The 42,627-nt window shown below is 72.4% G+C and carries 39 protein-coding genes and 2 pseudogenes; 33 read left to right on the forward strand and 8 right to left on the reverse strand.

Translation table 11 applies throughout. The features are described from left to right. Nucleotides 1–94 precede the first annotated feature (94 nt). A complete protein-coding gene (locus ACWCRA_RS33315) occupies nt 95–757 on the reverse strand; it encodes a bifunctional DNA primase/polymerase (protein ID WP_351546544.1) in 663 nt (220 codons plus the stop codon). A gap of 543 nt (nt 758–1,300) precedes the next feature. On the opposite strand from ACWCRA_RS33315, the gene nsdA reads away from it, so the two are divergent. The 23 genes and pseudogenes from nsdA to ACWCRA_RS33430 all read left to right on the forward strand — a co-directional run bounded on the left by nsdA (nt 1,301) and on the right by ACWCRA_RS33430 (nt 24,935). Beyond that, the gene (nsdA, locus tag ACWCRA_RS33320) at nt 1,301–2,773 is read left to right on the forward strand and encodes a transcriptional repressor NsdA (RefSeq protein ID WP_351546439.1); all 1,473 of its coding nucleotides are present in this window, start codon (nt 1,301–1,303) and stop codon (nt 2,771–2,773) included. Between the two features lie 402 nt (nt 2,774–3,175). Further along, complete coding sequence (locus tag ACWCRA_RS33325; protein WP_451069320.1) at nt 3,176–4,537, forward strand: ammonium transporter; 1,362 nt, start codon at nt 3,176–3,178, stop codon at nt 4,535–4,537. Next, a complete protein-coding gene (locus tag ACWCRA_RS33330; RefSeq protein WP_351546433.1) occupies nt 4,534–4,872 on the forward strand; it encodes a P-II family nitrogen regulator in 339 nt (112 codons plus the stop codon). The genes ACWCRA_RS33325 and ACWCRA_RS33330 overlap by 4 nt, the downstream gene beginning before the upstream one ends. Nucleotides 4,873–4,938: 66 nt before the next feature. Beyond that, entirely contained in the window at nt 4,939–7,422 is a 2,484-nt protein-coding gene (locus ACWCRA_RS33335) for a [protein-PII] uridylyltransferase (protein ID WP_451069331.1), read from the forward strand. 158 nt (nt 7,423–7,580) lie between these two features. Then, nucleotides 7,581–9,131 (forward strand): signal recognition particle protein, encoded by a 1,551-nt coding sequence (gene ffh, locus ACWCRA_RS33340; protein ID WP_451069321.1) that lies wholly within the window; start codon nt 7,581–7,583, stop codon nt 9,129–9,131. Between the two features lie 119 nt (nt 9,132–9,250). After that, entirely contained in the window at nt 9,251–11,173 is a 1,923-nt protein-coding gene (gene ftsH / locus ACWCRA_RS33345) for an ATP-dependent zinc metalloprotease FtsH (RefSeq protein WP_451069322.1), read from the forward strand. Between the two features lie 447 nt (nt 11,174–11,620). Beyond that, nucleotides 11,621–12,214, forward strand: coding sequence for a hypothetical protein (locus tag ACWCRA_RS33350; protein ID WP_351546424.1), 594 nt, complete (start codon nt 11,621–11,623; stop codon nt 12,212–12,214). A 206-nt stretch (nt 12,215–12,420) separates the two neighbouring features. Beyond that, entirely contained in the window at nt 12,421–12,867 is a 447-nt protein-coding gene (gene rpsP, locus ACWCRA_RS33355; protein ID WP_351546421.1) for a 30S ribosomal protein S16, read from the forward strand. 2 nt (nt 12,868–12,869) lie between these two features. Next, nucleotides 12,870–13,109: an RNA-binding protein gene (locus tag ACWCRA_RS33360; protein ID WP_005311361.1), complete on the forward strand. Its 240-nt coding sequence runs from the start codon at nt 12,870–12,872 to the stop codon at nt 13,107–13,109. A gap of 117 nt (nt 13,110–13,226) precedes the next feature. Further along, the gene (rimM, locus tag ACWCRA_RS33365) at nt 13,227–13,835 is read left to right on the forward strand and encodes a ribosome maturation factor RimM (RefSeq protein ID WP_351546418.1); all 609 of its coding nucleotides are present in this window, start codon (nt 13,227–13,229) and stop codon (nt 13,833–13,835) included. Then, nucleotides 13,835–14,656, forward strand: coding sequence for a tRNA (guanosine(37)-N1)-methyltransferase TrmD (gene trmD, locus ACWCRA_RS33370; RefSeq protein WP_351546415.1), 822 nt, complete (start codon nt 13,835–13,837; stop codon nt 14,654–14,656). Before rimM ends, trmD begins: the two co-directional genes overlap by 1 nt. 129 nt (nt 14,657–14,785) lie before the next feature. Further along, nucleotides 14,786–15,136: a 50S ribosomal protein L19 gene (gene rplS, locus ACWCRA_RS33375; protein WP_351546412.1), complete on the forward strand. Its 351-nt coding sequence runs from the start codon at nt 14,786–14,788 to the stop codon at nt 15,134–15,136. 88 nt (nt 15,137–15,224) lie between these two features. Continuing rightward, on the forward strand, nt 15,225–16,064 hold the full coding sequence (gene lepB / locus ACWCRA_RS33380) for a signal peptidase I (RefSeq protein WP_351546409.1): 840 nt from the start codon (nt 15,225–15,227) through the stop codon (nt 16,062–16,064). Then, nucleotides 16,057–17,167, forward strand: a pseudogene (lepB, locus tag ACWCRA_RS33385) (signal peptidase I); the annotation flags it as partial. The gene lepB (ACWCRA_RS33380) and the pseudogene lepB (ACWCRA_RS33385), both read left to right, overlap by 8 nt. After that, on the forward strand, nt 17,085–18,014 hold the full coding sequence (gene lepB / locus ACWCRA_RS33390) for a signal peptidase I (protein WP_351546406.1): 930 nt from the start codon (nt 17,085–17,087) through the stop codon (nt 18,012–18,014). The pseudogene lepB (ACWCRA_RS33385) and the gene lepB (ACWCRA_RS33390), both read left to right, overlap by 83 nt. Before the next feature lie 74 nt (nt 18,015–18,088). Then, nucleotides 18,089–18,829 carry a signal peptidase I gene (lepB, locus tag ACWCRA_RS33395; protein ID WP_351546403.1) on the forward strand — a complete coding sequence of 247 codons (741 nt, stop codon included), beginning with the start codon at nt 18,089–18,091 and terminating at the stop codon, nt 18,827–18,829. Beyond that, nucleotides 18,819–19,325, forward strand: a complete 507-nt coding sequence (locus tag ACWCRA_RS33400; protein WP_451069323.1) for an NUDIX hydrolase — start codon at nt 18,819–18,821, stop codon at nt 19,323–19,325. The genes lepB (ACWCRA_RS33395) and ACWCRA_RS33400 overlap by 11 nt, the downstream gene beginning before the upstream one ends. Nucleotides 19,326–19,380: 55 nt before the next feature. Next, nucleotides 19,381–19,689 (forward strand): DUF2469 domain-containing protein, encoded by a 309-nt coding sequence (locus tag ACWCRA_RS33405; protein ID WP_003965949.1) that lies wholly within the window; start codon nt 19,381–19,383, stop codon nt 19,687–19,689. Nucleotides 19,690–19,773: 84 nt separating this feature from the next. Next, a complete protein-coding gene (locus ACWCRA_RS33410; RefSeq protein WP_451069324.1) occupies nt 19,774–20,136 on the forward strand; it encodes a YraN family protein in 363 nt (120 codons plus the stop codon). Beyond that, nucleotides 20,136–21,764, forward strand: a complete 1,629-nt coding sequence (locus ACWCRA_RS33415) for a YifB family Mg chelatase-like AAA ATPase (RefSeq protein ID WP_451069325.1) — start codon at nt 20,136–20,138, stop codon at nt 21,762–21,764. Before ACWCRA_RS33410 ends, ACWCRA_RS33415 begins: the two co-directional genes overlap by 1 nt. Before the next feature lie 326 nt (nt 21,765–22,090). Further along, nucleotides 22,091–23,218 carry a DNA-processing protein DprA gene (dprA, locus tag ACWCRA_RS33420; RefSeq protein ID WP_451069326.1) on the forward strand — a complete coding sequence of 376 codons (1,128 nt, stop codon included), beginning with the start codon at nt 22,091–22,093 and terminating at the stop codon, nt 23,216–23,218. A gap of 252 nt (nt 23,219–23,470) precedes the next feature. Then, nucleotides 23,471–24,307: an RNA polymerase sigma factor WhiG gene (whiG, locus tag ACWCRA_RS33425; RefSeq protein WP_351546388.1), complete on the forward strand. Its 837-nt coding sequence runs from the start codon at nt 23,471–23,473 to the stop codon at nt 24,305–24,307. 70 nt (nt 24,308–24,377) lie between these two features. Further along, the gene (locus ACWCRA_RS33430; RefSeq protein WP_351546538.1) at nt 24,378–24,935 is read left to right on the forward strand and encodes a TetR/AcrR family transcriptional regulator; all 558 of its coding nucleotides are present in this window, start codon (nt 24,378–24,380) and stop codon (nt 24,933–24,935) included. Nucleotides 24,936–25,101: 166 nt separating this feature from the next. On the opposite strand, the pseudogene ACWCRA_RS33435 reads toward ACWCRA_RS33430, so the two are convergent. Continuing rightward, nucleotides 25,102–25,626 (reverse strand): annotated as a pseudogene (locus ACWCRA_RS33435) (M23 family peptidase); the annotation flags it as partial. A gap of 218 nt (nt 25,627–25,844) precedes the next feature. Between ACWCRA_RS33435 and rpsB the strand changes: the two are divergent. The 9 genes from rpsB (at nt 25,845) to ACWCRA_RS33480 (ending at nt 36,005) form a co-directional block, all read left to right on the forward strand. Then, nucleotides 25,845–26,783 (forward strand): 30S ribosomal protein S2, encoded by a 939-nt coding sequence (gene rpsB / locus ACWCRA_RS33440; RefSeq protein WP_351546386.1) that lies wholly within the window; start codon nt 25,845–25,847, stop codon nt 26,781–26,783. Between the two features lie 141 nt (nt 26,784–26,924). Beyond that, complete coding sequence (gene tsf / locus ACWCRA_RS33445) at nt 26,925–27,761, forward strand: translation elongation factor Ts (RefSeq protein WP_351546385.1); 837 nt, start codon at nt 26,925–26,927, stop codon at nt 27,759–27,761. A 195-nt stretch (nt 27,762–27,956) separates the two neighbouring features. Then, the gene (gene pyrH, locus ACWCRA_RS33450; RefSeq protein ID WP_351546382.1) at nt 27,957–28,754 is read left to right on the forward strand and encodes a UMP kinase; all 798 of its coding nucleotides are present in this window, start codon (nt 27,957–27,959) and stop codon (nt 28,752–28,754) included. 171 nt (nt 28,755–28,925) lie between these two features. Continuing rightward, a complete protein-coding gene (gene frr / locus ACWCRA_RS33455) occupies nt 28,926–29,483 on the forward strand; it encodes a ribosome recycling factor (protein ID WP_351546379.1) in 558 nt (185 codons plus the stop codon). After that, a complete protein-coding gene (locus ACWCRA_RS33460) occupies nt 29,483–30,649 on the forward strand; it encodes a phosphatidate cytidylyltransferase (RefSeq protein ID WP_451069327.1) in 1,167 nt (388 codons plus the stop codon). The genes frr and ACWCRA_RS33460 overlap by 1 nt, the downstream gene beginning before the upstream one ends. 102 nt (nt 30,650–30,751) lie before the next feature. Continuing rightward, on the forward strand, nt 30,752–31,858 hold the full coding sequence (gene rlmN, locus ACWCRA_RS33465) for a 23S rRNA (adenine(2503)-C(2))-methyltransferase RlmN (RefSeq protein WP_351546373.1): 1,107 nt from the start codon (nt 30,752–30,754) through the stop codon (nt 31,856–31,858). A gap of 318 nt (nt 31,859–32,176) precedes the next feature. Then, the gene (locus ACWCRA_RS33470) at nt 32,177–33,280 is read left to right on the forward strand and encodes a thiamine ABC transporter substrate-binding protein (RefSeq protein ID WP_351546370.1); all 1,104 of its coding nucleotides are present in this window, start codon (nt 32,177–32,179) and stop codon (nt 33,278–33,280) included. Beyond that, a complete protein-coding gene (locus ACWCRA_RS33475) occupies nt 33,256–34,983 on the forward strand; it encodes an ABC transporter permease (RefSeq protein WP_451069328.1) in 1,728 nt (575 codons plus the stop codon). Before ACWCRA_RS33470 ends, ACWCRA_RS33475 begins: the two co-directional genes overlap by 25 nt. Then, complete coding sequence (locus tag ACWCRA_RS33480; protein WP_351546364.1) at nt 34,983–36,005, forward strand: ABC transporter ATP-binding protein; 1,023 nt, start codon at nt 34,983–34,985, stop codon at nt 36,003–36,005. Before ACWCRA_RS33475 ends, ACWCRA_RS33480 begins: the two co-directional genes overlap by 1 nt. 31 nt (nt 36,006–36,036) lie before the next feature. Here the strand turns inward: ACWCRA_RS33480 and ACWCRA_RS33485 are convergent, their stop codons facing one another. The 5 genes from ACWCRA_RS33485 to ACWCRA_RS33505 all read right to left on the reverse strand — a co-directional run bounded on the left by ACWCRA_RS33485 (nt 36,037) and on the right by ACWCRA_RS33505 (nt 40,703). After that, on the reverse strand, nt 36,037–36,498 hold the full coding sequence (locus tag ACWCRA_RS33485) for a nuclear transport factor 2 family protein (protein ID WP_451069329.1): 462 nt from the start codon (nt 36,496–36,498) through the stop codon (nt 36,037–36,039). Between the two features lie 181 nt (nt 36,499–36,679). After that, entirely contained in the window at nt 36,680–37,909 is a 1,230-nt protein-coding gene (locus ACWCRA_RS33490) for a hypothetical protein (RefSeq protein WP_351546358.1), read from the reverse strand. Beyond that, nucleotides 37,891–38,619 carry an ABC transporter ATP-binding protein gene (locus ACWCRA_RS33495; protein WP_351546355.1) on the reverse strand — a complete coding sequence of 243 codons (729 nt, stop codon included), beginning with the start codon at nt 38,617–38,619 and terminating at the stop codon, nt 37,891–37,893. The genes ACWCRA_RS33490 and ACWCRA_RS33495 overlap by 19 nt, the downstream gene beginning before the upstream one ends. Before the next feature lie 228 nt (nt 38,620–38,847). Next, entirely contained in the window at nt 38,848–40,227 is a 1,380-nt protein-coding gene (locus tag ACWCRA_RS33500; RefSeq protein WP_351546352.1) for an aspartate aminotransferase family protein, read from the reverse strand. Continuing rightward, complete coding sequence (locus ACWCRA_RS33505; RefSeq protein WP_351546349.1) at nt 40,212–40,703, reverse strand: Lrp/AsnC family transcriptional regulator; 492 nt, start codon at nt 40,701–40,703, stop codon at nt 40,212–40,214. Before ACWCRA_RS33505 ends, ACWCRA_RS33500 begins: the two co-directional genes overlap by 16 nt. Before the next feature lie 218 nt (nt 40,704–40,921). Between ACWCRA_RS33505 and ACWCRA_RS33510 the strand changes: the two genes are divergently transcribed. Next, complete coding sequence (locus ACWCRA_RS33510) at nt 40,922–42,361, forward strand: gamma-aminobutyraldehyde dehydrogenase (protein WP_351546535.1); 1,440 nt, start codon at nt 40,922–40,924, stop codon at nt 42,359–42,361. On the opposite strand, the gene ACWCRA_RS33515 is transcribed toward ACWCRA_RS33510, so the two are convergent. Further along, on the reverse strand, nt 42,330–42,627 hold a 298-nt coding region (locus tag ACWCRA_RS33515), incomplete at its 5' end, for an AMP-binding enzyme (RefSeq protein ID WP_451069330.1). The genes ACWCRA_RS33510 and ACWCRA_RS33515 overlap by 32 nt on opposite strands.

Below are 42,627 nucleotides of genomic sequence, written 5' to 3' on the forward strand. Positions count from 1 at the left end.
CTTCGCGCGGGCCCGCGCGGCCGGAGTCAGAGCGCGGATCGGCGAGGCGCGGTGCCGGGGCTCGCGAGCCCCGGCACGATCCGAAAGAGACGACCTAGGCGGCCGAGCGGTGGCAGATGTACGCCAGTGTCCCCAGCAGCAGCCGGGCCTCCGGCGGCGCCACCGCCGTGTCCAGGGACGGCGGGCGGAGCCAGTCCACCGGGCCCAGACCGGCGTGGTCCGACGGCGGCGCGGTGATGTGGTCGCCCGGCCCCAGGCAGTGCAGATCCAGATCCGCGTCGTCCCAGCCCATCCGGTAGAGCAGATCCGGCAGATCGTCCGCCGCGCCGGGGGCGACGAAGAACTGGCAGCGGCCGTCCGGTGTCGCGGTCACCGGGCCCAGGGGAAGCCCCATCCGCTCCAGCCGCACCAGCGCCCGCCGTCCGGCCGGCGCCGCCACGTCGAGGATGTCGAAGGTGCGGCCCACCGGCAGCAGCAGTGCCGCCTCCGGCTGCCGCGCCCAGGCCGCCAGCACCCGGTCCAGCGTGGCGCCCGCGGGGACCTCGTCGGCGTACGGCAGCGGATGCGCCCCCGGAGCCGCGCACCCGGCGCTCTCGCAGGAACAGCCGCCGGCCACCACGCGCGCCCCCGGGACCACGGACCAGCCCCACAGCCCGGTGTACTCGGCGACCACGGTGCACTCGGCCGTGCGGCCACGGCGCCGTGAGCCGGACCGGATGTCCCTGATTCCCCGGCTGCTGCCGATCGTAAAGCCCATGCCCATGCCCCCTCCAACGGGTCGTGCTCGCCGGTGGTTACGACCCGAAGTTTCCTCGTAACACTGCGTCGCAACAGGTGAAGCTCGGGCGGCGCACGGTGGCGCGAGGGGGAGTGCGGACGCTGCCGCACGCCTGTGTAAGCACCGTTCCGCCGTCTTCTGAATCGTGGTCCGTCAAGTGAATCGCGGCCGACGGTGGCGGAGTTCATTCGAAGGGGTGGCGAATGGTGGCGTTTCCGGGATCGCCATCGCGGGCGGGTGATCGTAGGATTACTTTCAGTGCACGAACCCGGTGCGTCGGTCGCACACACATGGGTATGCCGGAAGCACTCGAACCCCCTGGGATGCGCGACCCCCGGCGGACCGTACGTCGTGCGGACGGACGGCCCCGCCACTCGCGGCACCCCGGGCAGCACCTCCGAGCACCATCTTTCGACCGGTATTTCAGAGCGGCACTCCGGAGCGGCATTGCAGAGCGGCAGTCAGGGCGAGGGGCGGACAGCGGCCCCGGTTCTTCAGGGTGTGACGGATGGGGGCATTCCAGTGGACGGCAGCGGCGCCGGTACGCGTGCGAGTACCGGCAAGCGCCCGAACGAGCGGCTGGGCTCATGGTTCCTGCGCAGCGGCTGGTCCAAGGGCGAGCTGGCCCGCCAGGTCAACCGCCGGGCGCGCGAGCTGGGCGCCCACCACATCAGCACCGACACCTCGCGGGTGCGCCGCTGGCTCGACGGCGAGCAGCCGCGCGAGCCGATCCCGCGCATCCTCTCCGAGCTGTTCTCCGAACGGTTCGGCACGGTCGTCGCCATCGAGGACCTGGGGCTGCGCACGGCACACCAGTCGCCCTCGGTCTCCGGGGTCGACCTCCCCTGGGCCGGGCCGCAGACCGTCACCCTGCTGAGCGAGTTCTCCCGCAGCGATCTGATGCTCGCCAGGCGCGGCTTCCTCGGCACCTCACTGGCGCTGGCCGCGGGACCCGCCCTGGTGGAGCCCATGCAGCGGTGGCTGGTGCCCGCCCCGGGCGGCGCCCCGGCGCCCGAACCCGCCGCCCTGCCCCGGCCCTCCCGGCTCTCCCGGCCCGAGCTGGAGCTGCTGGAGTCCACCACCTCGATGTTCCGCGAGTGGGACGCGCAGTGCGGCGGCGGGCTGCGGCGCAAGGCGGTCGTCGGCCAGCTCCACGAGGTCACCGATCTGCTCCAGGAGCCGCACCCGGAGGCCACCCGCCGCCGGCTCTTCGTCTGCGCCGCCGAACTGGCTCAGCTGGCCGGCTGGATGAGCTACGACGTGGGGCTCCAGCCCACCGCCCAGAAGTACTTCGTGCTCGCGCTGCACGCCGCCAAGGAAGCCGGTGACAAGCCCCTCGGCTCGTACATCCTCTCCTCCATGAGCCGCCAGATGATCCATCTGGGCCGCCCGGAGGACGCGCTGGAGCTGATCCACCTCGCGCAGTACGGCAGCCGCGACTGCGCCACCGCCCGCACCCAGGCGATGCTGTATGCGATGGAGGCCCGCGCCTACGCCACCATGGGCCAGCCGAGCAAGTGCAAAAGGGCCGTCCGGATGGCCGAGGACTCCTTCGCCGACGCGGGGATCGACGGCGAGCCCGAGCCCGACTGGATCCGCTTCTTCTCCGAGGCCGAACTGAACGCCGAGAACGCCCACTCCTACCGCGACCTCGCCTATGTGGCCGGCCGCAGCCCCACCTACTCCTCCCTCGCCGAGCCCGTCATGGCCCGGGCCGTGCGGCTCTTCGAGCAGGACCCGGTGCACCAGCGGTCGTACGCGCTCAACCTGATCGGCATGGCCACCGTCCATCTGCTGCAACGGGAGCCGGAGCAGGCCACCCAGCTGGCCTCCCAGGCCCTCGGCGTCGCCAAGCGGGTCCGCTCCGAGCGGGTCAACACCCGGCTGCGCAAGACCGTGGACACCGCGGCCCGGGACTTCGGCGATGTGGCCGATGTGGCCCACTTCACCGATCTGCTCACCGCCCAGCTCCCCGAGACCGCGGAGGCCGTCTAGGCCGTCTCCTTCGGATCGCGCGGGGCTCGCGAGCCCCGCACGATCCGAAGGAAATCCCTTGACCGGCGGGGCCGCCGCCCGACCCGGCGGTCCCGCCCCCCGACCCCGGCCGCGACGCCACCCCGAACCGTTCGACTCGGCTCCCCCGTGCCTGGTCATCGGGGAGCGTCGCGGCCGGTTTCCGTCTTCCCCCGCGGACCCGCCCCCGCATCCCGCGTTCATGGCCGTGTAACACACGGCGGCTCTTCGTCACTGCGGTGAAACATCGGGCAGCGTTGGCCGAAACCGTGCTGCGTCAATCTCAGGGCCCATAACCGGCCCGCCGCCCGATCCGCTCAGGCCCCCGCCCGAACCGCTCAGGCTCCGCCCGCACGAGGCCGCACCGACGACGAGGAGACGCCGATGCCCTCAGGCATCTCGACGCTAGCCGCAGACGCCCCGACCTGGTCTGCCGCCAACACCGGCTTCATGCTCATCTGCTCAGCGCTGGTCATGCTGATGACCCCCGGCCTCGCCTTCTTCTACGGAGGCATGGTCCGCGTCAAGTCCACCCTCAACATGCTGATGATGAGCTTCGTCAGCCTCGGCATCGTCACCATCCTCTGGGTGCTCTACGGCTTCAGCCTCGCCTTCGGCACCGACCACGGCTCCCTCATCGGCTGGTCCGGCGACTATGTGGGCCTCAGCGGCATCGGCATCACCGAGCTGTGGGACGGCTACACCATCCCCGTCTATGTCTTCGCCGTCTTCCAGCTGATGTTCGCGGTCATCACCCCCGCGCTGATCAGCGGCGCCCTCGCCGACCGGGTCAAGTTCTCCGCCTGGGCCCTCTTCATCACCCTGTGGGCCACCGCGGTCTACTTCCCCGTCGCCCACTGGGTCTGGGGCTCCGGCGGCTGGCTCTTCGAGATGGGCGTCATCGACTTCGCCGGCGGCACCGCCGTCCACATCAACGCCGGCGCCGCCGCCCTCGGCGTCATCCTGGTCATCGGCAGGCGCGTCGGCTTCAAGAAGGACCCGATGCGTCCGCACAGCCTGCCTCTCGTGATGCTCGGCGCCGCACTGCTCTGGTTCGGCTGGTTCGGCTTCAACGCCGGCTCCTGGCTCGGCAACGACGACGGCGTCGGCGCGGTGATGTTCGTCAACACCCAGGTCGCCACCGCCGCCGCGATGCTCTCCTGGCTGGTGTACGAGAAGCTCCGGCACGGCGCCTGCACCACCCTCGGCGCCGCCTCCGGCGCGGTCGCGGGCCTGGTCGCCATCACCCCGGCCGGCGGCTCCTGCTCCCCGCTCGGGGCCATCGCCATCGGCGCGATCGCCGGGGTGCTCTGCGCCATGGCCGTCGGGCTCAAGTTCCGGTTCGGCTACGACGACTCCCTCGACGTCGTCGGCGTCCACCTCGTCGGCGGTGTCGCCGGCTCCCTCCTCGTCGGCTTCTTCGCCACCGGAGGCGTCCAGTCCGACGCCAGGGGCCTCTTCTACGGCGGCGGTCTCGAACAGCTCGGCAAGCAGGCCGTCGGAGTCTTCTCGGTGCTCGCCTACTCTCTGGTGGTCTCCGCCCTCCTCGCCCTCGTGCTCGACCGGACGATGGGCATGCGGGTGGACGAGGACATCGAGGTCTCCGGCATCGACCGGCACGAACACGCCGAGACCGCCTACGACTTCAGCGGCGCGGGCGGCGGCACCGGCAGCCGCGAGGCCCTGCCCGCTCCCGGTGAGATCCGGGTGGCGGCAGCCGCCCAGAACAAGAAGGTGGACGCATGAAGCTCATCACCGCCGTCGTCAAGCCGCACCGGCTCGACGAGATCAAGGAGGCGCTCCAGTCCTTCGGGGTCCAGGGCCTCACCGTCACCGAGGCCAGCGGATACGGCCGCCAGCGCGGCCACACCGAGGTCTACCGGGGAGCCGAGTACACCGTCGACCTCGTGCCCAAGATCCGTATCGAGGTCCTGGTCGAGGAGGACGACGCCGACGAGCTGATCGAAGTGATCGTCAAGGCGGCCCGCACCGGGAAGATCGGGGACGGGAAGGTCTGGTCCGTTCCCGTGGACACCGCCGTGCGGGTCCGCACCGGGGAGCGCGGCCCCGACGCCCTGTAGCGGCGGCCCGCCCCGCACCCCGCGCACAGCCCGTACAGCGCTCGAAGAAAGGCCGGTCCGGTGTCGATGCCCCAGACGATGACCGAGGCGGACGACCCGGGGCCCAGCGGCTACGCGGCGGCCCGGCTCTCCCTCCTCCAGGAGAAGGGAGACGCCGGGCCGCCGCGCCGGGCCGCGCTCGCCGCCCTGACCGACCAATGGCTCGCCGCGCTCTTCACCGCCGCCTGCCGGGCCGGCTCCCTCCGGGGCGCCGCCCTGGTCGCCGTCGGCGGCTACGGGCGCGGCGAACTCTCCCCCCGCAGCGACCTCGATCTGCTGCTGCTCCACGACGGCTCCGCCCGCCCCGCCGATGTCGCCGCGCTCGCCGACCGCCTCTGGTACCCGGTCTGGGACCTCGGGCTCGCGCTCGACCACTCCGTGCGCACCCCCGCCGAGGCCCGCAGGACCGCGGCCCAGGACCTCCGGGCCCAGCTCGGACTGCTCGACGCCCGCCCGGTCGCCGGGGACCTCGGACTGGTCGCCGCGCTGCGCACCGCCGTACTCGCCGACTGGCGCAACCAGGCCCCGTCCCGGCTCCCCGAACTCGGCGCCCTCTGCCGCGAGCGCGCCGAACGCCAGGGCGAGCTGCGCTTTCTCCTGGAACCCGACCTCAAGGAGGCGCGCGGCGGCCTCCGCGACGCCACCGCGCTGCGCGCGGTCGCCGCCTCCTGGCTCGCCGACGCGCCCCGCGCGGGTCTCGACGCGGCCCGCCGCACCCTGCTCGACGCCCGCGACGCCCTCCACCTCACCACCGGCCGGGCCACCGACCGGCTCGCCCTCCAGGAACAGGACCAGGTCGCCGCCGAACTGGGCCTGCTCGACGCCGACGCCCTGCTGCGCCAGGTGTACGAGGCCGCGCGGACCATCTCGTACGCCACCGACATCACCTGGCGCGAGGTCCACCGGGTGCTGCGGGCCCGCTCCGTCCGTCCCCGGCTGCGCGCCGTGTTCGGCGGGCGCGGCCGGGCCGAACCCGAGCGCACCCCGCTCGCCGAGGGGGTCGTGGAGCAGGACGGCGAGGCGGTGCTCGCCCGCACCGCCCGGCCCGAGCGCGACCCCGTGCTGGTGCTGCGGGCCGCCGGCGCGGCGGCGCAGGCGGGCCTCCCGCTCTCCCCGCACGCCGTGCGGCACCTCGCGGCCACCGCCGCCGCGCTGCCCGCACCGTGGCCCGCCGAGGCCCGCGAGGAGTTCGTGACCCTGCTCGGCGCCGGCGAGCCCACCATCGCCGTCTGGGAGGCGCTGGAGGCCGAGGGGCTGATCACCCGGCTCGTCCCCGACTGGGAGCGGGTGCGCTGCCGCCCCCAGCGCAACGCCGTCCACACCTGGACCGTCGACCGCCATCTCGTCGAGACCGCCGTCCGCGCCGCCGCGCTCACCCGCCGGGTCGGCCGCCCCGATCTGCTGCTCGTCGCCGCGGTCCTCCACGACATCGGCAAGGGCTGGCCCGGCGACCACAGCGTCACCGGCGAGACCATCGCCCGGGACCTGGCCGCCCGGTTCGGTTTCGAGCCCGCCGATGTCGCCGTCGTCGCCACGCTCGTACGCCACCATCTGCTGCTCGCCGAGACGGCGACCCGGCGCGATCTGGACGACCCGGCGACCCTGGAGGCGGTCGCCGCCGCCGTCGGCGACCGGTCCACCCTGGAGCTGCTGCACGCCCTCACCGAGGCGGACGCCCTCGCCACCGGACCGGCCGCCTGGTCCGCCTGGCGCGGCTCCCTCGTCGCCGAGCTGACCGCCCGGGTCGCCGCCGTGCTGGCCGGGCGGGCCGCCGAGGCGCCGGGGCCCGCCGCCCCCAGCGCCGAACAGGAGCGGCTCGCGGTCGAGGCGCTGCGGACCGCCGGCCCGGTCCTCACGCTGCGCGCCCGAGCCGACGGGCCCGCGGACGGCCCCGGGGAGAGCGGCCCCGACCCGGTCGGCGTCGAACTGCTGATCGCGCTGCCCGAGACGGCGGGCATCCTGCCCGCCGTCGCCGGAGTCCTCGCCCTGCACCGGCTCACCGTCCGCGCCGCCGAGCTGCGCGCGGTGGAGCTGCCGGTGGAGCCGGGCGCCGCCGAGCCGGCCGGCGGGGCGGGCGCGGGGACCGTCCTCGTACTGAACTGGCGGGTCGCCGCCGCCTACGGCGCGCTGCCGCAGGAGGCCAGGCTCCGCGCCGACCTCGTCCGCGCGCTGGACGGCTCCCTGGACATCCCCGCCCGGCTGGCCGAGCGGGACGCCGCCGCCCCGCGCCGCCGGTGCGCCCCGGCCCCGCCGCCCCGGGTCACCGTCGCCCCCGCCGGCGCCTCCCGCCACGCCACCGTGATCGAGGTCCGCGCCCAGGACGCCCCCGGACTGCTGCACCGCATCGGCCACGCCCTGGACGGAGCGGGGGTACGGGTGCGCAGCGCCCATGTCTCCACGCTCGGCGCCAACGCGGTGGACGCCTTCTACGTGACCTCCCCCGACGGGCTCCCGCTGCCCGCGCCCGAGGCCGCTGGGCTCGCCCGCGCGCTGGAGGCGGCGCTCGGGTGAGGGGAAACGGTGCCGGGAAGCGGTGCCGGGCGGCCCGGTCGGCGCCCGCGTCCGTGACCGATCCGCGCCGATCCGCGACGGCGAGGTCACGCACTCCGCGCGGCCGGATACCCTGGAGGACGATTCCCTGCCCCCGACTCTGAGGACCGACGAGCGCCGTGTTCGATACTCTCTCCGACCGCTTGGCGAATACCTTCAAGACCTTGCGGGGCAAGGGGCGCCTCAGCGAGGCGGACATCGACGGCGCGGCCCGGGAAATCCGTATCGCCCTGCTGGAGGCCGATGTCGCCCTCCCCGTCGTCCGGGCCTTCATCGCGAACGTCAAGGAGCGGGCCCGGGGCGCCGAGGTCTCCAGGGCCCTCAACCCCTCGCAGCAGGTCATCAAGATCGTCAACGAGGAGCTCGTCGGCATCCTCGGCGGTGAGACCCGCAGGCTCCGGTTCGCCAAGCAGCCGCCGACCGTGATCATGCTCGCCGGTCTCCAGGGCGCCGGTAAGACCACCCTCGCCGGCAAGCTCGGCCGCTGGCTCAAGAGCCAGGGCCACTCCCCGCTGCTCGTCGCCTGTGACCTCCAGCGCCCCAACGCCGTCAACCAGCTCTCCGTCGTCGCCGAGCGCGCCGGAGTCGCGGTCTACGCGCCCCAGCCCGGCAACGGCGTCGGTGACCCGGTGCAGGTCGCCAAGGACTCCATCGAGTACGCCAAAACCAAGGTCCACGACGTGGTCGTGGTCGACACCGCCGGCCGTCTCGGCATCGACCAGGAGCTGATGCGGCAGGCCGCGGACATCCGCGACGCGGTCAGCCCGGACGAGATCCTCTTCGTCGTCGACGCCATGATCGGCCAGGACGCGGTCAACACCGCCGAGGCCTTCCGCGACGGCGTCGGCTTCGACGGTGTGGTCCTCTCCAAGCTCGACGGCGACGCCCGCGGCGGTGCCGCGCTCTCCATCGCGCATGTCACCGGCCGCCAGATCATGTTCGCCTCCAACGGCGAGAAGCTGGACGACTTCGACGCGTTCCACCCGGACCGCATGGCGTCCCGCATCCTCGGCATGGGCGATGTGCTCTCGCTGATCGAGAAGGCCGAGCAGACCTTCAGCCAGGAAGAGGCCGCCAAAATGGCCTCCAAGCTGGCGAGCAGCAAGGGCAAGGACTTCACGCTCGACGACTTCCTGGCGCAGATGGAGCAGGTCAGGAAGATGGGCTCCATCTCCAAGCTGCTCGGCATGCTGCCCGGCATGGCCCAGATGAAGGACCAGATCAACAGCATCGACGAGCGCGATGTGGACCGTACCGCCGCGATCATCAAGTCGATGACCCCGGCCGAGCGGCATGAGCCGACCATCATCAACGGCTCGCGCCGGGCCCGTATCGCCAAGGGCTCGGGCGTCGAGGTCAGCGCGGTCAAGAGCCTGGTCGAGCGGTTCTTCGAGGCCCGCAAGATGATGTCGCGGATGGCCCAGGGCGGTGGAATGCCCGGGATGCCGGGGATTCCCGGTATGGGGGGTGGCCCCGGCCGTCAGAAGAAGCAGGTCAAGCAGGCCAAGGGCAAGCGCAAGAGCGGCAACCCGATGAAGCGCAAGGCCGAGGAGCAGGCCGCGGCGGTCCGCCGGGAGCAGGCCGCGGCCGGCGGCGCCTTCGGCCTGCCCGCCGGAGCCCAGGACAAGGACTTCGAGCTGCCGGACGAGTTCAAGAAGTTCATGGGCTGAGCCCTCCCCGCACCCCCGTCCGGACCGTCTCCCGGGCGGGCGCGGCCGGTACGCACGACGGTGCCGGCACCCGCACACGCGCGGGTGCCGACACCGTTTTTCTGGCTTAACGTCCGGATATGAGCAATGCCGCGCCGCCGCGCCGCACCCCGGACAAGCCCTGGCGCTCCGAGGGCGCGCCACCGCCCGAGCCGCCGCGGAAGCGGATGCCCGGCGGCTGGGGCGGGCTGATCCTCACGGCGCTGGTGGTCTATCTGATCGCCAACCTGGTGCTCTCGCTCTTCGGCGAGGGCGACGAGCCCACCATCTCGTACACCGAGTTCAGCAAGCAGGTCGACGCCGGCAATGTCTCCAAGATCTACTCCAAGGGTGACGCCATCCAGGGGCAGCTCAAGAAGAAGGCCCCCGTCCCCGGCGACAAGAAGGGCGACTACACCAAGTTCACCACCCAGCGGCCCGCCTTCGCCGATGACAGGCTCTGGAGCGAACTGACCGAGAAGCAGGTCACCGTCACGGCCGAGCCGGTCGTCCAGCAGCGCAGCTTTCTCGTCAATCTGCTGATCGCCCTCGCGCCGATGCTGCTGCTGGTCCTGCTGTGGGTGTTCATCGCCCGCCGGATGGGCGCGGGTCTCGGCGGCGGCGCGCTGAGCCGCAAGCCGCCGCCGAAGCCCGTCGAGGTGACCGAGGGCGGGCGCACCACCTTCGCGGACGTCGCCGGGATCGACGAGGTGGAGGGCGAGCTCAACGATGTCGTGGACTTCCTGAGGAACCCGGAGCCCTACCGGAGGATGGGCGCCCGGATGCCGGGCGGGGTGCTCCTCGCCGGGCCGCCGGGCACCGGCAAGACCCTGCTGGCCCGTGCGGTGGCCGGAGAGGCCGGGGTGCCCTTCTTCTCGGCCTCGGCGTCCGAGTTCATCGAGATGATCGTCGGCGTCGGAGCGGGCCGGGTGCGGGAGCTGTTCGCCGAGGCGCGCAAGGTCGCCCCCGCCATCGTCTTCATCGACGAGATCGACACCATCGGCCGGGCGCGCGGCGGAGGGGGCGGGCTCGGCGGCCATGACGAGCGCGAGCAGACCCTCAATCAGATTCTCACCGAAATGGATGGTTTCACCGGCTCGGAAGGGGTGATCGTGCTGGCGGCGACCAACCGCGCCGATGTGCTCGACCCCGCGCTGACCCGGCCCGGCCGCTTCGACCGCGTCGTCCAGGTATCCCCGCCCGACCGGGCGGGGCGGGAGGCGATCCTGCGCATCCACACCCGGGAGATCCCGCTCGGGCCCGGGGTGGAGCTGGCCCCGGTGGCCCGTGCCACCCCCGGGATGACCGGCGCCGATCTGGCCAACCTCGCCAACGAGGCCGCCCTGGTCGCCGTCAAGCGCGGGCAGTCGGAGGTCACCCAGGCGGATCTCTCGACCGCGCTGGAGAAGGTCCAGCTCGGCGCGGAACGCCCCCTCGTCCTGGCGGAGGAGGACCGCCGCCGCACCGCCTACCACGAGAGCGGCCACGCCCTCCTCGGGATGCTCCAGCCGGGCGCGGACCCGGTCCGCAAGGTCACCATCGTGCCGCGCGGCCGGGCGCTCGGGGTCACCCTCTCCACCCCCGACGCCGACAAGTACGCCCACACCGAGGAGTACCTGCGCGGCCGGATCATCGGCGCCCTCGGCGGGATGGCGGCCGAGCACGTGGTCTTCGGCATGGTCACCACGGGCGCGGAGAGCGATCTGGAGCAGGTGACCGCGCTGGCCCGGGGGATGGCGGGCCGCTGGGGGATGAGCGAGCGGGTCGGGCGGCTGACCGCGATCCCCGGGGACGCCCAGGTGCCGTACGGGCTCTCCGCGGCGCCCGCCACCCTGGACGCGGTGGACCACGAGATGCGCCGGATCGTGGACGAGTGCTACGAGAGCGCCTGCCGCCGGCTCCGGGAGAACCGCGACCGGCTCGACGCGCTGGCCCGGGCGCTGCTGGAGCACGAAACCCTGGAGGAGGAGGCGGCCTACCGCGCGGCGGGGATCACCCGGCTCTCCAAGGACGACACCCGCTGAGGGGTGCCCCGGAGTCTCCGAGGGACCCGCTGAGTGGAGCCCCCCGGGCCCGCCGAGGGGCGCCCCCGGCCCCGCTGAGAGGTGCCCCCGGGCCCGCCGAGGGGTGTCCCCGGACGGCCCGGCGGCTGTCCTGAGCCCGCCGCGCCCGGGGCGCCGGCGCCCCGGCTCCGGGTAGGGTCGCGAGGATCGCACGGAGCCTCCCGGGCCGGCTGCCGGGGGCGGTGCGCCAGGGGCGTGCGCCGGGTGCGCACGGGGGTGCGGGGGAGCCGTGTCCCCACGGGGACGCGCGCGGTGTTACGTACCACCTTGGTGTGAGCTGTGAGACTTCTCCGCAGATCCTCGTACCCGCCCTCCTCGTTGCGCATCAATGCCAACTGACGGGTACGTGCAAATTATTTGGGATGCCCCGGAATGGAACCCGGGGCCGGTTCGGCTCGTTATCACGACGTGAGCACGACACCACCTGTTCTCGCCGCAGAGCTGGCACAGGCGTGGGCCGATATTCAGCGGCACCACCCCGAGCTGCCAGATCTAGCCGCCCCCGAGTCCCTGATCGGAGAGTCGTCGTCCGCCTGCGGCGCCGAGCTCTCCTTCGAGCGACTGCTCCACGAAGCAGTCCACGGCATCGCCGCCGCGCGAGGTGTCCGCGACACCTCACGCGCCGGCCGTTACCACAACCGCAGATTCCTGGCGATCGCCGAGGAGATGGGTCTCGACCACGCCGAGGAGCCGCACCCCAGCAGCGGCTTCTCGCTGGTCGTGCTCAGCCCCGAGGCCAAGCGCCGCTACCGCCCCACGATCGAGCGGCTCCAGCGCGCCCTCAAGGCGCACACGGTCGCCACGGCCTCCGACACCAAGCGCTCCTTCCGCGGACCTGCCGCCCGGCACGGCTCCTCGGGCGGCGGTGTGCGGGTCAAGGCCGTCTGCGACTGCGGCCGCAATGTGCGGGTCGTCCCATCGGTCCTCGCCCAGGCCCCCATCGTGTGCGGTGGCTGCGGCAAGCCGTTCCGTATCCCCGAGCCGGTCGCCGCGGCGAGCTGACCCCCGGGCCGGCCGCCTGACGGGGGCGGCGCAGGACCGGGGGAGAGCACGTCATCGGCGTGTGGCACAATGGACAGCTGTACTCGACGGCCGCATAGGACCCCTCTCTCCTCCGGCTGACGCGTCCATCGGGCACCCCGAGTACCGCAACCCCACGTGGCATCCCGTTGTGCCCAACCACGTCAAGACCAGGAGACACCACTTCCGTGGCAGTCAAGATCAAGCTGAAGCGTCTGGGCAAGATCCGTTCGCCTCACTACCGCATCGTCGTCGCCGACTCCCGTACCCGCCGTGACGGCCGGGCCATCGAGGAGATCGGCCTGTACCACCCGGTGCAGAACCCCTCCCGCATCGAGGTCGACTCGGAGCGGGCGCAGTACTGGCTGTCCGTCGGCGCCCAGCCGACCGAGCCGGTTCTCGCGATCCTGAAGCTCACCGGCGACTGGCAGAAGCACAAGGGCCTCCCGGCCCCGGCGCCGCTGCTCGTGGCCGAGCCCAAGGCCGACAAGCGCGCCGCGTTCGACGAGTTCGCCAAGGCCCTCGAGGGCGGCGAGCCGAAGGGTGAGGCCATCACCCCGAAGGCGAAGAAGGCCGACAAGAAGGCGGACGACGCGGCTGAGGCTGCTGCGTCCACCGAGTCGACCGAGGCCTGAGCATGCTCGAGGAGGCTCTCGAGCACCTCGTGAAGGGCATCGTCGACAACCCGGACGATGTGCAGGTCGCCTCGCGCAACCTGCGTCGCGGACGCGTGCTGGAGGTTCGGGTCCACCCCGATGACCTCGGCAAGGTGATCGGCCGCAATGGCCGTACCGCCCGCGCTCTGCGCACCGTCGTGGGCGCCATCGGCGGCCGTGGTATCCGTGTCGACCTCGTCGATGTGGATCAGGTCCGCTGAACAGTTGAACACCGGCTCGGGCCGGGGAGGGCCATCCGGCCGTCCCCGGCCCGTAGTCGTCCCGGCGGACCGTCGTGACAGGAGCCGTCCGAGCCGTATGACAGGAGAGAGTGCGAAGTGCAGTTGGTAGTCGCCCGGATCGGCCGTGCCCATGGCATCAAGGGCGAGGTCACCGTCGAGGTCCGCACCGACGAGCCGGAGCAGCGGCTCGCGCCCGGGGCCGTGCTGGCCACCGAACCGGCCGGCACGGGCCCCCTGACGATCGAGACCGGCCGGGTGCACAGCGGCAGGCTGCTGCTGCGCTTCGCGGGCGTACGGGACCGCAATGCCGCCGAGGCGCTGCGCAACACCCTGCTGATCGCCGATGTGGACCCCGACGAGGTCCCCGAGGACCCCGAGGAGTTCTACGACCACCAGCTCATCGACCTCGATGTGGTCACCGCGGACGGGACCGAGGTCGGCCGGATCACCGAGATCAGCCATCTGCCCTCGCAGGATCTGTTCATCGTGGAGCGGCCGGACGGCAGCGAGGTGCTGATCCCCTTCGTGGAGGAGATCGTCACCGGCATCGATCTGGACGAGCAGCGGGCCGTGATCGACCCGCCGCCCGGTCTCATCGACGACCGGGCCGAGATCGCCTCCGCGCGCGACGCCGGGGACCCCGGTGCCGCCCCCGGGGCGTCCTCGGACGCGGCACCGGGCCGGGACGCCGAGGGCGGCCTCTGATGCGGCTGGATGTCGTCACGATCTTCCCCGAGTACCTGGAACCGCTGAACGTCTCGCTCGTCGGCAAGGCCCGCGCGAGCGGCCGGCTCGACGTCCGGGTGCACGATCTGCGCGACTGGACCCACGACCGGCACAACACCGTGGACGACACCCCCTACGGCGGGGGCCCGGGCATGGTGATGAAGACCGGCCCCTGGGGCGAGGCCCTGGACGACGCCCTCGCGGACGGGTACGAGGCCGGCGCCGGCGGCCCGGTCCTGGTCGTGCCCACCCCCAGTGGCCGGCCCTTCACCCAGGAGCTGGCCGTGGAGCTGGCGGAGCGGCCCTGGCTGCTCTTCGCCCCCGCCCGCTACGAGGGCATCGACCGCCGCGTCATGGACGAGTACGCCACCCGGATGCCGGTGTACGAGGTCTCCATCGGGGACTACGTACTGGCCGGCGGCGAGGCCGCGGTGCTGGTGATCACGGAGGCGGTGGCCCGGCTGCTGCCCGGTGTCCTCGGCAACGCCGAGTCCCACCGGGACGACTCCTTCGCCCCCGGGGCCATGGCCGATCTGCTGGAGGGCCCCGTCTACACCAAGCCGCCGTCCTGGCGCGGGCGGACCATCCCCGATGTGCTCGTCAGCGGGCACCACGGGAAGATCGCCCGCTGGCGCCGCGACGAGGCGTTCCGCCGGACCGCGCTCCACCGGCCCGATCTGATCGAGCGCTGCGACCCGGCCGCCCTCGACAAGAAGGACCGCGAGATCCTCTCGATCCTGGGCTGGGCCCCGGAGCCCGGTGGCCGATTTTGGCGCAGACCCCGGGCCGTGGAAGAATAGGCCGCTGCCGTGCGTCCGGCGTGCGCCCCTGCCACAGGGGGACACGACGCCCGCTCCGACGCGACGGCCCCTGAATCTCATCATCTCTCCCGCTGATGACCTGTGGCATCGCGAAGAAAGCAGACGAATATGTCGCACGTGCTCGACGCCGTCAACACCGCATCGCTGCGGTCCGACGTCCCCGCGTTCCGTCCCGGTGACACCGTGAACGTCCACGTTCGCGTCATCGAGGGCAACCGCTCCCGTATCCAGCAGTTCAAGGGTGTTGTCATCCGCCGCCAGGGCGCGGGCGTCAGCGAGACCTTCACGGTCCGCAAGGTGTCCTTCTCCGTCGGTGTCGAGCGGACCTTCCCGGTGCACAGCCCGATCTTCGAGAAGATCGAGCTGGTCAGCCGTGGCGCCGTCCGCCGTGCCAAGCTCTACTACCTCCGTGAGCTGCGCGGCAAGGCCGCGAAGATCAAGGAGAAGCGCGACAACTGAGCCCCGGCTCACAGCGCGCGGAGTGGTGTGGGCCCCGGCTCACACCACCTCCGGGTCCGGGGCGCGGCCGGATAGGCTTCGCCCCTGTATGGACACCGCAGCGAAGAACACAGAGCGCGACCCCTCCTCGGCCCCCGGCAGTGGGGACGAGGGCGAGCGGTCGCGCTCTGTGCGTTCACGGCTGCTCCCGGGCCGGGGCGGGCCGTCGCGCGGCTCCTGGCGCAGGGTGCTGCTCCAGGCCGTCGCCGTCACCGCCGGAGTCCTGCTCTTCAGCCGGTTCGTGGTGCAGCCCTTCCAGATCCCCAGCTCCTCCATGGAGCCCACGATCCGGGTCGGCGACCGGGTGCTGGTGAACAAGCTCGCGTACCGCTTCGGCACGGCCCCCGAGCGCGGGGACCTGATCGTCTTCGACGGCCGGGGCTCCTTCGTCCGGGGCCCGGTGGAGGAGAACCCGGTGGGTGCCGCGGCCCAGGGGGTGCTGGCGGCCCTCGGTCTCGCCGAGCCCGCCGAGACCGACTTCGTCAAGCGCGTGGTGGGCGTGGGCGGCGACCGGGTCGTCTGCTGCGACAGCGCGGGCCGGCTCCAGGTGAACGGCACCTCGCTCGACGAGGGGTATCTGCACCCCGGGGACGCCCCGTCCGAGGTCGCCTTCGACATCGTCGTCCCCGGGGAGCGGCTCTGGGTCCTCGGGGACCACCGCGGCAACTCCCGGGACTCCCGCGACCACCTGGGGTCCCCCGGCGGCGGGATGGTGCCCGTGGAGAGGGTCGTCGGGCGGGCGGAGTGGATCGGCTGGCCGATGGGGCGCTGGGCCTCCCTGGACCGTACCGACGCCTTCGCGCGCGTCCCGGACGCGCCCTCCGGGGGGCACCCGGGGGCCGCCGGACGCACCGGTGCCCCGCCGGGTCCCGGTGGGGGCCATGGGTAGCCGGGGGCGCCCCGGGAGCCACCGGGCCGGCCCCCGGCCGCCGGCCCGCACCGGCTCCGCCGACGGCACGCCGGGCGCGTGCGCCACGGACGCCACGGACGGCTCCAGGCCCCTGCCCGGCCGGGCCGAGCGCCGCAGACTCGCCCGGAAGGTGTCCCGCAGGCGCCGCCGGTCGGCCGTGCGGGAGATCCCGCTGCTCATCGGGGCGGCGCTGGTGATCGCGCTGGTGCTGAAGACCTTCCTGGTCCAGGCATTCGTCATCCCCTCGGGCTCGATGGAGCCCACGATCCGGATCGACGACCGGGTGCTGGTGGACAAGCTCACCCCCTGGTTCGGCTCGGAGCCCGAGCGCGGTGACGTGGTGGTCTTCAAGGACCCCGGGGGGTGGCTCCAGGCGGAGGACAGCGCTCCCGAGCGCGCGGACCCGGTGGTTCTGGCCCAGCTCAGGCAGGGGCTGACCCAGATCGGCCTGCTGCCGTCCGACGACCGGCAGGACCTGATCAAGCGGGTGATCGCGGTCGGCGGCGACACCGTGAGGTGCTGCGCGGAGGACGGCCGGGTCACCGTCAACGGAGTGCCGCTGACCGAGCCGTATCTGAAGCCGGGGAACGACCCGTCGTCGCTGACGTTCGAGGTCGAGGTCCCCGAGGGGCGGCTCTTCGTGATGGGGGACCACCGGTCCAATTCGGCCGACTCCCGGTTCCACCTCGACGGGAAGCACCGGGGCACGGTCTCCGAGGACGAGGTGGTGGGCCGGGCCTTCGTCATCGCCTGGCCGATCGGCCACTGGAGCGGGCTGGGGGCGTCCGAGACCTTCGCATCCGTCCCGGAAGCGGGGGCCGCGACGGCCGCCGCGCCGAGCGGAACGGAGCGGGTGTCGAATAGTGTGTCTTCCGAGGATCGAAACGGAATGGTCCTGCTCCCGATCCCTGCGGAACTCCCGCTCGTTATGGGAGTAGTGGGCCTGCTTCTCATTCGGGGCAGGCGGTTCGCACGGAGTGAGGAGTGGATGTGGGGGACGTGGCGGTCGGCGCACGGTCCGGACACGAACAGCCGGAGGACAGGCCGGGGGAGCCCGCGCAGTCACCGGCGCCCGTGGCGGGCGACGATCCGTCGGGGCCGCCCCCGGCAGACGGCGGCCCGGACGACGACGGCCCCGGCGGCGGCCGTCGCGGACGGCCGGCCCAGCGGTCGTTCTGGAAGGAACTGCCGCTGCTGATCGGTATCGCGCTGGTGCTGGCGCTGCTGATCAAGACATTCCTGGTGCAGGCGTTCTCGATTCCCTCGGACTCGATGCAGAACACCCTGCAGCGCGGTGACCGGGTGCTGGTGGACAAGCTCACCCCGTGGTTCGGCTCCGAGCCGGAGCGCGGCGAGGTCGTGGTCTTCCACGACCCGGGCGGCTGGCTCGACGGCGAGCCCACCCCCGATCCCAACGCCCTCCAGAAGTTTCTGAGCTTCATCGGTCTGATGCCGTCGGCCGAGGAGAAGGACCTGATCAAGCGGACGATCGCGGTCGGGGGCGACACCGTGGAGTGCCGCAAGGGCGGCCCGGTCAAGGTCAACGGCAAGGCGCTGGACGAGTCGTACATCTTCCCCGGCGACACCCCCTGCGACGACCAGCCCTTCGGCCCGTTCAAGGTGCCGGACGACCGGATCTGGGTCATGGGCGACCACCGGCAGAACTCCCGGGACTCCCGCTACCACATGGAGGATGTGAACGACGGCTTCGTGCCGGTCGACGAGGTCGTCGGGCGCGCCTTCGTGGTGGCCTGGCCGATCGACCGCTGGTCGACGCTCCCGGTCCCCTCCACCTTCGACCAGCCCGGGCTCAACGCGGCGGCGTCCGTCGCCGTCTCGTCCGCCCCGCTGGCGATGGGCACCCTGGGCGCGCTGCCCCTCGTGCTCTGGCGCCGGAAGAGGCTGACCGCCGGGGATACCGCCCGGTAGGGTGCCGTCCCAGAGCGCGGATCGCCGGGGCCGCCGCCCCGGGGCCGCGTCTGCGAGGGTGGGGAGCGCGCGCGATGGGTTCGGAACGCGAGGACGGCGGCCGCGGCCGGCTCGGCAGTACGCTGTCGGGCCTGGCTGTGGCCGCCGGTTCTGTGCTCTTCCTCGGTGGCTTCGTCTGGGGCGCGGTGGTCTACCAGCCGTACACGGTGCCGACCGATTCCATGACGCCGACCGTGGCGGCGGGCGACCGGGTGCTGGCCCAGCGGATCGACGGCGACCGGGTGCGCCGCGGCGATGTGGTGGTCTTCCGGGACGCCTCCTGGGGCGGCAGCCCGATGGTGAAGCGCGTGGTCGGGATCGGCGGTGACGAGGTCGCCTGCTGCGGCGACGACGGCAGGCTGACCGTCAACGGCCGGGCCGTCGAGGAGCCGTACCGCGCCGGGTCCGGGCCCGCCTCCCCGGACGGATTCACCGCCGAGGTCCCGGACGGGCATCTCTTTCTGCTCGGCGACGAACGGATGGGGTCGCTGGACTCCCGCACCCGTCTGGCGGACCCCGGGCAGGGGTCCGTGCCCAGGTCGGCGGTGACCGGACGGCTCGACGCCGTGGCCTGGCCGCTCGGCAGAGGAGTGATCGAACGGCCGGAGGGCTTCGCGGAACTGCCCGGCGGGATCTCCGAACCCGGGCCGGTGCGGCTGGTCCTCTCCTCGGTGATCGCGGGAGCGGTGCTGATCGTCGGCGGAGCGCTGTACGGGCCGGTCGCGCGGCGGGCTGCCCGCGGGCGGGCCGGGAGGGCGGCGGCCGGTGTCCGGTGAGCCGGCCTTCGACGGCGCGCTGCGCCGGGTCGCGCGGGTTGTGCTGCTCGATCCGCGGGACCGCGTTCTGCTGATGCACGGTTTCGAGCCGGGCGACCCCTCCGACAACTGGTGGTTCACCCCCGGGGGCGGTGTGGAGGGCACCGAGACCCGCGAGGAGGCCGCGCTGCGGGAGCTGGCCGAGGAGACCGGGATCACCGAGGTGGACCTCGGACCGGTGCTGTGGCGGCGTACCTGCTCCTTTCCCTTCGACGGACGCCGCTGGAATCAGGACGAGTGGTACTTCCTCGGACGTACGGCGCAGACTGTTACCGCCCCGGGCGGTCTGACGGAGCTGGAGCGGCGCAGCGTCACGGGGCTGAGGTGGTGGACTTCCGCCGAACTGTCGTCAGCGCGTGAGACGGTGTACCCGACCAAGCTCGCCGGGCTGCTGCGCACGCTGCTCGACGAGGGCCCTCCGAGCACGCCTGTCGTCCTCGCTCCGGAAATCGTCTAGGGGCGGGAGCGCCGGGCGCATCATTGGGGGACGCACGGCTGAAGGGGAACATGCCATGAGCGCCGAGGACCTCGAGAAGTACGAGACCGAGATGGAGCTGAAGCTCTACCGGGAGTATCGAGATGTCGTCGGGCTGTTCAAATACGTGATCGAGACCGAGCGCCGCTTCTATCTCACCAATGACTACGAAATGCAGGTCCACTCGGTACAGGGTGAGGTCTTCTTCGAGGTCTCGATGGCGGACGCATGGGTCTGGGACATGTACCGGCCGGCCAGATTCGTCAAGCAGGTACGGGTGCTCACCTTCAAGGATGTGAACATCGAGGAGCTGAACAAGAGCGATCTCGAACTTCCGGGTGGCTGAGTTGTCCACAGGCGCCGGGTTGTCCACCAAGATCCACGGCTGAGACTCCCGCGCGGCACAGTCGGTCCCGGAGGTGGTGCCGGGATGAACGCGACGGGGGCACTGGGGCGGTACGGCGAGGAGTTGGCGGCGCGGCTGCTGACCGAGGCCGGGATGACGGTTCTCGCGAGGAACTGGCGGTGCGGGCGGGCGGGTGAGATCGACATCGTCGCCCGGGACGGCGACACGGTGGTGGTCTGCGAGGTCAAGACCCGCAGACCGGGTCCCTTCGGGCAGCCGATGGCGGCGGTCACCCCCGCCAAGGCCGAGCGGCTGAGACGGCTCGCCGCCTGCTGGCTGGAGCGTCACGACGATCCGCCGCCCGCCGGGGTCCGGATCGACCTCGTCGGCGTGGTGCTGCCCCGGCGCGGTGCCGCGCGCCTGGAGCACGCCCGGGGGGTGGCGTGATGGGGTTCGCGCGTACGTGCTCGGTGGCGCTGGTGGGCGTCGAGGGCGTGGTGGTGGAGGTCCAGGCCGATCTGGAGCGCGGGGTGGCCGCGTTCGCGCTCATCGGACTGCCGGACAAGAGCCTGGTGGAGAGCCGTGACCGCGTCAGAGCGGCGGTCGTCAACTCCGGGGCGGAGTGGCCCCAGCGGAAGCTCACCGTGGGACTCAGCCCCGCGTCCGTGCCCAAGAGCGGCAGCGGCTTCGATCTCGCGGTGGCCAGCGCGGTCCTCGCCGCCTCCGAACGCCTCGATCCCGCGGCGATCGCCGATCTGGTGCTGATCGGGGAGCTGGGACTCGACGGCCGGGTGCGGCCGGTGCGCGGGGTGCTGCCCGCCGTGCTCGCGGCGGCCGAGGCGGGGTACCGCCAGGTCGTCGTGCCCGAACAGACGGCGGGGGAGGCCGCGCTGGTGCCCGGGATCTCGGTGCTGGGGGTGCGGAGCCTGCGGCAGCTCATCGCGGTCCTCTCCGACGAGCCGGTCCCGCAGGAGGAACCGGTGCCCGAGGGCAGCCCGGACCCCATGCTCGCGGGGCTGCTGGTCCCGGGCGCGGGGGTCGGCACCGGGCTTGCGGCCACCCCGGCCGACGGTCCCGACCTCGCCGATGTCGCGGGTCAGCACATGGCCCGCAGGGCCCTGGAGGTCGCGGCGGCCGGCGGCCACCATCTGATGCTCCACGGGCCGCCGGGAGCCGGCAAGACCATGCTGGCCGAGCGGCTGCCCGGGGTGCTGCCGGCGCTCACCCGGCAGGAGTCGCTGGAGGTCACCGCCGTCCACTCGGTGGCGGGCATCCTGCCGCCCGGTGAGCCCCTGGTCCGCACCCCGCCGTACTGCGCCCCGCACCACTCGGCCACCATGCCCTCCCTGGTCGGCGGGGGAAACGGTCTGCCGAGGCCCGGAGCGGTCTCGCTGGCCCATCGCGGGGTGCTCTTTCTGGACGAGAGCCCCGAGTTCACGAGCAAGGCGCTGGACGCCCTGCGGCAGCCGCTGGAGGCCGGGCATGTGGTGGTGGCCCGCAGCGGGGGAGTGGTGCGGCTGCCGGCGCGCTTTCTGCTGGTGCTGGCCGCCAATCCCTGCCCCTGCGGGAGGCATGGGCTGCGGACCGGGGGCTGTGAGTGCCCGCCGTCGGTGATCCGCCGATATCAGGCGCGGCTCTCCGGGCCCCTGCTCGACCGGGTCGATCTGCGGGTGCGGGTGGAGCCCGTCGACCGCGCCGATCTGCTGGGCCGGGGCTCCGGGAGCGGCCGGGGCGAGCCGACGGCGGCGGTCGCCGAGCGGGTCCGCGCCGCGCGGGAGCGCGCCGCCGCCCGGCTGCGCGGCACGCCCTGGACCGTCAACAGCGAGGTCCCCGGGCATGAGCTGCGCACCCGCTGGTCCGTGGCTCCCGGGGCGCTCGCCGCCGCCGAGCGGGACATGGAGCGCGGGCTGCTCACCGCGCGCGGTCTCGACCGGGTCCTCCGGGTGGCCTGGAGCCTCGCGGATCTCTCGGGCCGCGACCGCCCGGCGGCGGCCGATGTCGGCCTGGCGCTCGAACTGCGCACCGGGGTCGCCCGCGGGGCGCCGCTGCCGGCGCCCGAGAGGAAGGGCCCATGAGGGGCCCGGGCCCCGGCGGGCCCGGCACCCCGGTCACGCCCCCGGAGCCCGCCGGGGGCCGGGCTGAGCCCGGCGGCCGGGGCGGGGCCGAGAACCGGGGCGGGGCCGGGGGGCGAAGTGGAGCCGAGGGCCAGGGTGTGCCTGGCGGCCGGGGTGGGGCCGAGGGCCGGGTTGGGGCCGAGAACCGGGGCGGGGCCGGGGGCGGGGCCGCCGCTCCGGCACGCTCCGGCCCCGGGGCCCGGCAGCCGGGCCGGGCCGTGCCTCCGCGGCGTGATGCGGTCCCGGAGGGCGGGCCGGGAGCAGGGGACGGGGAGCGGCTCGCCCGGGTGGTGCTGACGCGGGTGATCGAACCGGGGGACGAACGCGGCGGGCGGTGGCTGCGCGCGTTCGGGGCCCGGGGGCTCCTGGACCGGCTCTCCGCCCCCGGTTCCGCGGCCGACCTGCTCCCCGGCGCCACCGAGCGCCGGCTCGCGGGCTACCGCGCCAGGGCCGCCGCCGCCGACCCCCACCGGGACCTGGCGGCCATCGCCGCCGCCGGAGGCCGCTTCATCTGCCCGGGTGATCCCGAGTGGCCCAGTCAACTCGACGACCTGGGGGACGGCCGCCCCATCGGGCTGTGGACCCGGGGCCGGTTCGGGCTGCGGACCTGGGCGGTGCGGTCCGTCGCCGTCGTCGGCGCCCGCGCCTGCACCCCCTACGGCGCTCACATGGCGGCCACCCTCGGCGCGGGGCTCGCCGAGCGCGGCTGGGTGGTGGTGTCGGGAGCCGCGTTCGGGATCGACGCCGCCGCGCACCGGGGCGCGCTCTCGGCCGGCGGCGCCACCGTCGCCGTGCTCGCCTGCGGGGTCGATGTCGTCTATCCCCGGGGTCACGCCGAGTTGATCGCCCGGATCGCCGAACAAGGGCTGATCGTCGGTGAATTGCCCCCGGGCGACCACCCCACGCCCAGCAGATTCGTGCTCCGCAACCGGGTGATCGCGGCCCTCACCCGGGGCACGGTCGTCGTGGAGGCCGAGTACCGCAGCGGCTCCCTGGTCACCGCGCGCCACGCGCGGCGGCTCTCCCGCCACACCATGGGCGTCCCCGGCCCGGCCACCAGCGGTCTCTCGGCCGGAGTGCACGAACTGCTGCGCGGTGAGGCGGTACTGGTCACCGACGCGGACGAAGTCGTGGAACTGATCGGGGAGATGGGTGAGCTGGCCCCGCGCCGAAGGGGACCGGTGCTCCCCCGGGATCTGCTGGACCCGCGCACCGCCCGGGTCCTGGAGGCGCTCCCCGCGCGAGGCGCCGTCGACGGCACACACCTCGCCCGCGCCGCGGGAACGACCACCGACGACGCGCTCGGCAGGCTCTACGAGCTGCACGCGCTGGGCTTCGTCGAACGGCAGGGCGACAGTTGGCGGTTGACCCTTCAAGCGCTTCACCGTTCGAACGCCCGGCGAGGCGGGTCTTGACCTGGAGCATTCGGGTGAAAAGGTATGGAGACCGCCCCGGCGCGACAGCATCGGCGACGCCCCGGGGCCGGAGCGCGGCCGGGCCGGTCCGGCCGTGGGCGCCGACGCGCGCCGGTGCCCTGGAGAGGGGGTTTCCTCCACTCTTCGCCCACAGCGACCACATAGTCACGCTACGCTCACACTCCCCGGCCCAGCAGCACGTCCGCTCACCCTCCCCGAGTCCCCTCACGGCAGAACGGCTCAAGGCAACGCATGCCCCAGCACACCTCCGGGTCTGACCGCGCGGCGGTGCCCCCCGCTGCCCGTGGCACCGTGCGTCCCCCCGCCCCCACGTCGGTCGAGGAGTTGTGGCGGTCGTACAAGGCCACCGGGGACGAGCGGCTGCGGGAGCAGCTGATCCTCCACTACTCACCCCTGGTGAAGTACGTGGCCGGCCGGGTGAGCGTCGGCCTGCCGTCCAATGTCGAGCAGGCCGACTTCGTCTCCTCCGGGGTCTTCGGACTCATCGACGCCATCGAGAAGTTCGACATCGAGCGCTCCATCAAGTTCGAGACCTACGCCATCACCCGCATCCGCGGGGCGATGATCGACGAACTGCGCGCCCTCGACTGGATTCCCCGCTCCGTCCGGCAGAAGGCGCGGGCCGTGGAGCGCGCCTACGCCACGCTGGAGGCCCAGCTCAGACGCACCCCGTCGGAGAGCGAGGTCGCCGGTGAGATGGGTATCGCGGTGGAGGAACTCCACGCCGTCTTCAGCCAGTTGTCCCTGGCCAATGTGGTCGCGCTGGAGGAGCTGCTCCATGTGGGGGGCGAGGGCGGCGACCGGCTCAGCCTGATGGACACCCTGGAGGACACCGCGGCCGACAACCCGGTCGAGGTGGCCGAGGACCGCGAGCTGCGCCGGCTGCTCGCCCGCGCCATCAACACCCTCCCCGACCGGGAGAAGACCGTGGTCACCCTCTACTACTACGAGGGCCTCACCCTCGCGGAGATCGGCAATGTGCTCGGCGTCACCGAGAGCAGGGTGAGTCAGATCCACACAAAGTCCGTCCTCCAGCTCCGGGCGAAGCTGGCCGACGTGGGCCGCTGAGACGGAAGGATGGCCGGGTCTTGCGCGGCATCCGTAAAGTGGAGACGTGCCCAGGATTCGAGCGGCCTCCGTGGCCGAGCACCGGACCATGCAGCGCGACGCCCTGCTCGACGCCGCGCGCTCCCTGCTGTCCGAGGGGGGTACGGAGGCCCTGACCTTCCCCGCCCTCGCCGAGCGCACGGGTCTCGCCAGGTCGTCCGTGTACGAGTACTTCCGCTCCCGGGCGGCGGTGGTCGAGGAGCTCTGCGCCGTCGACTTCCCCGTCTGGGCGGCGGAGGTCGAGGCCGCGATGGAGCGCGCCGGCACCGCCGACGGCAAGATCGAGGCCTATGTGCGGAGCCAGCTCGACCTCGTCGGGGACCGGCGGCACCGCGCGGTGGTCGCCATCTCCGCGAGTGAGCTGGACGCGGGCGCGCGGGAGAAGATCCGCGCCGCGCACGGCGGGCTGATCGCGATGATCGTCGAGGCCCTGGCCGACCTGGGGCACGAACAGCCCCGGCTGGCGGCGATGCTGCTCCAGGGCGTGGTGGACGCGGCTGTCCGGCGGATCGAGCTGGGTGCCGCAGAGGAGCCCGGGACCATCGCGGACGCCGCCGTCTCCATGGCGCTCCGGGGTGTCCTCGCCTGACCCCCGCCCTCCGGGCCCGGCGGTCGCCGGCCAGGGGCGCGGTGCCCGTCACCGGCAGCAGCCTGGACGGGGGGCGGCGCAGCAGTTCCGGCGGCAGCAGCGAGAGCGGGTCCAGATACTCCCGTCCGCGCAGGAGGCCCCAGTGCAGACAGCCCGTGACACAGTGCGACGGGCCCGGCGGGACCCGGCCCACCTTCTCGCCCGCCGCCACCTCCGTGCCCACCGCCGGCACCGCGGTGACCGGCTCAAGGGTGATCCGCAGCGGCCCGCCCCGCCCACTCGCGCCGGACGCGCCACCGAGCGTGATGGTCAGCACACCGCGCCCCGCCACCCGGCCCGCGAAGGCGATCCGCCCCGCCGCCGCGGCCCGCACCACCGTGCCGGGCGGGGCCGCCAGATCCACGCCCCGGTGCCCGGGCCCGTACGGGGACGAGGGCGGTTCCCAGCCACGTACCACCCGTGGGCGCGGCGGGCCCACCGGCCAGCTCCGGGGCGATTCACCCCGGCCAACGCCGACCTCGCGGGCCGCGGCGGTGGTCACCCCGCCGGGGCCCTCCACCGGCGGTGGCTGTCCGGAAACCGCCGGCACCACCCCCGCCAGGGCGAGCAGCGACAGCAGCGCCGGGAGAAGGGAGAGTCCGTTTCTCATGGCACCGACCGTCCCGCGACCGGCCCCACGCGGGCGGATCATGGACCCGATCTGTGCAGAACCGGCAGGTTGTGGACAGTGCCGTCACCCGGCACCGCGCCCGTCCCGTACACTTCTTCTGGCGATCCGGGTCACCGGGTCGACTTCGCACGCCCCGCCACCACTCAGCCTCTCCAGGCCGGTGGCCGCGCTCCTCGGTCCTCTGTGGCACGGCGCGTCGGGGCGTCAGGACATAACCGAGAATCCAAGGAGATACGGCCATGGCCGTCGTCACGATGCGGGAGCTGCTGGAAAGCGGCGTCCACTTCGGTCACCAGACCCGTCGCTGGAACCCGAAGATGAAGCGCTTCATCTTCACCGAGCGCAACGGCATCTACATCATCGACCTGCTCCAGTCGCTGTCGTACATCGACCGCGCCTACGAGTTCGTCAAGGAGACCGTCGCCCACGGCGGCTCGATCATGTTCGTCGGCACCAAGAAGCAGGCCCAGGAGGCGATCGCCGAGCAGGCGACCCGCGTGGGCATGCCGTACGTCAACCAGCGCTGGCTGGGTGGCATGCTGACCAACTTCTCCACCGTCTACAAGCGTCTGCAGCGCCTCAAGGAGCTTGAGCAGATCGACTTCGAGGATGTGGCCGCGTCCGGCCTCACCAAGAAGGAGCTGCTGGTCCTCTCCCGCGAGAAGGCCAAGCTGGAGAAGACCCTCGGCGGTATCCGCGAGATGCAGAAGGTGCCCAGCGCCGTCTGGATCGTGGACACCAAGAAGGAGCACATCGCCGTCGGTGAGGCGCGCAAGCTCCACATCCCGGTCGTCGCGATCCTCGACACCAACTGCGACCCCGACGAGGTCGACTACAAGATCCCGGGCAACGACGACGCGATCCGCTCCGTCACCCTGCTCACCCGCGTGATCGCCGACGCCGTCGCCGAGGGCCTCATCGCCCGTTCCGGCGTCGCCACCGGTGACTCCAAGCCGGGCGAGAAGGCCGCCGGCGAGCCCCTCGCCGAGTGGGAGCGCGACCTGCTCGAGGGTGAGAAGAAGGCGGACGAGTCCGCCGACGAGAAGCCCGCCGACGCTGCCGAGGCCCCGGCCGCCGAGGCCCCCGAGGCCGACGCCGCCGAGGCTCCGGCCGCCGCCGAGGCCCCCGCGGCCGAGGCCGAGGCCGAGAAGCCCGCCGCGGACGCCGAGCAGGCCTGACCGCGTCGCACAGCTTCGGTAGGTGAACGGCGGGGGACGGTGGCGACACCGGCCCCCGCCGCTCACCCGTAGATCGCCGTCAGACCCTCCGAACTGCGGCTGATCTTCGAATTTCGACTTTTCGAGAAGAGACTCAAGGACATGGCGAACTACACCGCCGCTGACGTCAAGAAGCTCCGCGAGCTGACCGGCGCCGGCATGATGGACTGCAAGAAGGCGCTGGTCGAGGCCGACGGCGACGTCGACAAGGCCGTTGAGGTGCTCCGCGTCAAGGGCCAGAAGGGCGTGGCCAAGCGCGAGAGCCGCAGTGCCGAGAACGGCGCCGTCGTCTCCCTCATCTCCGAGGACAAGACCTCCGGCGTGCTGCTGGAGCTGAAGTGCGAGACCGACTTCGTCGCCAAGGGTGACAAGTTCCAGGCCGTCGCCAACACGCTCGCCCAGCACGTCGCCGCGACCTCCCCGGCCGACCTCGACGCGCTGCTCGCGTCCGAGATCGAGGCCGGCAAGACGGTCCAGGCGTACGTCGACGAGGCCAACGCCAACCTGGGCGAGAAGATCGTCCTGGAGCGCTTCGCCCAGTTCTCCGGTGGATACGTCGGTGTGTACATGCACCGCACCATGCCCGACCTCCCGCCGCAGGTCGGCGTCCTGGTCGAGCTGGACAAGGAGAACGCCGAGATCGCCAAGGACGTCGCGCAGCACATCGCCGCCTTCGCCCCGAAGTACCTCACCCGTGACGAGGTCCCGGCCGACGTCGTCGAGAACGAGCGTCGCGTCGCCGAGGCCACCTCGCGCGAGGAGGGCAAGCCCGAGGCCGCCCTCCCGAAGATCGTCGAGGGTCGCGTCAACGGCTTCTTCAAGGAGGTCACCCTCCTTGACCAGCCGTTCGCGAAGGACAACAAGAAGTCCGTCAAGAAGGTTCTTGACGAGGCCGGTGTCACGCTGACGCGCTTCGCGCGCATCCGCGTCGGCGCCTGAGCGAGAGTTACGGCGAGTACGCGATCGGCCCGGGGGCCCGCTAGGGTTTCCCACGCTGTCAACGGCCGCGGGTGTCATGCGGCACCGCGGCGTTGAAGCGCCGGACGACCGCAGTTCTGACGAGGAGGCCATTGCCGACAGGGACATCAGTACCCACGGCGATGGCCTTCTTCGTATGTGCACGAGGAGATCTCCATGAACAAGGGCGCGGACGCCAACCAGGCTGCCGGCGACAACAGCGACCACGACGGGAAGCATGACGTGAAGAAGGGCGCCGGCCGCTTCATGCTGAAGCTGTCGGGTGAGGCGTTCTCCGGCGGCGGGGGACTCGGCGTCGACCCCGATGTGGTGCACGCCATCGCCCGCGAGATCGCCGCGGTCGTCCGCGACGGTGCGCAGATCGCGATCGTCATCGGGGGCGGCAACTTCTTCCGCGGCGCCGAGCTTCAGGTGCGCGGAATGGACCGGGCCCGCTCCGACTACATGGGCATGCTCGGCACCGTGATGAACTGCCTCGCGCTCCAGGACTTCCTGGAGAAGGAGGGCATCGACTCCCGGGTCCAGACCGCCATCACCATGGGCCAGGTCGCGGAGCCGTACATTCCGCTGCGGGCCGTGCGCCATCTGGAGAAGGGCCGGGTCGTCATCTTCGGCGCCGGCATGGGCATGCCCTACTTCTCCACCGACACCACAGCCGCCCAGCGCGCGCTGGAGATCGACGCCGAGGCCCTGCTCATGGGCAAGAACGGTGTCGACGGGGTCTACGACTCCGACCCGAAGGCCAACCCGGACGCGGTGAAGTTCGACGCGCTGGAGTACGCGGAGGTGATCACCCGGGACCTCCGGGTCGCCGACGCCACCGCGATCACCCTCTGCCGCGACAACGCCCTGCCGATCCTGGTCTTCGAACTTCTCACCGAGGGCAATATCGCGCGGGCCGTCAAGGGTGAGAAGATCGGCACGCTGGTGAGCGACCAGGGCACCCGGGCCTGACTTCCCGGGACTCCAGGGACGGGCCGGTAGGGCCGTCCGGGGAATGGACAAAGTCCTGCCGGTCGGACACCGTGCAGGAAAGACGCGACACAGTTCCGCCGGCCAGACAGTTTTCCCGTGGCCTCTGGTACGGGGGGACCACAGCCTACTCAAGACACGCAGGAGCAAGTGGTGATCGAAGAGACCCTCCTCGAGGCCGAGGAGAAGATGGAGAAGGCCGTCGTCGTCGCCAAGGAGGACTTCGCCGCGATCCGCACCGGACGTGCGCACCCGGCGATGTTCAACAAGATCGTGGCGGACTACTACGGTGCGCTGACCCCGATCAACCAGCTGGCCTCGTTCTCGGTGCCGGAGCCGCGGATGGCCGTGGTGACCCCGTTCGACAAGACCGCGCTGCGCAACATCGAGCAGGCGATCCGCGACTCCGACCTCGGTGTCAACCCGAGCAACGACGGCAACATCATCCGAGTGACGTTCCCCGAGCTGACCGAGGAGCGCCGCCGCGACTACATCAAGGTCGCCAAGAGCAAGGCCGAGGACTCCAAGATCTCGATCCGCTCGGTGCGCCGCAAGGCCAAGGAGTCCATCGACAAGCTCGTCAAGGACGGCGAGGTCGGCGAGGACGAGGGCCGCCGTGCGGAGAAGGAGCTCGACGACACCACCGCGAAGTACGTCGCGCAGGTGGACGAGCTGCTGAAGCACAAGGAAGCCGAGCTGCTCGAAGTCTGATGAACGACTCTTCCTGGGGGGCCCCGCCGAGGGCCGACTATGTCGGGGGCCTGCGACCGTCCGACCAGGGTCCCGCCTCGGCGGGTCCCGCCTACGATGGGCATGAGGCACAGCAGACTCGGCCCATGCCCATCGTGCCGGACTTTCCCGACGCAGGTAGAGACGCCGACGACAGTGATGGCCGCGACAGCCGCAACGCTCGCGACCGGGGGGCCGCTCGGCGAAGCGGACCCCCGTTCCCCGACCCGTCTCCGCAGGAGCCCATGGACCAGCCGCCCGAGCCGCAGCGCCGGCGGGCCAGGGGCCCGGCCGGCCGCGCCGGACGGTCCCAGCGGACCGTCCGGGAGCGGAAGAGCGCGGGCCGGGACCTCCGGGCGGCCATAGGGGTCGGAGTCGGGCTCTGCGCCGTCATCGTGACCTCGCTCTTCACCGTGAAGTCGATCTTCGTCGGGGTGGTCGTGGTCGCCGTGGTCGTCGGCCTGTGGGAGCTGACCTCCCGGCTGGCGGAGCGCAAGCAGATCAAGGCGCCGCTGGTGCCGCTCGCCCTCGGCGGCGCGGCGATGGTCGTGGCCGGGTACGTCAGGGGCGCGGAGGGAGCCTGGGTCGCCATGGCGCTCACCGCCCTCGCCGTCCTGGTGTGGCGGATGACCGAGCCGCCCGAGGACTATCTGCGGGATGTCACCGCCGGGGTCTTCGCCACGTTCTACGTGCCGTTCCTGGCGACCTTCGTGGCCCTGATGCTCAAGGCCGACGACGGCTCGGAGCGGGTGCTCACCTTCCTGGTGCTGACCGTGGTCAGCGACACCGGGGCGTACGCGGTGGGCTGGCGCTTCGGCAAGCACCGGCTCGCTCCGCGCATCAGCCCCGGCAAGACCCGCGAGGGCCTGCTCGGAGCGGTGGTGTTCGCGATGGCGGCGGGCGCGCTGTGCATGGAGTTCCTGGTCGACGGCGGAGCCTGGTGGCAGGGGCTGCTGCTGGGGCTCGCGGTCGCGGCCAGCGCCACCCTCGGCGACCTGGGCGAGTCGATGATCAAGCGCGATCTCGGCATCAAGGACATGGGGACGCTGCTCCCGGGCCACGGCGGCATCATGGACCGGCTGGATTCGCTGCTGCCGACGGCACCGGTGGTCTGGCTGCTGCTGGTGATCTTTGTGGGTAGCGGCTGACCTGCGCTTTTCCATGGTGAATCAGGCTGAATCAGGGCTGAGGGGCTCGTTGTCCACAGGGTGGCGAGCCCCTTGTCGTATCTCTGCGACACTGGAGAGACCATGCCCAAGCCCGGAGAATTGACCTTTGTCGCGCCCCGCGGAGCCAAGAAGCCCCCGCGGCACCTCGCCGACCTCACGCCCGCCGAGCGCAAGGACGCCGTCGCCGCGATCGGCGAGAAGCCGTTCCGCGCCAAGCAGCTCTCACAGCACTACTTCGCGCGGTACGCCCACGACCCGGCCCAGTGGACCGACATCCCGGCCGCCGCGCGGGAGAAGCTGGCCTCGGAGCTGCTTCCCGATCTGATGTCCGTCGTCCGCCATATCTCCTGCGACGACGACACCACCCGCAAGACCCTGTGGCGCCTGCACGACGGCACCCTCGTCGAGTCGGTGCTGATGCGCTACCCGGACCGGGTCACCATGTGCATCTCGTCCCAGGCCGGCTGCGGGATGAACTGCCCCTTCTGCGCCACCGGACAGGCGGGCCTGGACCGCAATCTGTCCACCGCCGAGATCGTCCACCAGATCGTCGACGGCATGCGCGCGCTCCGCGACGGCGAGGTCCCCGGGGGACCGGCCCGGCTGTCGAACATCGTCTTCATGGGGATGGGCGAGCCGCTGGCCAACTACAAGCGGGTCGTGGGCGCCATCCGCCGCCTCACCGACCCGGAGCCCGACGGGCTCGGCATCACCCAGCGCGGCATCACCGTCTCCACCGTCGGCCTGGTGCCCGCGATGCTGCGGTTCGCGGACGAGGGCTTCAAGTGCCGGCTCGCCGTTTCGCTCCACGCGCCCGACGACGAGCTGCGCGACACCCTCGTCCCGGTCAACACGCGCTGGAAGGTCCGCGAGGTCCTGGACGCCGCCTGGGAGTACGCGGAGAAGTCCGGCCGCCGGGTCTCCATCGAGTACGCCCTGATCCGCGACATCAACGACCAGGCGTGGCGCGGCGACCTCCTCGGCCGTCTCCTCAAGGGCCGGCGGGTCCATGTGAACCTGATCCCGCTCAACCCGACGCCGGGGTCCAAGTGGACCGCGTCCCGGCCGGAGGACGAGAAGGCGTTCGTCGAGGCCATCGCCGCCCACGGGGTGCCGGTGACCGTGCGGGACACCCGGGGCCAGGAGATCGACGGCGCGTGCGGCCAGCTCGCCGCCGCCGAGCGCTGAGGCACCGGCACCGCTGAGCCCGGGCTCCGCCCGGCCACGTCGGCCGGTGCCCCCGCTGACAGGGCCCTGCCACCGCGGATCGCGGACCTTGTACTCTGGGCTCCAACATCCGCAGGGATGACATCTGCATATTTCCGACAGGGGAGCGCCACAGCGCTGAGAGTGCGGTACCCATCAGACCGCAGACCCTCTGAACCTCGCCCGGGTCATTCCGGGTAGGAAGTTCGGTCGTTACTCAAGCTGTTGCGCCCTGCCCGGATTCTCCGAGAGATCCGGGCAGGGCCGCGTCTCTTCCTGGTCACTCCAGGAGGAATCTCAGTGAGAACCAAGAAGATCACCGTCACCGCGCTCGCCGCCGCGCTGGGCGTCACCGCGCTCGCGGCCTGCGGCGGCGGCTCCTCGTCCGGCGGCTCCGGGGACTCCGGGGAATCCGGCTCCACCTCTAAGACCGTCACCCTCGTCAGCCATGAGTCGTTCGCCGCCTCGCCCGCCGTGCTGAAGCAGTTCACCAAGGAGACCGGCTACCGGGTCAAGGTGCTCAAGAGCGGGGACGCCGGCTCCGCGCTGAACAAGGAGATCCTCACCAAGGGCGCTCCCCAGGGCGATGTGTTCTTCGGCGTCGACAACACCCTCCTCTCGCGCGCGCTCGACAACGGGCTCTTCACCCCGTACGAGGCCAAGGGCCTCGACCGGGTCGAGAGCGCGGTGCGGCTCGACCGCGAGAAGCACCGGGTGACCCCCGTCGACACCGGCGACATCTGCGTCAACTACGACAAGAAGTACTTCACCGACAAGAAGCTGGCGCCCCCGGAGAGCTTCGACGACCTGATCAAGCCCGAGTACCGCGATCTGCTGGTGGTGGAGAACGCGGCCACCTCCTCCCCGGGCCTCGGCTTCGTCCTCGGCACGGTCGCCCGCTACGGCGACGACGGCTGGCAGGACTACTGGAAGAAGCTCAAGGACAACGGCGTCAAGGTCGTCGACGGCTGGGACCAGGCCTACAACGAGGAGTTCTCCGGCTCCGCCGGCGGCCGGAAGGCCAAGGCCGACCGGCCGCTGGTCGTCTCCTACGCCTCCAGCCCGCCCGTCGAGGTCCTCTACTCCAAGCCCCAGCCGTCCGAGGCCCCCACCGGCGTCGCCACCGGCACCTGCTTCCGCCAGATCGAGTTCGCCGGGCTGCTCAAGGGCGCGAAGAACGAGGCGGGCGGCAAGGCGCTGCTGGACTTCCTGATCTCCCGCGACTTCCAGGAGGACATGCCGCTGAACATGTTCGTCAATCCGGTGATCAAGGACGCGAAGCTGCCCGAGCTGTTCACCGAGTTCGGCGCGGTGGTCGACAAGCCGGAGACCCTCGCCCCCCAGAAGATCGCCGACAACCGGGAGCAGTGGGTCCAGTCGTGGTCCTCGCTCGTCGTGAAGTAGCGGCACCAGCCCCCGGGGCCCCGGCCGGGCGGACCCCGGCCGGGGCGGGCGGGGCCAGGGGCGTCGCGTCGCGGCTCGCTCTGATGGCCGTGCCCGTCGCGTTCCTCGCCGTCTTCTTCGCCTACCCCGTCGCCGCCATCGTCGGCCGGGGTCTGCGGCTGGGCGGAGTGTGGCAGTTCGGGCAGATCGGCGAGGTGCTCGGCCGGGCCGATCTCCAGCGGGTGCTCTGGTTCACCACCTGGCAGGCCCTGGCCTCCACCGCGCTCACCCTGCTGATCGCCCTTCCCGGCGCGTATGTCCTCGCCCGCTACGACTTCCCCGGCAAACGGCTGCTGCGGGCCGCCGTCACCGTGCCGTTCGTGCTGCCGACCGTCGTCGTCGGCAGCGCCTTCCTCGCCCTCCTCGGGCGCGGCGGAGTCCTGGACGAGCTGTGGGGCATCCGGCTCGACACCAGCGTCTGGGCCATCCTGCTGGCCCATGTCTTCTTCAACTACGCCGTCGTCGTCCGGACCGTGGGCGGGCTCTGGGCCCAGCTGGACCCGCGCCAGGAGGAGGCCGCCCGGGTGCTGGGCGCGGGCAGGTTCACGGCCTGGCGGCGGGTGACACTCCCGGCGCTGGCCCCGGCGATCGCCGCCGCCGCGCTGATGGTCTTCCTCTTCACCTTCACCTCCTTCGGCGTCGTCCAGATCCTCGGCGGACCGGCCTTCGCCACCCTGGAGGTGGAGATCTACCGGCAGACCGCCCAGCTCCTGGATCTGCGCACGGCCGCCGTGCTCACCCTGGTCCAGTTCGCCGCGGTCGGCGCCGTGCTCGCCGTGCACGCCCGGACCGTCCGGCGCCGGGAGACCGCGCTGAAGCTGGTGGACCCCGCGCGGACCGCGCGCCGTCCGCGCGGCGCGGCGCAGTGGGCCCTGTTCGGCGGGGTGCTCACCACCATCGCGGCTCTGCTGCTCACCCCGCTCGTGGTGCTGATCGAGCGCTCCTTCGACACCCCCGGGGGCTACGGCCTGGACTACTACCGGGCCCTCGGCACCCTCGACGAGCGCGGCGCGGTCTTCCTCGTACCGCCGATCGACGCGCTGTGGAACTCCCTCCAGTACGCCCTGGCGGCCACCGCCATCGCCGTGACCGTCGGCGGCCTCGCCGCCGCCGCCCTCACCCGGCGGGCCGGACGGCTGGTGCGGGGCTTCGACGCGCTGCTGATGCTGCCGCTCGGGGTGTCGGCGGTGACGGTCGGCTTCGGATTCCTGATCACGCTCGACGAGCCGCCGCTCGATCTGCGGACCTCCTGGATTCTGGTGCCGCTCGCGCAGGCCCTGGTCGGGGTCCCCTTTGTCGTACGGACCATGCTGCCCGTGCTGCGCGCGGTGGACGGGCGGCTGCGGGAGGCCGCCGCGGTGCTGGGCGCCTCCCCGCTGCGGGTGTGGCGCGAGGTCGACTTCCCGCTGGTCCGCAGGGCCCTGCTGATCGCCGCCGGGTTCGCCTTCGCGGTCTCGCTCGGTGAGTTCGGGGCGACCGTCTTCATCGCCCGCCCCGACCACCCCACCCTCCCGGTGGCGGTGGCCCGGCTGCTGGGCCGGCCCGGGGAGCTGAACTACGGGCAGGCGATGGCCCTGAGCACGATTCTGATGGTGGTGTGCGCGGTGGCGCTGCTGGTACTGGAGAGGACCCGGGTCCGTGGTTCCACTGCTGGGGAGTTCTGATGGCGTTGCTGGAGCTTGACGGGGTGACCGTGCGCTTCGGGGCGCGGCAGGCGCTCGACTCGGTCGGTCTGAGGGTCGCCGAGCACGAGGTCGTCTGTGTGCTCGGGCCGAGCGGCAGCGGGAAGTCCACCCTGCTCAGGGCGGTGGCCGGACTCCAGGGCACGGACGCGGGCCGGGTGCTGCTGGACGGCGCCGACCAGTCGGGTGTGCCGGTGCACCGGCGCGGGCTCGGGCTGATGTTCCAGGACCATCAGCTCTTCCCGCAGCACGATGTCGGCGGCAATGTCGCCTTCGGGCTGCGGATGCGCGGGGCCGGACGGGCCGAGCGGGAGCGCCGGGTCACGGAGCTGCTGGAGCTGGTGGGGCTGCCCGGAGCAGGCCGCCGCTCCATCGCCGCGCTCTCCGGCGGGGAGCAGCAGCGGGTGGCGCTGGCGCGTGCGCTGGCCCCCGAGCCCCGGCTGCTGATGCTGGACGAGCCGCTCGGCCAGCTCGACCGGGGACTGCGGGAGCGGCTGGTGATCGAGCTGCGCGAGCTGTTCGGCCGGCTGGGCACCACGGTGCTCGCCGTCACCCACGACCAGGGCGAGGCCTTCGCGCTCGCCGACCGGGTCGTGGTGATGCGGGACGGCGCCATCGCCCAGGCGGGCACCCCGCTGGAGGTCTGGCGGCGGCCCGCCGACGAGTTCGTGGCCCGCTTCCTGGGCTTCGACAATGTGGTGCCGGCGACGGTCGCCGGGGGTTCGGCGGAGACGGTGTGGGGCCGGCTCCCGGTGCCGGAGGGCTCCCCGGAGGGGGAGCGCACGGTTCTGGTGCGCCCCGGAGGCGTCCGGGTCACCGCTCCCGGGGAGGGGCTGCGCTGTATCGCCGAGTCGGGCACGTTCCGGGGCCACCATGTGGCGATGCGGCTGCGGCCCGCCGCCGGCCCTCCCCTGGAGGCGGAGGTTCCGCTGCGTGATGTCCCGGCGGAGGGGGCCGAGGTCGGGGTGGTCTTCGCGGCCGACGAGGTCGTGGTGCTGGGCTGACCGGACCGCTCCGGTCCGGTCCTCGGCCCGGTCAGCCGGGAGTGCAGGCCGCCGCGATGGCGAGGGCGTCCTCGACGACGTGGTAGCGGACGATCAGACCGTCGCGGACCGTGAGACCCAGGGTGAAGGGGGAGGCGAACGGTTTCCCGGTCGCGTGGACCGTGCCCGCCAGCCGGCCGCTGAGCAGGGCGTCCTCCCCGTCCACCGTGATCGCGTCGACGCTGGTGCCCTCCGGGTCGGCCCGCCGGCCCTCGGCCAGCTCACGGAAGTGGCCGGCCACATCGGCGCGGGTGCGGCGCGGGCGAATCCAGGGGACGGCCGGGTTCTCGGCGATCGTCCAGGCGACCTCGGGGGCGAACAGCGCGGCGATCCGCTCGGGGTCGCCCTCCTGGGTCCGGGCCAGGAACTCCAGCACGGCGGCCCGGGTGCGGTCCGCGGTGTCCGGGCCGGGAAGCGCGCCGGTACGGGCGGGTGTGCGTGTGTCGATGGTCATGGGGTCCCCTCGGGTGGCCGGTCCGGGTCGGGTCCGGACGGTCGTCGCCGGGCCGGTCGCCGCGGACCGGCTCCCGGCCCCGTGCCGGGCTGGTGCGCACGATCCTGCCGTGCGGTACGGGGACGGTCGATGACCTCGGAGGTCATGCCCCGGGTCCGGGTGCCCCGCCCGCCCCGGTGGATCAGCGGATCAGCGGCATCGCGGCCAGTGTCGCCACCGCCCAGGTCAGCGGCGCGAGCACGGCCACCAGCACCAGCACCCGCAGCAGCGCCGCCAGCCGCAGGGCGTTCGCGGGGGCGCCGAGGCGGCGCAGTTCCCGGCTCGCGTCCGAGCGGGACTGGCGCGCCTCCACGGCCGAGGTGAGCAGGGTCGCGGTCGTACAGGCGACGACCAGCCCCGCGCCGAGGCCGGTCAGCGGCCCGAAGGGGTGCGCCTCGGTCCCGTACAGCGTCCGGGCCGTGATCACGGCCGAGGCGACGGCGCAGACCACGCCCAGCGGGCGGCCGATCCGGCGGGCCTCCTCCATCAGGATGCGGCCGGCCAGCAGCCGGACGGCGCCGGGGCGCGCCGCCTGGAGGAGGCGTCCGCAGAAGTGGGTGAGGGCGGGTCCGGCGACCGCGAGGCCCACGGCGGTGAGCGCCCAGCCCACCAGTACCCCGGCCGGGTGGGCGTCGAACCCGCTGGGCAGCGGGAGCGCCACGGCGGTGCCGCCCCGGGCCGCGTAGGTGCCGACCGCCAGGCCCGCGGTGGTGAGCGCGCACCCCCAGGGCAGCCCGCCGGGCGGCCGGGTCCCCACCGGCGCGGACACCTCCCCGAACCCCTCGCCCGCGCCGGAGGCGGAACCGGGGCCCGGGACCGGTCCCGGACCGGTCCCCGGCCCGGTCGCCGCTTCGGGGCCGCAGGGCCGTCCGCGCAGCGCCAGAGCGGTGGCGGCCGTCGCGGTGAGCGGGGCGAGGGCCAGCAGGGTCAGCGCCGCCCCCAGCGGCAGCGGCTCCCCGGAGGCGAGCGGCCCGGCCGCCGCCCCGTCGAACGGAAGCCCGGTGAGATCGCCCCGCAGATGGAGGAAGAGCAGCAGCGCGAGCGCGCTGCCGAGCGCCCCGGCCACGGCGGTGGAGGCCGCGGCCAGCGCGGCGAGCCGGCCGGGCCCGAGCCCGAAGGCGGAGAGTCCGGTACGGGGGCGGGTGGCCGGGTCCGTACGGGCCACCACCACCGCGAAGTGCGCCGTCGCGGCCAGCGGTACGGCACACCAGGCGAGCCGCGGCAGCGAGGCGCCGGGGTCGCCGGGGTGGGCGAGGGCGTACGTCAGTGAGCAGAGCAGCAGAAAGCCCACGCCTCCCGAGGCCGCCGCCACCAGCAGCCGGCGCAGCAGGACGACGGGGTGGCCGCCACGGACTAGACGGAGAGCGAGCACTCGGCCTGGCCTTCCGCGTCGGCGGCGTCCGGCGAACCCACCCGCCGGCCGTCCGCGAGGGTGATCGTCCGGTCGGCGAGCGCCCCGGTCTCGGGGTCGCAGGTGGCCAGGACGACGGTGATCCGGTGCGAGCGGGCCACGGCCAGCAGGGTCCGCAGCACCAGGGCCCGGTCCGCGCGGTGCAGGGTGGCCGTCGGCTCGTCCGCGAACAGCACCGGCGGGAGCGCGATCAGCGCCCGCGCGGTGGCGGCCCGCTGGCGCTGCGGCTGGGTGAGGGCGTACGGCCGCAGCGGGGCGCACGCGCCGACGTCCAGCCGGTCCAGCCCCTCCAGCGCGGCGGCCCTGGCCCGGCGGGGGGAGGCGCCGCGCAGCAGCAGCGGCAGCGCGACGTTCTCCCAGACGGTCAGCTCCGGGACGAGCGAGGGCTCGGGGCCGATCCAGCCGAAGTGCTCCCGCCGCAGCCGTTCGCGCTGGAGCGCGGAGAGCGTGTGCACGGCGGTGCTGTGGAACCACACCTCGCCGTCGTCGGCGACGGTCTGGCCGGAGAGGCAGTGCAGGAGTGTGGTCTTACCGCTGCCCCGGGGCCCGCACACGGCGAGGATCTCGCCCTCCCGCACACCGAGCGAGACTCCGGCGAGCGCGGGCGACCCGGCGGGGGAGTGGTGGAGGGAGCGTGCCCAGAGCGCGTCGTTGTCCGGCGGGGCCACCATGGCGTACACCTCGGTTCTGATCAGATTCGCCGTCCCCCGTACGGGGGAACGACGTCAGGGCTGATCGGTCACTCGCACGCTAGGCAGCCGGATGCGGGGTCCCGGTAACCACACGGCCCGGGTACGCGCCATCCACTCGGATGGGCGTACCCGGGCCGTGGCACGACGGGGGTGCGGCGGGGCCGGAGCCCGCTCCCGGGGCGGAGCGGAGTCCGGCCGGGGGCGGGGTCAGAGCTTGGTCCAGGCCTCCGTGAGGACGGTCCGCAGCACCTGCTCGATCTCGTCGAACGTCGTCTGGTCGGCGACCAGCGGCGGCGCGAGCTGGATGACCGGGTCGCCGCGGTCGTCGGCCCGGCAGTACAGACCGTTCTCGTACAGCGCCTTGGAGAGGAAGCCGTACAGCACGCGCTCCGTCTCCTCGTCGGTGAAGGTCTCCTTGGTGGCCTTGTCCTTCACCAGCTCGATGCCGTAGAAGAAGCCGTTGCCGCGGACATCGCCGACGATCGGCAGGTCGTACAGCTTCTCCAGGGTGGCCCGGAAGGCGTCCTCGTTGTCCAGGACGTGCTGGTTGAGGCCCTCGCGCTCGAAGATGTCGAGGTTGGCGACGCCGACGGCGGCGGAGACGGGGTGGCCGCCGAAGGTGTAGCCGTGCAGGAAGGTGTTGTCGCCCTTGTAGAACGGCTCGGCGAGCCGGTCGGAGATGATGCAGGCGCCGATCGGGGAGTAGCCCGACGTCATGCCCTTGGCGCAGGTGATCATGTCCGGGATGTAGCCGAACTTGTCACAGGCGAAGGTCGTGCCGAGGCGGCCGAAGGCGCAGATGACCTCGTCCGACACGAGCAGGACGTCGTACTGGTCGCAGATCTCGCGGACGCGCTGGAAGTAGCCGGGCGGCGGCGGGAAGCAGCCGCCGGCGTTCTGCACCGGCTCCAGGAAGACGGCCGCGACGGTCTCGGGGCCCTCGAAGAGGATCTCCTGCTCGATCTGGTCGGCGGCCCAGCGGCCGAAGGCCTCGGGGTCGTCGCCGTGTATCGGGGCGCGGTAGATGTTGGTGTTGGGCACCTTGTGCGCGCCGGGGACCAGCGGCTCGAAGGGGGCCTTCAGCGCGGGCAGGCCGGTGATGGACAGGGCGCCCTGCGGGGTGCCGTGGTAGGCGACCGCACGCGAGATGACCTTGTACTTGGTGTGGTGGCCCTTCAGCTTCCAGTACTGCTTGGCGAGCTTCCAGGCGGTCTCGACCGCCTCGCCGCCGCCGGTGGTGAAGAAGACCTTGTTCAGGTCGCCGGGGGCCTCGTGCGCGAGGCGCTCGGCCAGCTCGACGGCCTTGGGGTGGGCATAGGACCAGATCGGGAAGAAGGCCAGCTCCTGGGCCTGCTTGTAGGCGGTCTCCGCCAGCTCGACCCGGCCGTGGCCCGCGTTGACCACGAAGAGGCCGGCCAGGCCGTCGATGTAGCGCTTGCCCTTGTCGTCGAAGATATAGGTGCCCTCACCGCGGACGATGGTGGGCACGGGGGAGTTCTCGTACGACGACATGCGGGTGAAGTGCATCCACAGGTGGTCGTAGGCGGTCTTGGAGAGGTCCTGGCTCACGGCTATCGGGTTCCCCACATGTAGGTCTGCTTCTTGAGCTTGAGGTAGACGAAGCTCTCGGTGGACCGCACACCGGGGAGTGCGCGAATCCGTTTGTTGATCACTTCGAGCAGGTGGTCGTCGTCCTCGCAGACGACCTCCACCATCAGGTCGAAGGAGCCCGCGGTCATCACCACGTACTCGCATTCGGCCATGGCGGTCAGCGCCTCCGCGACCGGGTCGAGGTCGCCCTCGACCTGGATGCCCACCATCGCCTGACGCCGGAAACCCACGGTGAGCGGGTCGGTGACGGCGACGATCTGCATCACGCCCTGGTCGAGCAGCTTCTGGACGCGCTGCCGCACCGCCGCTTCGGAGAGGCCCACGGCCTTGCCGATCGCGGCGTAGGGACGGCGCCCGTCCTCCTGGAGCTGCTCGATGATCGCGAGGGAGACGGCGTCGATCGTCGGGGACGACCCGTTCCCTGTCCTGGAGTCTGCGCTTCGACTGGCCACAAACTCACCATGCACCGGGAGTCGTCCGTCGTGCAAGCCCTGAGCGATGAAATTCGTTGTTGAAGGCATTGAATATTGCTGAATCCGCAGGTGTAACGGGTCGGGCCTGTCGAAAGCGTCACTCTTGGCGCTAGGGTGGGCCTTCTCGGGTGTATGTGTCTCACCCATTGGACCCGCACCCATCGGACCCACGGAGAACAGACAGGAGGGTGGCCACAGTGACCACCGAGCTGCGTCGTCTGCGCAACTACATCAACGGGGAGTTCCGGGACGCCGCCGACGGGCGGACGATCGACGTCATCAACCCGGCCACCGGCGAGGTCTACGCCGTCTCCCCGCTCTCCGGGGACGCCGACGTCGACGCGGCCATGGAGGCCGCCGAGGCCGCCTTCCCCGCCTGGCGGGACACCACCCCCGCCGAGCGCCAGAAGGTGCTTCTCAAGATCGCGGACGCGTTCGAGGAGCGCGCCGAGGACCTGATCGCCACCGAGTCGGAGAACACCGGCAAGCCGCTGGAGCTGGTCCGCACCGAGGAGGTCCCCCCGATGGTGGACCAGATCCGGTTCTTCGCGGGCGCGGCCCGGATGCTGGAGGGGCGCTCCGCCGGTGAGTACATGGAGGGCTTCACCTCCATGATCCGCCGCGAGCCGGTCGGTGTCTGCGCGCAGGTCGCGCCGTGGAACTACCCGATGATGATGGCCGTGTGGAAATTCGCCCCGGCGCTGGCCGCGGGCAACACCGTGGTGCTCAAGCCCTCGGACACCACCCCCGCCTCCACCGTGCTGATCGCCGAGATCATCGGCGCGATCGTGCCCCAGGGCGTCTTCAACGTCATCTGCGGCGACCGCGAGACGGGCCGCGCGATGGTCGAGCACCCGACCCCGGCCATGGCCTCCATCACCGGGTCGGTCCGCGCGGGCGTCCAGGTCGCCGCCTCCGCCGCCAAGGACGTCAAGCGCGTCCACCTGGAGCTGGGCGGCAAGGCCCCGGTCGTGGTCTTCGAGGACACCGACATCGCCAAGGCCACCGAGGAGATCGCGGTCGCGGGGTACTTCAACGCGGGCCAGGACTGTACGGCCGCCACCCGGGTGCTCGTCCACGAGTCCATCCACGACGAGTTCGTGGCCGCGCTCGCCAAGGCCGCCGCCGAGACCAGGACCGGCGCGCCGGACGACGAGGACGTGCTCTACGGCCCGCTGAACAACGCCGGCCAGCTTGCCCAGGTCTCCGGCTTCATCGAGCGGCTGCCGGCCCACGCCAAGGTCGAGGCGGGCGGCCACCGGGTCGGCGAGAAGGGGTACTTCTACGCCCCGACCGTCGTCTCCGGGCTCCGGCAGGACGACGAGATCATCCAGAACGAGGTCTTCGGGCCGGTGATCACCGTTCAGTCCTTCGCCGACGAGGCGCAGGCGCTGGAGTGGGCCAACGGGGTGGAGTTCGCCCTCGCGTCCTCGGTCTGGACGAAGGACCACGGCCGGGCCATGCGGATGTCGAAGGCGCTCGACTTCGGCTGTGTCTGGATCAACACCCACATCCCGCTGGTGGCGGAGATGCCCCACGGCGGCTTCAAGAAGTCGGGGTACGGCAAGGACCTGTCGGCGTACGGCTTCGACGACTACACCCGTGTCAAGCACGTGATGACCGCGCTCGACGCCTGAGGCGCACGGACGGCGCCGGGCGGCCCACCGCCGCGCGGGCGCCGCGCCGGCGCAGCCCTTCCGCGTCGGGGGCGTCCCGGCCGGCCGGCACGTAGTGGGCCACGAGCCGGGTGGTGCGGGCGGCGGAGACATCGGCCGTGACGACGGCGTCGGCGACTCCGGGGACGGCCTTGACCGCGGACTCGATCTCGCCGAGTTCGACCCGGTGGCCCCGGACCTTGACCTGGCCGTCGCGCCGGCCGGGGAAGACGATCGTGCCGTCGGGA

The organism is Streptomyces sp. NPDC001889, from assembly GCF_053594535.1.

What these genes read in the sequence shown, in the direction of transcription:
- ACWCRA_RS33315 (WP_351546544.1), bottom strand. Translation starts at nt 757, where the DNA reads ATGGGCTTTACGATCGGCAGCAGCCGGGGAATCAGGGACATCCGGTCC.
- ACWCRA_RS33325 (WP_451069320.1), top strand. Translation starts at nt 3,176, where the DNA reads ATGCCCTCAGGCATCTCGACGCTAGCCGCAGACGCCCCGACCTGGTCT.
- ACWCRA_RS33330 (WP_351546433.1), top strand. Translation starts at nt 4,534, where the DNA reads ATGAAGCTCATCACCGCCGTCGTCAAGCCGCACCGGCTCGACGAGATC.
- ACWCRA_RS33335 (WP_451069331.1), top strand. Translation starts at nt 4,939, where the DNA reads ATGCCCCAGACGATGACCGAGGCGGACGACCCGGGGCCCAGCGGCTAC.
- ftsH (WP_451069322.1), top strand. Translation starts at nt 9,251, where the DNA reads ATGAGCAATGCCGCGCCGCCGCGCCGCACCCCGGACAAGCCCTGGCGC.
- ACWCRA_RS33360 (WP_005311361.1), top strand. Translation starts at nt 12,870, where the DNA reads ATGCTCGAGGAGGCTCTCGAGCACCTCGTGAAGGGCATCGTCGACAAC.
- trmD (WP_351546415.1), top strand. Translation starts at nt 13,835, where the DNA reads ATGCGGCTGGATGTCGTCACGATCTTCCCCGAGTACCTGGAACCGCTG.
- rplS (WP_351546412.1), top strand. Translation starts at nt 14,786, where the DNA reads ATGTCGCACGTGCTCGACGCCGTCAACACCGCATCGCTGCGGTCCGAC.
- lepB (WP_351546409.1), top strand. Translation starts at nt 15,225, where the DNA reads ATGGACACCGCAGCGAAGAACACAGAGCGCGACCCCTCCTCGGCCCCC.
- lepB (WP_351546403.1), top strand. Translation starts at nt 18,089, where the DNA reads ATGGGTTCGGAACGCGAGGACGGCGGCCGCGGCCGGCTCGGCAGTACG.
- ACWCRA_RS33405 (WP_003965949.1), top strand. Translation starts at nt 19,381, where the DNA reads ATGAGCGCCGAGGACCTCGAGAAGTACGAGACCGAGATGGAGCTGAAG.
- ACWCRA_RS33410 (WP_451069324.1), top strand. Translation starts at nt 19,774, where the DNA reads ATGAACGCGACGGGGGCACTGGGGCGGTACGGCGAGGAGTTGGCGGCG.
- ACWCRA_RS33415 (WP_451069325.1), top strand. Translation starts at nt 20,136, where the DNA reads ATGGGGTTCGCGCGTACGTGCTCGGTGGCGCTGGTGGGCGTCGAGGGC.
- whiG (WP_351546388.1), top strand. Translation starts at nt 23,471, where the DNA reads ATGCCCCAGCACACCTCCGGGTCTGACCGCGCGGCGGTGCCCCCCGCT.
- rpsB (WP_351546386.1), top strand. Translation starts at nt 25,845, where the DNA reads ATGGCCGTCGTCACGATGCGGGAGCTGCTGGAAAGCGGCGTCCACTTC.
- tsf (WP_351546385.1), top strand. Translation starts at nt 26,925, where the DNA reads ATGGCGAACTACACCGCCGCTGACGTCAAGAAGCTCCGCGAGCTGACC.
- pyrH (WP_351546382.1), top strand. Translation starts at nt 27,957, where the DNA reads ATGAACAAGGGCGCGGACGCCAACCAGGCTGCCGGCGACAACAGCGAC.
- ACWCRA_RS33460 (WP_451069327.1), top strand. Translation starts at nt 29,483, where the DNA reads ATGAACGACTCTTCCTGGGGGGCCCCGCCGAGGGCCGACTATGTCGGG.
- rlmN (WP_351546373.1), top strand. Translation starts at nt 30,752, where the DNA reads ATGCCCAAGCCCGGAGAATTGACCTTTGTCGCGCCCCGCGGAGCCAAG.
- ACWCRA_RS33480 (WP_351546364.1), top strand. Translation starts at nt 34,983, where the DNA reads ATGGCGTTGCTGGAGCTTGACGGGGTGACCGTGCGCTTCGGGGCGCGG.
- ACWCRA_RS33485 (WP_451069329.1), bottom strand. Translation starts at nt 36,498, where the DNA reads ATGACCATCGACACACGCACACCCGCCCGTACCGGCGCGCTTCCCGGC.
- ACWCRA_RS33495 (WP_351546355.1), bottom strand. Translation starts at nt 38,619, where the DNA reads ATGGTGGCCCCGCCGGACAACGACGCGCTCTGGGCACGCTCCCTCCAC.